Source organism: Rhizobium leguminosarum (genome assembly GCF_002953715.1).
In the GTDB taxonomy this organism is placed as follows: domain Bacteria; phylum Pseudomonadota; class Alphaproteobacteria; order Rhizobiales; family Rhizobiaceae; genus Rhizobium; species Rhizobium leguminosarum_V.
Map to the genome: position 1 here is coordinate 734,673 of NZ_CP025012.1, position 53,395 is coordinate 788,067.

A 53,395-nucleotide genomic window follows, 5' to 3' on the forward strand; every position below is an offset into this window, starting at 1 on the left:
ATCCCAAGCGCAAGCACCCGGATTTCAAGGTCGATCAGCTGCCGCGCGGCTTTGGCGTGCAGCGGCCTTCCAACCACCAAGAAAACTTCGTCATCAAATGCGAATGCGGGCGCAAGTTCCCGTTCCGCAGTGTTGCGGAAGCCGCGGCCGAGCGCCGCTGACATCATGATCTAGAACTAGATCCGCTCCAGCAATTCGATGAAGGCATCGGCGAAACGCACCAGGGGCGCGGTCTCTTCATCCGGTGCCTGCATGCGGATCTCGGTGCCGTGACCGTCGAGCAGCGCCAGCACGACGCGCATGTCCTGGCCGTCGTCCGGAATGCGCAGCACGGCAATGCGCCGGCAATCCTGGACGAGGCCTCCGGCCGGAAGGTCGAACAGCAGTTCGCCGCCGGAGCGTGCCGCCGCCTGGCGCACTGCCTCGCAGAAGCCGGCATCGCCGCCGGCATAACCTTCGAGCGAAAGTTCGAGCTCGAGCAGCTCCATCGGCAGCATCGGCTCGGACTGATGGTCGATCCCGCCAAGCGCAGACGCCTGCGGCCTTGCTGCAATCTCGGGTGAAATCATCCCGTCTCTCCTCTACATCTGGAGATAAAACCCCGGCAGAATGACCTTTTTTTGACATATCAGCAAGGGCTTATGAAGCAACCGCCGGTTCGTCATGGCCTTCGCCGTGGATTCCAACGCATTGCTTCAGACAATAGTTTCAATTTAGCCGAATCTTGCCCCAGATCCGGATGATTTTAGGCCGGGCCGGCCTAAAATCTGAATCCGGATCTAAATCAAAGAATAGAGCATGATGTCGTCCGAAAACCGCTTCACACTTTTCGGCATCATGCTCTAAACAGGGTTGAGGCGATTTGCGTGGTCGAACGCGCGGGCGCTGACGAGCAACCGGTAAGTTTGATGGCCATCCGCTTCGACCGTCCCGTTTCCAACGCCGCCCGCTTTTCGCGGCTGCTCGGGGCGTTTTCCCTGGTGCTGGCGCTGGCGGTGATGATCGCCCACCGCTTCGGCGGCCTAGCCACACCCTATCTGGTGCTGCTGCTGATTGCCGCCGCCGGCGGCGCGCTGCTTTCCGCCATGCTCGCCGCAGTCGGGCTGCGCAGCCTCTGGATGACCGGGGCCGATGGCGGGCTGGCGGCGCTGGCGGCGCTGATTTACGCCGCCTTTCCGCTGGGGCTTGGCGCCTATGCCACCGAGAAGTATCTGACGCTGCCTGATATCTACGACATATCAACCGATCCGGTCTCGGTGCCGGACTGGCTATCGCCGCCGCACTCCGACCAGATCTGGCTGAAGCGCAACGTTGATGTGACGCCGGAGGATCGTGAAAAGCAGCTCGCCGCCTATCCCGAACTTACCGGCCGGCGCTATGAGGGCGCGCTCGACCGCGTGCTCGAAGCGGTGCGCAAGGTCGCCAAGATGAGCGGCATTACCATCACCAAGAGCAGTGGCGACACCGAGCCCGGCCGCGATCCCGAGGATAAGCCGGTCAAGCCGCCGCCGGCGAGCGATGATGCGGTGGCCGATGCGCCCGATATCGTCCCCGTGCCGACGCCGCGCCCCTATGACGACGATGTCGCCAAGCTGATCCGCGGCGCCAACGGCGTGACGCTGCAGGGCACCACCCGCACGCTGATCCTCGGCCTGCGCTTCGATATCATCATTCGCCTCCGCGAAGAGGCCGAGACCACCTTCGTCGACATCCGAGTCGCCTCCCGCTACGGCCAACACGACCTCGGCTTCAGCGCCGAAATCGCCGGCGATTATCTGAAGGCGCTGGATGCCGAACTCTTGGGGATTGCGGGTGGGTGAGCCGCGGTGCCGCCAACGGCGGCAGCAATCGATCCAGTGAATCGATTGCAGTGGGTGAGCCGCGATGGCGCAACGCGCCAGCAATCGATCCAGTGAATCGATTGTAGCGGCGAACGCCCTGAGCCCAAGCGAAGGGCCGGGAGAGGGTGCGGCAAACTCGGCGCACTTACACCGCATCAAAGGAGGAGAGGGGGCTGCTGTGGGAAGCGAGGTCCGCGGCCGAGGAGACCGCCGAGACCAGCCCCTCATCCGGCTGCCGGCACCTTCTCCCCGTAAACGGGGCGAAGGGGAATCGCCGCAACCTCTCCGTTCCTCGCCCATCTCTCGTTTGGCACGTCCCCTCTCCCCGTTTTTACGGGGAGAGGGTTAGGGTGAGGGGCAGGCATCCGCGCAAACCGAACAGCGCATTTGCCATCCGCGCGAAGGCAGAGACCCACTCACTCCACCACCAACCACCCCGTATACCGCACCACCAACCCCGTCAGCCGCCCACCAATCTCCACGTGGAAGTGGAACCGCCCATCGCGCTCCTCCTCATACGTATCGCCACCCGGCGCCAGAAACATCGGCAGCGGAATCCCGAAAAACCGCCAGCTGCGCACCACGAGCCGCAGCTTCTCCCCATCCGGCACCAGCGCCATCAGCACCCGGAACGGCCCGAAGACCTCGGCGAGCAGATGCCGGTCGCGGCCCTTTCCCTCGGCCTGCCAGCTGCGGAAGACCGTGCCGCCGAAATCACGCGTCCAGATCTCCTTGTCGCCATCGGCAACGAAACGCACCGTCACCGGCACATCCTCGCCCGCCTTGGGAAAGCCGATCACCCCAGCGACGATTCTCGCCAGCAGCCCGCCGCCGCGCTCGATCCGCGCCCGGCCGGAGGCGACGCGCGCGCCGCCGGCATGCAGAGCGGCGAGGGCGGGCGGCAGCCGCTCCCAGGCGCTGCCGAGAATCCTGCGGTAGAGAGGCAGGGGTGCTTCCTCGCACTCCATCCGGATGCCGGATGTGATCGAAAACCGCCGGAAGGCCGCTTCGAAATCCGCAAGCTGCAATTCCCCCGCCGCCGGCCGCGCGCCATTCTCCGGCCGCGTGCCGGTCAGCAGCCGGCGCACCAGCGCGTCCACGCCGATGATGGGAATGAACGGCCCGTCATCACCTTCGGCAATCAGATGCCAGCCGCAGGACAGCCGCTGTCCCGCGTGATCGAGGCCGCCCACACGAACGAACATGCCGCCGCGATGTTCGCCGATCGCGAAAGCGTGGCTGGCGCGCTGCAGCAGCCGCGCAAACGGCAGCAGCGACGGCAGGAGCGTTAGGCGGACGAGCCTGGCCGCAAGGCTGAGCAAGTGCTGCAGCGGCTGCGGCTCCGTGCCGACACCGGTGAAGCTGGATTTGAGATCGGCAAGGTGCTGCGGCAGCAGTGCCAGATCCGGCGCATCCACCAGCAGGAATTTTCGGCTGCGCAGCGGCGCCACACCCGGCGGCGCCACTGTCACCCGCATCGCATCAATCAGCCCGCGCCCGGAGGCCGGCCGCCCATCGCGCAGCACCGTGACTTGTCTGCCGGCATAGGTGGCGATCGCTCTCACGACATTGAGCCCGATGCGCACATGCGCCGACGGGGCAATGCCGGCCGAGACCGTTTCGATCCGGGAGAAATGCGGCGCCATCGCATCGAGCGCTGCGAAGGAGAGGGCGGGAAGGCTGCTGAGCCCTGACAGCGCGAAGGTGCCCTGGGCCCTGGCCGCAGCATCGAGCCCACCGATGCCGGCGACGAAGCCGGTGCTGTCGGCGATATCGGCATAATCGATGTCGAGGCCGATGCAGGCCTCGACCACCTTATAGGCATCCTTCCCGAAGGTCTGGAACGGCCCCGAGGCATCGACGACGAGATGAGGCCTCAGCCGCGTCAGCTGTTCGGTGAGATCGCCGTCTCGGTCGAAGCTGACTGCCTGCACCATCGCGCCGAGATTGTTGCTTCCCAGGCCCTCGGCTCCATCTTTCGGCGTCCGGAGATCTGCAACGAAATCGTCAGCCTTTTCAAGCGAGCGCCCGGCAACCAGCAGCCTGAGCCGCGGTTCATCGCCAAGCAGCCGGGCAAGCCGCCCGCCGAAAGTGCCGTAGCCACCGATGATGAGCAGCGAAAACCGGTCGTCGCTCATGTGATGAAGCGGCTTCGCTGCTCGGGCGTCGGCACCATGCAGCTTTGCCGCCCGGCAATCTTCAGCCGGTTGCGGGCGATGAATTCATAGAGCGCATTGGCCGCCCGCCGCGGCAGCAGCCGGAACAGCTTGATCAGCGAATAGGGAAAGCCGAGGCCCGCCACCATGCGGATCGAGCCGTCGGATTTGAAGAAGGCGCGGCCGTTTTCGATCAGGATATTGGTCTCGTAGTCGCGCGCGTGCAGCCCGTAATGCCGGTAGAGCGCTTCGCCGAGCGGCGTCTGCGCCGCGAGGAAACGGTATCGCTGCCGCTTGTCATGTTTCAGCGCGAATTTCACCCAGCCGGAGCAGAACACGCATTCGCCATCGAAGATGATCAGCGGCCGGTCATCGGTAAAGGCGGGCACATCGGGGTCGTTGCGATAGCTGTAATCGGCTTGCGGCGTCATCGTCATGTCCCCATCCTCATGACCTTGGCGCCGGCCGGTAGGTGGCGGCAAGCGTTGGCGGCCCATCCGCCGCAATCTCGCCGCGCTCCAAAAGATCCTCGATATGGGCGAGCACGGAAAGGGCGGCCGCCCCGTGCAGCTTCGGATCGGTATCGCGATAGATCACCTTGACCATCTCGGTTATCCGCTCATCGCCCGCCCGGACACGCGCCAGCACCGCCTGCTCGCGCCTGAGGCGATGCGCCTTCAGCGCCTTGAGGAAGCTCGAGGGTTCCGTCACCGGCCCGCCATGGCCGGGAAGCAGCAGCCGGTCGTCGCGTTCAATCAGCCGGTCGAGCGAGGCCATGTAATCCGCCATCGAACCATCCGGCGGCGCGACGATCGAGGTCGACCAGGCCATGACGTGATCGCCCGAGAATAGGATGTCACGGCCCGCAAGCGCGAAGGCGGCATGATTGGCCGTATGCCCCGGCGTCAGCACCGCCGTCAGCGCCCAGCCATCGCCCGATAGGGTCTGACCGTCACCGAGCGCAATATCGGGCACGAATGATAGATCCGAGCTTTCGGAGAAGGGATTGATCTCGCCCTCGCGCAGCGGCCGCGCCGGCCGGTGCGGCCCTTGCCCCACCGTCACCGCCCCTGTTGCCGCCTGCAGGCGCTTGGCCAGCGGCGAGTGGTCGCGATGCGTGTGGCTGACGAAGATATGCGTCACCGCGCGCCCGGCAAGAGCTGCCATCAGCGCTTGATAATGCGCCTCGTCCTCCGGCCCGGGATCGATGACCGCGACGGAGGAAGAGCCGACGATATAGCTGTTGGTGCCGAAAAAGGTGAAAGGCCCGGGATTGTTCACTGTAACCCGCTCGACACCTGAAACAACCGGCACGGCCTGCCCATAGGCCGGCTCGAAAGCGAGGTCGAATGCGGGACTGTCCATGAAGGAATGATCTCGGGCCAATGACGTCGCCACTTCCTAGCACGACGACGGGTGCTGCGCAGCGCATAAATCTGCGCCGGGTTAAACTTAGTCATTGTGACAGGCGAAGAGCTTTGCTAATCAGGCGTCGATTTGAGCAGGCGGTTTCCGCTCAAGCTCTGGTGGGGCGTCGCCAAGCGGTAAGGCAACGGTTTTTGGTACCGTCATCCCTGGTTCGAATCCAGGCGCCCCAGCCAAGCATTTCCGGGGTCCGTTCTGGACACATAGGTTACGGTTTATTCCTGAGACATAGGTAACACTTTTGGACCGAAAGGGTTCGGCAAAGGTTCAAGCCTGCATGTCTCATCATCGAAGTATCCCAGATCGTAATCCATAAAGCTTGTAAGCCAGATATGGTCTTCGACCTGTTTGATGCCGACGGCCTGACCGGCGAAGACCAGACTGAGATTGATCTTCTTCCGCTTGTAGCAGATGCGTCCGCATGTTGTGACGGTGACTGTCTGGTCGTGGAGCGGGTAGTCGAGATCGGGTAGGCCGCGGTAGGCGCGCGGTGAAGCGTCGTAGCATTCTGCCGGGCAGGCCATGTTGAGCGCCTGGTGGGGCCGCTCGGTGTTGAACTCCTCGACGAAGTCGTCGAAGCGGGCTTGCTGCTGCAGGAAATTGTCTCCGGCCGGCTTGGTTGTCTCAAGTTTCAGTGTCAGATGCATGCGCTCGTGGCGGCCGTTCTGCTGCGGATGGCCGGGCTTGATGCGCTCGATGTCGATACCGAGCCTGAGCCACCAGACGGCGAGCCGCGACAGATTGAACAGTCCGTTGGGGCTGGCGAAAGGCACTCCGTTGTCGGTTCTGATCGCCTTGGGCAGGCCGAACTCCTTGAAGACGCGTTCGAAAACGGTAAAGGCGTAGACTTCCTTGGTCGTGTGCAACGCTTCGCAGGCCAAAAGATAGCGGCTGGCGAAGTCGGTGATCGTCAATGGGTAGCAATAGCGCTTATCGGCAAGCATGAACTCGCCTTTGTAATCGGCGCACCACAGGTCGTTGGGCAGCCCTGGATTGGAGAGGGCTGTTCCTTCAGCCCTGTTGCGCCGCCGCCTACCGTGCTTGACCAGGCCGTTGCGGTCGAGGACGGCATGCACGGTTGAGATCGCCGGTGTGTGAACATCCGGATATAGCCGCGCCAGCCGCTCCCTGATCTTTGGTGCGCCCCAGTTGGGCTTGTCCTGCTTGGTCCGCACAATCAGCTTCTCGATTTGGAAAGGAAGCTGATTGGCGTGCCGGTAAGGCCGTCGCGATCGATCTGTCAGTCCTTCCAGACCGCTGTCGTTATAGCGGCTGATGATCTTGTGACCGGTCTTGCGGGAGATGCCGAATTCGCGGCACAGCGCCGCTATCTTCTCGCCATCCAGAACCCGCGCAACGAATTTGAGACGCTCGTCCATGCGGTTGCACTCCTGCCAAGGCACCTTCGCTCTCCTCGCAAAGGCAAAAAGTGTAACCCATGTCTCCGGTATGAACTGTCACCCCTCTCTCGGGAAGGACATCACGCTTTTATTCCTAATCTTTGCGCCTTTATGAGGCGGCGCTGTTGTCGCCTATGGTAACATTCTATAGATAACCATAGGATTGTATTTATATCTTTATTGTTATATAGATATAATTATAATTATATAGATATCTATGCGAGGCCTTCATGGCGCGACCAAAACCAGAAAGCGCTCTGCGCTTCCCGCTTTCAACAATTTTTGGGACCGAAGCGAATGTGCGGGTGATGCGGGAATTATCGCTTCACGGCGGGCAATTGAGTGTTGGCAATCTCATAAGCCGAACCAAGATATCCCGCCCTCCCATACTCGCCTCGTTGGCAACCCTCACAAGTTTTCAAATCGTTACAGAGATTGGAACCGGATATGCCCGTCTTTTTAGTCTCAATCGAGGCTCACCATTCTCTATCCCGGTGCAAGCCCTGTTCGAGACGGAGGAAAGCCGTTTTGCCGATATCCTTGCCGCAGTGAAAGAATGCGCCTCCCTCTTCGGGGACAAAGTTGTGGCGGCATGGGTATTTGGGAGCGTAGCGAGGGGGGAAGACAACGCCTCAAGCGATTTGGATGTGGCGTTCATAACTGATGCGCCAGACATCGAAACGATACAAAACGGAAGCATCGATTTTCTAGCAGCCAAAGGAAAAGAGTTATCCTTTGCGCCATCGATCAACACCCTGTCTATCACTGACCTGAAACGATTGCGCCAAAGCGACGATCCCTTGTGGAAAGCGTTTCTAAACGAAGGACTGGTAGTTCTTGGACCTCGTCCTGAATCAATAACGATGTGAAGATTACGTTGACCAGAAGTGGCCCTTCGAAACCCTCCGACGCTCGCCATGGTGCAAATCGCTTGATAATCGCCAGGGGATTTCTGGAATCGGCTAAATTGCAAATCAGCAGTGCTCAAGCAGGAACACTCGGAAATCCGATTGCTGCGACTGTGGTCAACGCGGCAATCGCCTATACGGATGCACTCACGGCAACCTTCGCGAATAAGATCAATCAAAACGATCATGCAGCGGTCATCAAGACTTTGCGAGACGCATTGGGAAATCGACTGCCAAAATCTCAGGAGACCAGGCTAACTCGCATTCTCGGCAACAAAGACTTAGCCCAATACGGCGGCCGTTTCATGCTGCTATCCGATGCGGAATCTCTATTCGAGCAGTTGAAGGAATACGCAGAGTGGGTGGAAAACGAGATGACCCGCCGCTGACCTGACCTCTATGCCAGTCGCCGCGGCGCGCTATGATGAGCATGCGGTGAAACAGTGCTCGAAACATCGAGCTCATTCGCTATCGTCCATTCTGCGAAGATGTCCTGCGTGGTCCTTCTCATCTTCCGAATCGGGTTTGACACTACGGCATCACGCCGTGCTACTGAAGACGCATCGGGAAGTTGAATAACCGCGAGGTGGGAGCATGCCCGTCAAAAAGGTAGTGGCCGGTAGGCCTGCGAGTGTGGCCTAATGTTTCGTGTTGATAGAACCGAAAATAGAATCGCGCGCCTTGCGCAAAGACGTTTCGGTGAGCTTGCATTGCGCGAGCGGGATCATCTGCAGGAATGGCTTGTGCACCAGCCAGATGCACTTGGCGAAGAGCTGCTCATCATCCAGAAAGAGTTTGACGGGTTCGACGAGACGCGTGAGCGGCTGGACCTTCTTGCGCTCGACAAGGCGGGCAACCTCGTCGTCATCGAGAACAAGCTTGATGACTCAGGCCGCGACGTGACTTGGCAGGCACTGAAATACACCGCCTATGTGTCGGGGCTCAACAAGCAACAGATTGTCGAGATCTACCAGCAGTATCTCGACCGTTATTGCGGGGGTGGCTCGGCGGTCGAACGCATCTGCGAATTCATCGAGGTGGAAGAGCTTCAAGAGACGGTGCTGAATCCGGGCAACGGGCAGCGCATGATGTTCATCGCTGCCAATTTTCGGCGCGAGGTGACGGCAACAGTGCTGTGGCTACTCAGTCGTGGCATTCGTGCCCAGTGCTTTCGCGTCGTGCCCTACAGCTTCGGCGACGAGTTATTCATTGACCTGCAGCAGATCATCCCAACGCCGGAGGCTGCCGATTACATGATCGGCATCTCTTCGAAGGAGGTGGAGGAGACAAATGCGCAGGGTGTACAGGCGCGTCGGCATCAGTTGCGGCTTCGGTTCTGGGCTCGTGCGTTGGAGCGATTACGCGCGGATGGCATTACCCTCTTTGCCAATGTTAATCCTAGTCGTGATCATTGGCTCAATGCTGGCTCTGGCGTAAGAGGGTGTCCTTTTACGATGGCTTTTGCCCGCGGCGAAGTTCGCGTCGAAGTCAACCTTGCGCGCCCTGATCGTGACGAGAACAAGTGGCTTTTCGATCGGCTCGAAGCTGACAGGTCTGCAATCGAGGCTAGATTCGGTGGGGAGATGAGCTGGTCTCGGCTCGACGAGAGGAAACAGAGCCGGATTTCCTATTCCCATCCATTCGATGGCTTCGAGGCCGACAACTGGCCGGAAATGCTCAATTGGTTGTCGGAGCACATACGCAAGCTGGAAGGGGCGTTCCGACAGCCACTAGCGCAATATGCGCGTTCTATTCCCAGTGTTGATGAAACAGCAGAAGAGCTGGCGCGAGTGAGCGAATCCCTTGACCCATCGACGTAGACGCGGCATCAAGGCCACAGCCAAGTGACGATGAGGACGCCCGCGCCGACCTGACGGCGGAGAGGCGGCAGCGTGGGCCGAGTGCAATGCACTCGAAATGCGGAACGCCCGTTCAATCGACCTTGGGTTCTTAACTGCCATCCGCAAACAGCTGGACGCCAGTCAACTCCGCCAGCCTCCCCACCAACGCATCCTGAAACCCAACATCAGTCATCTCCGCCGCCGCCTCCCGCTGCTGCCGATGATACCAATACCCGCCGCTGACCTTGGCGGCTCCCGTATCGCTGGCCGCAAGCCATGTCTGGGTGAGGTGCCCCATTTCGAGGTCATCGGGCGCGCCGGCGCCGCCCATCTTTGTCGGCACCCAGCCGGGCTCCACCGCATTGCTGAGAACATTGGGCCAATGGCGGGCGACAGCGGCGGCGAGGGTCGCGATATAGAGCTTGCTTTCCGAGTAGGCCTGGCTGGCGTTCCACGGCCGCTTCTTCCAGTCGATATCGTCAAGGGCGCTGCTGCCGCTGCGGTGCATGCCGCTGGTGAGATAGACCAGGCGATCGGGGCGCGTGATCCAGGCGGTGAGCAGATAGGGGGCAAGCACATTCACCGCCAGCGTCTTGGCGTGGCCTTCCGGCGTTTCGCCGCGGCTCCTCTCGAGGTAGATGCCGGCATTGTGGATGACGGCGTCCATGCGGCCGATGGCGTTGACCTGCTCGGCAATCGATCGCGTTTCCGTGGTGCTGGCGAGATCGCCGATGACAAGCCCAAGCGTCGCAGCTGAAATCTCTGAGATGGCGGAGGCGCGCTCCCGGGAGCGGGCATGCAGCACGACGTCATGGCCCTCCTTCATCAGAGTGCGGGCGGCGGCAAGGCCGAGGCCATCGGAGGAACCGGTGATGAAAATACGGCTCATGGGGTGTCCTTTCGCGGCGGCGTGGAGGGCGTCAGTCAAGCAGCTTTCATTGGGTTGCTCAACGGAGGAGTTGGGAGATGGGTTCCCGTGCTCCCAGGTGAGGATCCATGGGAATTTACCGATCGGGATATTTCGGGATGTGGAGCAGGGTTGAGCCTTATGAATTTTCCCGCTCGGTAATATGGATGGTGGCGCTTCGCAGGTCTGTCCTCCCAGCGTGAGGATTTACGGCTGGCCCTCCGTGCGGATGCCTGCCCCTCACCCTAACCCTCTCCCCGTAAAAAAACGGGGAGAGGGGACGTGCCAAACGGAGGGTAGAGATGGAGGAAGCCGGCGCGGCATGTCCCTTCGCTCCGTTTACGGGGGTCCGAAGGACGGGTCGAGACGTGTGGCTCGACCCTGGCAGTGGCGGCAGCCGGATGAGGGGCTGGTCTCGCCGATCTCCTGAGCCCGGACCAAAATACTACCCCCCATCACCCCCGCCGCCGCTCCGCCCCCGCCGCAATCGTCTGCACCAGCTCATCCACCTCCCGCGCCAGCCGCTCCAGCGGCAAGCCGACGAAGCGGCCTTCGAGGCTGATGCTGACGACGCCATGCACCGCGCCGAAGAGGGTGCGGGCGCGGATGGCGCGGTCTTCGGGGGGCATGTCGGGTTGCAGTTCGGCCAGCGGTTCGGCGATCACATCCATCAGGAAGAGGTGCTCGTTAAGATGCCATTGCGGCGTTGGGCTCGATTCCGGCGGGAAGTGCTCGAACAGCGCCTTCCAGAGGTTCCGGTGCTCGACGGCGAAGCTCAAGTAACCCTGCGCCAGGTTGCGCAGCCGGTCGGTCGGCGGCCGGTCCTTGGCTTTATCAAGGGTGAGCCTCGCCTCCAGCGCCTTCAGCGTCGCGGAGTTGACGTGGATGACGAGCTCGGCGAGGTCTGAAAAGACCGTGTAGAGGCCGCCAAGCGCGCAGCCGGCATCCTGGGTGATGTCGCGGGCCCTGAGATTTGCCAGCCCGTCTCTGGCGATCCGCTCGCGTGCCGCCTCGATCAGCCGGGCCTTCAGGTCTTCGCGTTTTTCTTCTCGCCTACCGGCCATTCACCATTCCACTTCGATTGTTTGAACGTCGTTCAAAATTTATCTTGAACGACGTTCATGATTCTGGCATAACACCTATCGTGAACAACGTTCATAAACCGGAGGAAGGAAATGTTCAAACTGATTTCCATTTTGTTGCGGGGCAGGGCGCATGATGCCGAGCAGGCTTTGGCCGACTGCCACGCCGTGCCGCTGCTTTCCCAGCAGATCCGCGATGCCGCCCAATCGATCCAGTCGGCCCGCCGCAGTGTCGCGGTCGCCATCGCCCAGAACGAACAGGAGAAGGGGCAGCACGCAACGATCGTTGCCCGCATCGCCGATCTCGAAGTTCGCGCTTCCGCGGCACTCACCAAGGGCAATGAGGGCCTGGCTCGCGAGGCGGCCGAGGCGATCGCCTATCTCGAAGCCGAGCGCGATGCGTCCGAGAAGGCGCAGAGCCAGTTCACCAGCGCGATCGACAAGCTGAAGGGCATCGTCCGCGCCTCCGAGGCTCGGCTGCAGGAGCTGCAGCGCGGCGAGCGGCTGGCGCGTGCCACGCAGGAGGCGCAGAAGCTTGATGTTGTCGTCGCCGGTCCTGGTTTTGCGACGCTCGACGATGCCGAGGAGACCCTGGCGCGGCTTCGCCTGCGCCAGAGCCAGAATGAACTGACGGCCGCAGCCCTGAAGGACATGGAAGGCGCCATCCGCCCCGCCGGCATCATCGAGAAGCTTGCCAATGCCGGCTTCGGCGCGCCGCTGCGCTCATCCGCCGATGATGTACTGGCGCGGCTGAAGAGCCGCATCACGCCTGCTGCCTGAAATCGCATCCATCCAACCATAGGGATTAAGACAATGAACGACAGTTTCCAGAAACATTCCGCAAGCTGGGTCAGCTTCTCCTACATCTCCTTCGGCTCGGCCGCCTTCATGCTGGCGCTTGGCCTCTACATGATGCCGCTCGATCTCTGGGGCAAAGGCTATCTCGCCATGGGCATTCTGATGCTGGTGCAGACCACGGTGAATATCACCAAGACGCTGCGCGACAATGCCGAATCCGAGAAGCTGATCCGCAAGGTCGAGGATGCCCGCACCGAGAAACTCCTGGTCAAGTTCAATCGTAACGATGAAGATTGATCTTGGTTAACCACAGCGCAGAGTTGTTACCGCATTCAACTTTTGCGTAACAACTCTGTGGCCTTCTCTGCCAGTCGAAAGAGGGACGAGCCCGTGCAACACAATCTGATGACCTCCAGGAAATTCGCGCCGCTGTTCTGGACCCAGTTCCTGACGGCCTTCAACGACAATTTCCTCAAGAACACGCTGGTGTTCCTCATTCTCTTCAAGATGTCGGCCAGTGAAGGTGCCGCCCTGGTGACGCTTGCCGGCGTCATCCTCATCGTGCCCTTCCTGCTGCTCTCGGCGCTCGGCGGCGAACTGGCCGACAAGCACGACAAGGCGAAAATCGCCGAGCTGCTGAAACGCTGCGAGATCGCGGTCGCCGCCCTTGCCGTGGTCGGTCTGGCCTTCTCTTCCATCTTCGTGCTGATGGCGGCGCTGTTCGGCTTCGGCATCGTCTCAGCACTTTTCGGGCCGATCAAATACGGCATCCTGCCCGATCATCTCGAGCGCCGTGATCTGCCGAAGGCCAATGCCTGGATCGAGGGCGGCACCTTCATCGCCATCCTCGCCGGCACGATCATCGCCGCATTCGCCTTCTCCGGCGGCGACAATGTGCTGATCTTCGGCACGATGATGATGGGGCTTTCGGTGCTCTGCTGGCTGGCCAGCCGGATGATCCCGCCCACCGGCTCCAAGGCGCCGGATCTGGAAATCGATCGCAATGTCATCCGCTCCAGCTACACCCTCGTCATGGAAATCCGCGCCGATAAACGCCTGTGGCGTTCGGCGCTGATGAACTGCTGGTTCTGGCTGGTCGGCGCCTTCGTCCTCTCCATCCTGCCGACCATGGTGACCGAGCTGCTCGGCGGCTCCGAGCTCGTCGTGCCGGCCTATCTCACCGTCTTTGCCATCGCCGTTGCCGTCGGCTCGGCGATTGCCGCCTGGATGTCCTCCGGCCGCATCGTGCTGCTGCCGGCCCCTGTCGGCACGGCGCTGCTCGGCCTCTTCAGCCTCGATCTCGCCTGGAACCTCTGGGGCTTGGCTTCGGTGAGCCATGCAACGACGATCGCCACCTTCTTTGCCGGTCAGAATACCATCCGCGTCGCCATCGATCTCGCCGGCATGGCGATAGCAGGCGCCTTCATCGCCGTGCCGACCTTCGCCGCCCTGCAGACCTGGGCGCATGAGGACCGCCGCGCCCGCGTCATCGGCGCCGCCAATGTGCTGTCGGCGCTGTTCATCACCGTCGGCCTCGGCCTGGTTGCCGCCGTCCAGGCGCTCGGCGCCTCCATTCCTGAGATCCTGATCGGCCTCGGCATCATCAATTTCGCCGTCGCCTGGCTGATGCTGAAGACGCTGCCGACCAATCCCTTCCGCGATTTCATCTCGATCATGTTCCGCGCCTTCATGCGCCTCGAGGTCGAAGGTCTCGAAAATATCAAGAAGGCCGGCCGCGCGCCGATCATTGCGCTCAACCATGTCAGCCTGCTCGATGGTGCGCTGGCGCTTGCCATCACCGAGGAAGAGCCCACCTTTGCCGTCGATTACAAGATCGCCCAGGCCTGGTGGGTGCGGCCCTTCCTGAAGATGTGCAAATTCCTGCCGCTTGACCCGACAAAGCCGATGGCGACGCGTTCGCTGATCAAGGTGGTGCAGGAGGGCAACCCGATCGGCATTTTCCCCGAGGGCCGCCTGACGGTGACCGGCACGTTGATGAAGGTCTATGATGGCGCCGCCATGGTCGCCGACAAGACAGGCTCGATGGTCGTGCCGGTGAAGTTCGACGGGCTGGAGAAGAGCTATCTCTCCTATCTCGACAACGGCAAGATCCGCCGCCGGCTGTTCCCCAAGGTCAAGGTCACCATTCTCGAGCCGGTAAAACTGGAAGTGCCGCCGGAGCTGAAAGGCCGCAAGCGCCGCACGGCGGCAGGTGCCGCCCTCTATCAGGTGATGTCGAACCTGCTGTTCCAGACCGCCGATACCTCGTCGACCGTTCTGGACCGCGTCATCCAGGCCGGCCATGAATTCGGCATGGGCAAGCTTGCCGTCGAAGATCCGGTCACCGGCCGGCTGACCTATGGCAAGCTCCTGACCGGGGCTGCCGTGCTCGGCGCCAAATTCCGCGCCCGCTTCCCGGAGCAGAACCTCGGCGTCATGCTGCCGAATGCCAATGGCGCCGCCGCCACGCTTCTCGGCGTGATGAGCGCGGGCAAGGTGCCGGCGATGCTGAACTTCACCGCTGGTGCCGCCAATATCCTTTCCGCCTGCAAGGCCGCCGAAGTCAAACATGTGCTGACCTCGCGCGCCTTCGTCACCCAGGCGAAGCTCGGCGCTGTCATCGAGGAGATGGAAAAGCAGGTGAAGATCGTCTGGCTCGATGATCGCAGGGCCGAAATCTCACTCAAGGACAAGATCCTTGGGCTTCTCCGCAAGGCGCGGCCGCTGGTGAAGCGCCAGCCGGATGATCCGGCCGTCATCCTCTTCACCTCGGGCTCCGAGGGCACGCCGAAGGGCGTGGTGCTGACCCACCGCAATATCCTCTCCAATGCCGCCCAGGCCGCCGCCCGCATCGATTTCCACAGCGGCGACAAGGTGTTCAACATCCTGCCGGTGTTCCATTCCTTCGGGCTGACGGCCGGCACCGTGCTGCCGCTGATCTCGGGCGTGCCGGTCTATTTCTATCCGTCGCCGCTGCATTACCGCATCGTGCCGGAGCTGATCTATGTCTCCAACGCCACGATCATCTTCGGCACCGATACCTTCCTCAACGGTTACAGCAGGACGGCGCATCCCTACGACTTCCGCTCGATCCGCTATATCTTCTCCGGCGCCGAGCCGGTGAAGGCCTCGACCCGCCAGACCTATATGGAAAAATTCGGCCTGCGCATCTTGGAAGGCTACGGCGTCACCGAGACTGCGCCGGTCATTTCGATCAACACGCCGATGTACAACAAGTCGGGCACGGTCGGCAAAATCCTGCCGGGCATGGAATGGAAGCTCGAACCGGTGCCCGGCATCGATGAGGGCGGCCGGCTGCATGTGCGCGGCGCCAATGTCATGGCGGGTTACCTCCGCGCCGAAAAGCCGGGCGTGCTCGAGCCGCTCGTCGACGGCTGGCACGATACCGGCGACATCGTCACCATCGACGAGGACGGCTTCGTCAAGATCCGCGGCCGCGCCAAACGCTTCGCCAAGATCGCCGGCGAAATGATCTCGCTCGCCGCCGTTGAGACGCTGGCCGCCGAACTCTGGCCGGGCGCGCTGTCGGTCGTCTCCTCGCTGCCCGACGCCAAGAAGGGCGAGCGCCTGGTGCTGCTCACCGACGCCCCCACCGCCACCCGCGCCGAATTCCTCGCCTTCGCCAAATCCAGGGGCGCCATGGACATGATGGTGCCGGCCGAGGTCACTATCGGCAAGGTGCCGGTACTCGGCTCCGGCAAGGTCGATTTCGTCGCGGCGCGCAAGCTGGCGGAAGCTGCGGTGCAGGGGGAGCAGGCGGCGTAATCATCGGCGCCTATGAGATCGCGAACTGCCCCTCATCCGGCTGCCACCACCTTCTCCCCGCAGGCGGGGAGAAGGGACATGCCGCGCCGGCTTTCCCCAACCTCGACGCCGCGTTTGGCACGTCCCCTCGCCCCGTTTACGGGGAGAGGGCTAGGGTGAGGGGCAGCGCCCGGCACAAACCGGACAGCATCGGCCCCGCATCTCAGACAAACCGTCCGTTACTTCTGTTCCGGCGCCAAAAACTCTGCGCAATAGGACGGACCGTCGACGCCGGGGATGTCGGCGACGGTGCGGATGTCGCGGATGGTGTAGTCGGAGCTGGTGGTGATTTCGGCCTGGCAGCGCAGATAGGCGGTGCGGGCGGACGCGATCTGCTTGCCGCGCTTGCCGTCGGCGCCTTCGGCATATTTCGCCGGAATGCGCACGGTCTTGTAGCCGCCGCGCCAGGTATAGACGGTGGTCGAGCCTTGCTCGCTGTCGCTGATCGGCGGCCCATAGGCGGCAAAGAAGATGCCGGCCGATTTGCCGACCCAGCGGGCCTCGATCGGATTGCCGGCGGAAGGTATGGTCGTGCATCCGGCAAGCGCAATTGCAAGCCCGGCCGCGGTCATGGTGCGGAAATTCATCGTGTCGTCCCTGATCTCAAGCGCATGGTTGCGAAGCCACCCTCGCGAGCGGTTTCGCCTGTCCCGTCTGCCCTTTAGCGCGGAACCTGGCAAAAGAAAATTGCTCCTTTGAGACTTCCGTTCGATTTGCGAGAGGTGTGGCTTTTTGCTGCAGCCGCTGACCTCCCGACCTGTCACAACCCCGTCAAAAAATCCGCCGGCTTTTTGGAATTTGGTGCTTGTGCAACCAGATAGGCTGTTCTATAGAAGCGCCGCTGGTCACGGAGTGTAGCGCAGTCTGGTAGCGCACCACGTTCGGGACGTGGGGGTCGAGTGTTCGAATCACTCCACTCCGACCAGCTAGAAACCCCGCTCCGGCGGGGTTTTTCGTTTGTGTCGCTGCTATGTCGATTTTTGCCGGGCAATGATTACGGCAACGATTGATCATCTCTTGCGACCAACTCTCCCCGTAGTGAACGCCGCGCCAACGTTGGCTTGGTGATCCGGGTGGTGATGGCCATAGGTCTTCTCCGGCGTCTCCAGGGAATTCAAGCAGGCTTTTTGGTCGGCGCCGGCCGGGTAGGGGCCATCGAATGGAACCAACCGCGGCCAGCGCCGTTATATGCGAGGGAGTCCCACCATGAGCAACGCCTGGCAGGCGCAAACGAGATGGTGATGGTCCTCCCGGGAGAACGCACATGGATCTCACAACCCTTCTCATCATCGTTGTGATACTTCTTTTGCTAGGCGGCGGCGGCTGGTACGGCCGGGGACGCTGGTATTAAACGACGGTCGACGTGGCACGCATCACTGGGTTGACGAGCGCTCCGGCTAACTGAGCGCGGCGGGACGGCGCCAATGCGGTTCGGTTGCGATACGGCAATGAGTGGCAACGATTGGGCGGAACAGAACGTGTTTTAGCGTCACGTTCGAACGCGAAAAAGCCCGGCAATGCAGGGCTTTTGAGATTATTATCGTTGTTTGGGACGTGGGAAGCGAGTGTTCGATCACTCCACTCCGACCAGTCTGACCCCTTGCACAATAAGGGGTTTCACTCCCGAACCGACTTCCCCTGGTGGTGATTTGCGGAATACGATTGCCAGTTGCCGCTATTCTGGCCATCCAAGCGTGTTATACCAACCGTAATGCTTCATAATTGGCGTAACGGTCGGCATGATGACCGTCAGCACAAAAAATAAAATGGCAATCGTGACTAGCTGATTGAGCAGTCTCTCAATTTTCTGTTGCCCAGCAATCAGTTGTCTCAGTAATTCGTCGGACATTCAGTTCGCTCCCTGTCTCTAATTAAATCCAATGCCCATCATTGTTCGTGAACGTCAATTACCTCGCGCCGGTCATTGCGAGCGGCGGGAAATGCCGCAGGTTTTCCGTGATGACGGTGAGGTCATAGGCTCGTGCGGTCGCCGCGATGATGAGATCGCCCAGGCCAGGATGGCGGCCCTGGCTTTCGGCTTCGTCTTTGAGGGCGCCGACGATGCGTGCGACAACGGTATCCATCGGCAATATCCGATCGCCGAAACTCTCGGTGATGACGTCCAGCCATGCTGAAAGGCGCTTTGCCCGCTCGATCCCGCCGCGACGGTGAAGGCTCCGCATTCCCTTCTCGATCTCCGCGACTGATAGAGCCGACAGAAACAGGCTATCGGCTTCGCCCTGCTCATGAAACCATGCCCGCACCGGATCGGACGGCGGCGCCTTGCCCGGCGCGAACTTCGAAATGATGTTCGTATCGAGAAGGTAGGCGGTCACAGATCGATATCCCGCATTTTCGAAGGGTTCCGCTCCAGCTCGCCCCCGCCGGGAAACGTCAACAGGAAATCCCCGAAATTCGGCCGCGGCTTCTTCAAAGCCCTTTTCGCCGCCTCGGCCGCTTCGACGGACACAAGCACGGCAGCGGGCTTTCCGTGCCGCGTGATCGTCACGAATTCCCCGCTTGCCGCTTCATCGACCAGACCGGCGAAACCGGCCTTTGCCTCTGCGACGCTGATCGTCGACATTGCGGCCTCCTGTCTTAAATGACCATATATGGTCAAATTAGACATGGACGCCGACGGAATCAAGAGGGGAAATTTCCAAGGGTGCAGCGGCGCTTTAGAATCAACCGACCGAAAACCCATCCTTCCTCTCGGTTATAATTTTTCTGCAGGAAAGTTATAACCGAGGCGCGGCTGGCGGAAGCTAGGTGCATCGGCATCGCACGAACCAAGTTCGGGCAGATCCCAGGTTTTGAGCTGTGTCTCCATCCAGCTGCCCCAAGCGCAATTTGCGCTTCAAACGAGCGCCACTCTGGATTTCGGAATCATCTATGCTAGCATCGATGCCTGCGTGACTGGCGATGAAGGTGGATACCACCGGGGAGCGTGGGAATTTGGCCGCTCGCCTGGGCATCTGGATCATTTTTGAGAAGGTGCCCCATGTCGTCCCACATCGAAAGTGAACGGCTTTCGAATTCTCTAGCCGAACTTGATCAACTCACGAATTGGGAACGCCGGCCGCGCGGCGATATGCGGGTCGATTTGGAGCCGATGCGCGATCTCGCTCGTCGGCTTGGCGATCCCCAGAACAGCTTCCGTATCGTCCATGTGGCCGGCACCAAGGGCAAAGGCTCGACTTGCGCCCTGATCGAAGCGGGTCTTGCGCGGGCGGGGTTCGCTGTCGGGCGATATGCCTCGCCGCATGTCATGCACATCACCGAGCGGGTTAGCATTCACGGCCGTCCGGTCGGCGAGGAGCGCCTGGCGGACGCGCTCGGGGCAGCGCTCTCGGCGTTCAAAGACGCAAGGCGGGAGGCGACGGACGGGCAGAGAGCGACCTGGTTCGATATTCTGACGGTTTCGGCCTTGCTGATCTTCAGCTTGGAAGGGGTAGAATGGGCCGTTCTCGAAACCGGTCTTGGAGGGCGATGGGACTCGACCAATATCGTTCAAAGCGATGTCGCGGTTATCACCAATATCGATCTTGAGCACACCGAAATCCTCGGCAAAACCCGCGCAGCCATTGCCTTCGAAAAGGCAGGAATCATAAAGCGCGGCGCGGCGGTCGTCACACTCCTGCCGGAGGCGGACGAGGCGGGTGCTGTCGTATCCGCCCGTGCAGAAGAACTCGGCTGTGCCGTGCGACGCCCCACCGTGCCGGCCGGTGCAACGATCGAGCAGCGGAATGTTGCCCTGGCGGGAGCGGTTCTGGATGAACTCGGGAAAATGGGCGTGATGACAAAGGGCGCCAGCGCGATGTCTGAGCCTCTAGAGCAATTCCAGCAAAAGTGCGCAGCGGTTTTGCGTCCGGAATTGCGTGAAAACAAAGAGATAGAGCATTTCCGTGATTCGGAGAAAACGGAAATGCTCTGGGAGAACAACTCCTCGATCCCTCAACGATCGAAGCTGCCCGCCTGCCGGGACGGCTCGAAAAACTCGCCGTCGACACCAGCCACGGCGAGAATGCCAAGGTCAATGTGGTGCTGGACGGAGCGCATGTTCCCTTCAACCTTGCTGCGGTTCTGAGTGACCTCCGGCAGGAAGAAAAATACCGCGCTCCCTGCATTGCCGTCATGTCAATCGCGGACGACAAGGACGCAGCTGGCTTGCTGTCGACGATGACGCACCACGATATATCGATCATCTTCACCACCGTGGGCGCCAGATCGCTTTCGCCGGAACAGTTGAAGACGATTGCAGACACCCTCGGGCTGCTGAGCATCGTCATGCTGGACCCGCTTGAGGCCTATCAAGAAGCACTGGCGGGCGCCACGGAATCGGGCGCATGGGTTCTCGTGACAGGATCGCTCTATCTCGTCGGCATCATCCGTTCGACATGAGCGGGTGTGAATGACTCCGACCGGAACGCGGTGGAGAAGAAGCCGCGGCCGATGGAACGTGCGGCGCTGTGCTGCGGTCTCAGCCGCCGACTGTGATTTCACCATCCGCAACACGTTTAACGAATATCTTCAAACCGTCATGCCTCAGTTTCTTCCAACCGCCGTCGGAAACCATTGATTTCGCCAGATCGGCAAACCCCTTGGTGAGGTAGGGCACCTGCGATGCCGGTCGTTTGCCGAGCGCTTGAATCAAGCAGTCAGTTCTTGGCGGGGACGAGAACGTGTTTCCTGAACGTTGCATGCCGATCTCCACATGATCTGTGCCGTCTGGAAATCTGATCGTCCCATAGCCGCACTTGGCCGCCGCATTCACTTCGGCCTTGGAGAGCTTGTCTTGCAGAACAAATGACAGCTGGCTGAAAGTCTTGTCGGTGTAGTCGAACTGACCCAGTATGATGAAGTCCAGTTCGTTCTGCCCCTTCTTGGCGCCTTTGATCTTGCCAAAGAAGTCGGAATTCACCTTGGTGTCTTTGCCTGTCGTCAGGGCGAGCATTTCGCCCAGCTTGATATAGGTCCTCGGTTTTGACGAAACGTTTTCGGTACCAGCCGCGGCGTTGCCTGAAGGCAGGCTGGCGGTCTCCGGCTTGGCATAGGCGTCAGCGAAGGCTTGCAGTGTCGTGAGGTTGAGCGCTTGGGGAAGCGAACCGCTCTCGAACTTGCGGCAGGAGAGCGCGGCTTGCCGGGTTGCCTTGTCAGGCTTGCCCTCGACATTCCCCGGCTTGCAGCCCAAATGAGCCAGTTGCTGCTGCAACCTCTTGAGCAAAACGGCTTGTTCGGCGGAATAGTCGCTGACACCGCGGGTCACACTGACATTGCGGACATCGATGCCGATACCATCCGGCTGCACCACGTCAAACTGGGACGTATGATGGTCATAGTTCTTCCAGTCATTGCCCCAACCCATCATCACCGGGCCGAGAATGAAGTTGAATGATTTTGGGTCGCGGTTTGATTGCGGCTCGCACTCGTTCGATTCCCAGCAATGCGGAGCCTGGTTGCTTGCTTCGCCTTCGGCGGCATAGATCACCTTGTTGTCGCAGCTTGCCGTAACCCATCCGCTCTCATCGTTTGCCCATCGGATTTTCAGCGAGAATGTCGCCCATTTGCCGAAGTCTTCCGGTTTTTGGCACTGGCGGGCGAGAAAGTTCACGCCGTTGCGCGTGTCGGCTTTCAGCATGTAGATGAAATTGTGGATTGCCGGTCCTTCCCAGGACGCGAAACGCAAATGGCTGTCCCAGCCATCGGGATAAAAGCCATTTGCGGAGTTGTTGCGCCAGCCCTTGTAGGCAAAAGTCGGATCGAGCCGGAAATCAAACTTGTATTCGACGCTTTCGCCAGCCTTCATGTCTCGCGTATAGCGGATCGTTGAGCGGACGTTGCCATTGCGACAATCATTTTCGCCGCGTCCATCTCCATAGTCGACATGGGAACACTGACGGTCGAATATCTCAAACCGGGTCACGCCGTCCTTGACCTCCGGTCTGACCGATCCGTTGAACTTGTGGCGCTCAAAACCTTTGGGAAGCGGATCGGCAGTCGCTGCAGCGTGGGTCGCAAAAACCATAAGCACGCCAACCGCCAATCCAACTATGTGATTTTTCAGCATAGCCCCATCTCCAAATTGGACTCCAACCATATCACGATCTCTCTTGGAGGGTCGGGCTTAGATCAGGTTCAGATCGGTGCGGATGCAAGGTAGCGACGACACCCAAGTCCAACACGGAATTCTGGACGAGCAAGTTCGAGAAGACCGTATCAGCTGATCGCCACATCATGGCCGAGATCGAAAGGTTGGGTTGGCGGGGATGCCGCAGGGCCGGCGGTCGAGGCTATGTGCTCGGAGCCCCGGCGCTCAACAGCGCCCGCACCAGTGCCGCCTGGCTGCGTACGCCGGTTTTGTCGAAAATGCGCTGTAGCTGGGTGCGCAACGTGTTGACACTGACCCCGAGCAGATCGGCGGCGGCGGCGAGATCGTGGCCATCGACGATCAGGCGAGCAAGCCGGGTCTGCGCCGGCGAGAGGCCGAAGACCTCCCGCGCGCTCGCGATCCGGCGCACCAGCGTCTCGGCGTCGTCGAAGGAGACCAGCGTCTTGCCGTCCTCGAGCAGAACCCAGCAGTGGAGCGGAATCCCCGTTGCGTCTTCGCCGAGCGCCACCGCCCAGGCCTGCTTCGGCGCGATGTTCAGCGGTCTCTGGCTCTGCAGCTCGCGGAACGCCATGCGCACCGCCTCGCGCAGCGCAGGGTCGCGTTCGCGCTGCCGGGCACGTAGGCGGCCGGCGGCGGCGGCGAGCCCGGGATGGTCATGCATCCGCTCCCGCGCCAGCCGGTTCGTCCAGAGGATTTTCGCGTCTGCGTCGACCTCGATCAGCGGGCAGTTCGCCTCCTCGACGCTGCTCTCCATCATCACCATGCAGCCGATCTTCCAGGCGCCGTCGATCCGGTGGAGGATCCGCAGCTGGCGCTTGCGATCCTCGCCGGTGTCGCTGCCGATCTGATCGAAGGTCATCCAGGCCATGTTGCCGTCGACGACGATGTTGACCTTTTCCCAGCGGACGCGCTCCGAAAAGGCGTGTTTCTCCGGGAATCGCTCGACGATCTTCTTGATCCGCGCGGCGATCGGGTCCCAGCCTTCGTCCACCCGGACGCCCAGCGAGGCGAAATATTCCATCCGCCGGGTCTGCGGCGACTGCATCCAGTGGCTCGCCAGCGCATCGCGCTGCAGCCAGGCCTCGGTTTCGGCGCGGATCACTGCCATAATAGCCGCCCGGTCAGCCTCGCTGTCGTCCATCGCGCGGTCCCCTACAACGGATCGCAGCATAGCATGATCGGTCTGTCGGAGCATGACGGCACCTCATGCGTTGATGACGCCGGCCAGAAGCAGCGTCACGCCGGCGGTTGTTGCGATCAGCCCGAGCAGCCGGAGGCTCAGGCGCGGCAGGGTGATCTGATTTCGGTAGTATCGGTCCTCGGCCGCGGCGCCCATCTGCGTCGGGCGGCGGCGGTTTGGCATATGCGCGGCGACCAGACTCTGAAGGTCCATTGTTTTGCCTCCTGGTTCGGGCTTCATCTGCTGCATTCTCGCACGCATCCGAGCCCTGCTCTGTCATGCAGGCGGAGGACATCGGGCTCGGCGCCCGGCTGGCGAACAAAGAATCATCTCAACCGGAACGAGTCCGGCGGTGATTCGTTGAGTCGCGTATTTCCAGCGTGAGGGGGATGCATCATGAGCAGGCGACGAAGGTTCAAGCCGGTGAAGATCACTATCAATGGCAAGGTGAGGACGGTCTATAATGTCGTTCAGGCCGGCAACACATTGCTGAATGACTGGCCCGAGCAGACGCCGGCGGCCAAGGCCGCCGAACGGCTTGTGCTCGACGTGTTCAACGATGCCGCCGGGCCGGAGCAGGTGCGCCGCGCATTCATTACCGCGGCGAAGGCGAGCGACATCAAGTTCAGCTCCTGAGCGGCGGTGTTGGCAAAAGCCATGGCTCACTTCCATGACACATGCTCCTGGTTTCGCAGATCCCGGGTTTTGAACTGCGTCTCCATCCAGGCGGCCGAGATGATCGCCGCGAGGAAGCCGAAGGTGAGGCAGGCGATTGCCTGGATCCGCCACGAGACGAAGGTGACCGGCGACGGGGTGACGGGCTTTTCCGCGCATTCGCCGGGTGGGCAGGCGCAGCCGGAAAAGGCTCTGATGAGGCAATCGCTCATGCTGCACCGCCTTTCACCGTGTCGATGGCGGCGAGGATCTTCTGGTGAAGCGGGCAGCCGTGATCGGCGCTGCCATCGAAAAAGCGTTCGGCCTCTACCAGCGCCGTCAGCAGATCGGGCGCCCCGGCGATGACACGGGCCTTGGCGCGGGTCTTTTCGGTTGCTCCGGCCCGTCGGTCGGCAGGAAGGCTGTCGGTCGATGGCTCTGGTGTGGGACTGGCGGCAGACATCTCCGTTCCCCTCAGGCGTAAAGCTGATCGGTATCGGTGATGCCCATGATCTCGCGGGCATAGCGGTAATGCTCCTCGACGCTTGCGGCAGCGCCGCGCAGCCAGGACGGGCCGCGGATCGAATGTTCGGGGCGGTGCAGGAACGCAAAGCCGAGGGCGCCCATGCGCTGGGCTTCGTTCGCCATATAGGCGCGGCAGTCGCCCATCGTGCGCGCCGCATTCCAGCGGGCATCCCGCCTGCTCTCCTCGGTCTCGATATTGCGGATGTGCTGCATCGCCTGTCCTCTCACGCCTCTGATCGGCTTGTGAGAGAAAGGTATATATCATACCCGATTACGTCAACCGTAAAAGGTATAAAAAATACCCCATAGATTGACGAGGTACGAATCATAGGTCTATGTCTGAAGCCAGTGATTGGGCGACCGGGTGCAACTCCCGAGCTGACGAAGCCCAGCGGCGCGGGAAGCGAAAGTCCTTAAGTGCGCTGTCAGAAAATCAGGACGAGGGCGAAGCGAATGGCCCCTCTGGCACGTGTCCCATCCCGGCTCCGGCCTTCAGGACTTGGCCAATGCTCTCCCGGCTTCATGGGCTTTGCTCATGGGGTAGGGGGAAGCTTTGGCCGGAACCCTCCCTCACCAGCCTTCAGGAACCTTCTCCTCCTAAGCTGAAGAGAGAGGAGTGAGAACTGAAGTTGGAGTATGAAGCTACGAGAAAAAGGAGGCGGTCGCACAAAATCGAAATCACCGACGAGGTGATCGAAGCAGGTCTGGGATCACCGAATTTTTAAGGGTCCATGGGAGGAGAAGCTGCCGAAGGACATGTTCCCCGCGGCCATCCGTTCCATCCTCGTGGCGGTGACGAGTGGTGCGCGAACGGCATCCGGCGCTTCCGCAATTTTTGGTTTCAGAGGATGAATCCTCCCGATACCCCTCGTGATCCCGGCTGGGGATCGGCGAGCTTCGGAGCGAAATCCTACAGGCCGTACATCTCTCGCGCGGCGCTATGCGCCAGGAGCAATACCGCTGCCGTGACGATATAGAACCAGGTTCGGCCGGTGCGTGAGGAAGGGAGTGTCATCTTGTTTTCCCTATCGAAATATCATCGATTCGCGGCGTTGTTTCCGAGCCTTGCGCTCTCATCCCTACATCTCGATGATCGATCGGCGGACGCGGCCGACGATGGTGACGGCGCCCTGGAATTCCGGTGGCGGCACGTCCTCGTAGGAGGCCGGCTGGAAGGGCGGGTCGTCGTTCGGGCGATAGCGCTTGTAGGTCGCAGCCCCCGTCTCGTCGGCAACGACATAAAGCGCGTTCGGCGCCAGGCGCTTGTCGCGCAGATTGACGAAGATGATCGAGCCCGGCGGCGAGATCTTGTTCATCGAATTGCCCTCGACCTCGAGCGCGATCCATTCGCCATCGGGCAGATCGAGTGCGGCGACCGTCGGGAATTCCGAGAAGTCTGTGATCGGCGCCTGCTCGCTCAGCTGCCCGGCGCTGACCCAGGAGATCTTCGGCACATCGGCGACGGAGACCGGTAGCTCATCCGGATCGAGCGCGTTGCCGGTGCCGAACTGCAGCCAGTTGAGATTGACCTTGAAAGCGCGGGCATACTTCTTCGCGTCAGCTATGCCGAAGCCGTTGCGGCCGGATTCATGCGCCTTGTAGACATTCGCATTCCAGCCGAACCGATCGACGATCGCCTTCGGCCCGGCAAAGCCCGCATTCTTTCGGGCCATGACGAGGCGCTTTGCGCGTTCTTCGCGTTCAAATTGTTCCTGATCTTTCAACATGATATAAAAAATACCCTAAATTAAGGTACATGTCATGCCCTAATGTGCTTGACATATAGGGTATTAATTGTACCCTAATCGCCATGACAAACACCGACATCATCAACAACGGTTCAGTCTTTCTGACTGGGGAGACCATGGCATGAGGTTCACCATTTCCTCGGAAGAGCGGCTCGCCATGGACGTCATGCCGACCGGCGTCGTCATTCACCGGCCGCAAGGGCCAAGGGGAGGGCGGATGTCTGCGATATCAGTTCGCAATGAGGATATCCCCTTCCTCGCCAAGGCCCTGCAGCAGGTGCTGAACGCCAACCGCGAAGTGGAGTCGCTATGACCATCTCCACCGCAACACCCGCCGGCGAGTTCCAGCGCCGCGGCGGCCGCTACACCGGCTGCCTGATGTGCAGCAAGGCGCTGTCGATTGCCGAGGTGATCGAGCGCCACTGCGAGAATTGCGACCAGCCGACGCGCCCGGAAGAAATCAGCGAGACGATGATCCCGCCCGGCGCTCTGCCGATCACCAACCCCGATAGCCCAGCCCCTCCCTGACGGCTATCGGTGGCTGGCGTCGCCGCCCTCCCTCGGCGACGCCAGCTCCCGGGCGCGCAGATGTCGCGCCCGAGACCCAGGCGGCGGCCTGGCAGACGACCGGAGCCTTTGCCCCCAGAGCCGGCGCTCCGGTCGTCATCCGTGAAAAATCAAGGACGTTGGCAGCACCCGCTTCGGCGGCAACGGCGGACCGCGTTCGAAATCGGAAAGAAGGATCAAGCGATGAGCTTCCAGCTCAAGGCCGCCCGGGCGCAGCAAGGCACTGATGTGAACGCGCTCGAGCTCTTCCGCTCCGGCCGGGACTATATCGAAATCGCGGCCCTCCTCGGCACGTCGGTGCCGTCGGTGGAAATCGAGATCCACACACTTCGAAGCGCCGAGAAGGGCGACACCGCCCATGAGGACCATGCCGGCGCAGAGATCCGCCGGTTTCCCCGCCGCACCGCGAGGCCCGGCGCCCCCGTCAATTTTGCCGGCGGGCGACGGAGGCTGCGGGTTTGAAGAGGCCATCTCAACCGGGAAAGGAACATCGCATGGGCAAGGACACAACGAGCCAGGAGATCATGGAAATCCTCCGCCCGGTGCTGGGGGAGGAGCTCGCGGCAGCGATTATCGAGCACCGCAAGCGCACGCTGAAGAAGCCGCTGACGGCTTATGCCGCCAGGATGCAGGCCAGGGAATATCTGCTGACCGGCGACCCGGTCGGCGCCGCCGAGATGCAGATCTTCCGCGGCTGGCAGGCGATCAAATGCGACTGGTACCTCAAAGAGAAGGCGAGGGAGGCCGGGTCGATCAACACGAGAAGGACGACAGTCGATGCCGCAAGAGATTTCCTCTCCGGTGAAGATCATAGCTGGGATGCTTTCGGGTTTCCCGGCATCCGCAGGCACTGATCCCGACATGCAGATCCGCGCCTATCTCGTTGCGATCGAAGGCATCCCGCTGGAGGCGGTCTGGCAGGCCGCCAAACTCTTCATCTCCGGAAAGGTCAGGGATCATAACCGTGCCTTTGCCCCGAGCTCAGCCAGTTTTGCCGAGCAATGCCGCAATCAGCAGGCGGCAATCGAGGCGGAGAGGCGCCCGCGCATGGAGGCCGAGCCCGAGACGCCGCAGCCGAAGGTGGCGGCCTACAAGATGCAGCTGCTGCGCGACGCCGCCAATGGCAGCCGCAACGCCAAGCGGGAGCTGGCGAAAATGTTCCCCGACAACCCGATCATTGCAAGGGCCGCACGATACGAGGAGGCACTGAGATGACCATCACCTTTTGGACGGAAGACAAGATCGTCAAGGCGGAAAAGCTCTGGAAGGAAGGGCTGTCGGCGAGAGAAATCGCCAACCTGTTCGGCTCGAAGAAGAACACCGTCATCAACATGGCGCACCGCAACCGCGACAGGTTCCCCTCCAGGCAGGACACCTGGCACCCGCAGCCGAAGGCGGGCCCGCCGGTCCAGCCGATCCGCCACCCCGACCGCGTCACGCGTGTGACCATGTCAGGCGCGCATGTGACGATGCCGCGCGTGCCGTGCATCGATGGGCCTGCAGAGCCATGAGCACCGTCACCCCACGCGAAACCGAAGTGATCCGCTGGATGGCGGCGGGCAAGACGGCCGCCGAGATCGGCACCATTCTCGGCATCTCCCACATCACGGTGAATACGCACATCGCCAACGCCAAGATGAAGCTCGGCGTCTTCAAGGAAACGGCGCTGCTCGCCGCGGCACTCAGAAACGGCATCATTCGATAGAAGGACGATCAGCATGGGCGGCAAAGCCACCAAGGTGAAGACAGGGCGGGCAAACAAGGGCGCCGGCCGGCCGCGCAAGGAAAATGTCGAGCGTTTTCCCTGCGGCAAGATCAAGCCCTTCGAAACCGAGAAGGACAATATCAGCGTGGCAATCGCCGCCCGCCGCCGCATCCACGGCTTCGGCCGGACGGTTGCCGACGAGACGGTCAAAAGCCCCTTTGCCGGCTACACCCTCGGCCGCATGTTCCTCGACGGCCTGATCACCGCCGAGCAGCGCCAGGCCGGCGACGACTATGCCGAGGCGATCGCCCGCTACCACAAGACCACAGGCATCCCGGCCCCGAGCCCGAGAGCGCAATCGCTCTTTACCGTCAAAGGCCATGAAGGCGAAGTGACAGAAACCTTCGCCGACCGCGCCCGCAAAGCCAGCAACCGCATGATGGCGCTACAGGGCATCCTGCTGCGCTGCCCGGATGGACCGCAGGTCAGGAGCACGGTCTATAACGTCACGGTGATGGATTACGACCATCTGCGCCAGATGCCGCCGCAGCAATTGCTGTGGCTGCGGAGGGGATTGACGGCGTTGCGGGGGGCGAGGAGCGGTTGATGGGGTGGGGCAAGGCTCAGTCTGGCATCCAGGGCTGCGATCTATCTCCAACCTCATCCTGAGGTGCCCCGAAGGACGAGGTTGGCCGCCCCGCCTCTCGCGCCGGTTGGCCGCGAAGCCAGTCCGAAAGATAGGTGGATTTTCACAGTTGTTGGCGGTGTATTTGCCGCAGAGCTCACCCCACCCTCCGTCTTCCTCGGGCTTGACCCGAGGATCCATGCCGGCCTCAATCAGCAAGGCCATGGATCCCAGGCTCAAGGCCTGGGATGACGGAGGGTGGGGCGTATGTTTTCGCCAGAATCCGTGCCAATCGAGCCGAACACCTACGCCGGATCTATGCAGATCGCGTACTCATGGGTGGATGCTTCGGCAGGATAAGTCCGGTATTAGGTAGCAAATGCCACCAGCGGCCGCTTCCGGCCCGGAGCCGTCATAAAGTCTTTGGTGGTGGTCTTACCACGGCATCGATGAACGGTGCGTTCTGGGCTAGGTATTCCTCGATGCCGCTCTCGTTTGTCGACTCCAACTCTAGCTTCAGGCTTTGATATCCGCGCCGCAATTCGTCATCCTTCGCGGCCATCCGGGCCTGCGTTTTTCCGAGTGCCTCGGTGATCTCCCCGTTGGCCTTGCCGGCAGCGCTTAGGCTCGGAATATCGGCTCGCGCGGCGTAAGGGGGGCCAATGTCATGATTGCCCGGCAGCTTCCAGAATGAGCGTGGTGATCTCATTCGGATGTGAAATGAGCGACAGATGGCTGGATTTGAGTTCGATGGCTTTAGCGCCCATGCGTCTGGCCATGAAACGCTGCAGGTCTGGATTTATCGTTCCATCTTGTGTCGAAACGGCGTAGTAGCTTGGCTTGGAACGCCAAGCAGCGTTTGAGGTTTTGCCGGTGAGCAACGTCTTTTGGAATGGTTGTTGAACGGCATAGAGAACCCTCGCCCTGGCCTCGGGAAGGTCGCCCCCGAAATCGCGCAGGAACGCTTCCTCCGTCAGCCGTCCTTCGTCGCCGTCGAAGACAATGCCCGCGGTTGCGGGTGGTGTCGGGTAGGTTTTTGCCAAAGCTGCATAGTCCTCACCTGCATCCGGTGCTCGGGCAGCGACATAAACCAGTGAAGAGACGTTCGGATGTACGCCTGCTTCGGTGAGGATCATCCCCGAAAAGGAGTGGCCGACAAAGACAGTCGGACCGTCCTGCCGGTCGAGGACGCGCCGGGCGGCCGCCACGGCATCGGGCAGCGTAGTGAGCGGGTTCTGGACCGCCGTGCAGTTTAGGCCCTTCGCTTGCAGCAGGGCGATAACCTCGGTCCAGCATGATCCGTCGGCGAAAAGTCCATGCACGAGAACGACATTGCGCGCCTTTGGAGGCGTATGGGTGGCGGCCAGGCCGGCATGTGTCGCAACAAGTGACGTGGCAGCACCGACGAGCAAAGTTTTCGAAAATGTGCGTCTGTTCATCATCATGATCGAATCTCCATCGTTTGCGAAGCGGTAGGATTATTTGAACTCGGTCCGGACCGGCATCTCAGATTGACATGCCGCCGGAGACCTCGATGCGTTGGGCATTGACCCAGCGGTTGTCCTCAGAGAGCAGCGAGGCAATCATCGGACCGATATCGTCGGGCAGGCCGGCGCGGCCCAGCGCCGTCATTTCGGCGACACGCTGGTTCAGATCCGGATTGTCGCGGACCATACCGCCGCTAAAGTCGGTCTGGATGGCGCCGGGCGCGACGACGTTGACGGCGATGCGACGCGGTCCCAGCTCCTTTGCCATGTACCGGGTCAGCACCTCGACCGCTCCCTTCATCGCACCGTAAGCAGCGCTGCCAGGAACGATGATGCGAGTCAGGCCGCTCGACAGGTTGACGATCCGGCCGCCATCATTGATCAGCGGCAAGAGCTTCTGCGTCAAAAAGAAAACACCCTTGAAGTGCACATTGTAAAGCATGTCCAGTTCATCTTCCGTAGTCGCCTCGATGCTGTTGTGGTGCGAGGTTCCGGCATTGTTGACGAGGTAGTCGAAGCGCTCGGCGGCGCCCAGATCGGCAAGCGCCTGCTTTACGGCGTCGACGAAAGGGTCGAAACCGTGGGCGTCGCCGGTGTCGAGCTTGAGGGCAATGGCTTTGGCGCCGGCTTCAGCAACCAGGGCCACGACCTTTTCGGCTTCCGCCCTGCTGGAATTGTAGGTGAGGATCGAGTCGACACCACGTCTGGCGAGGTTGAGCACGGTGTTGCGGCCCAGCCCGCGGCTGCCGCCGGTGACGATTGCGATTTTGCGTTCGGAATTCTGTGTCATCGCCGTTCTCCTTTGTTGATGACGGTGAACATAAGAGGGCGAAGCACGGGCGAACATGCCGGAACCGGCTTCATTCTTGCCTGATCCTGCCTCCAGCGTTAATTTGGAATTCCAGATTTGCGGGGGATCCGATTGAGCACTCTTTCGATGTTGCATGATGCCGTCGTCGCCGCGTTTGCGGCTCATGGAAACGGGAGCCCCTATTTCACCGCGATCGACGGACTGGCCTTGCTCCGATCCTTCTCCGAGCGGCATCCGAACCACCTGATCCACCGGCCAGCGCTCTGCATCGTGGTGCAGGGCGCGAAATGGACGACGTTCGGCGAACGGAGGCTCCATTATCGCACCAGCCAGGCCATGGTGGTCAGCGTCGAGATGCCGGGTGCAAGCCAGGTGGTGCACGGCGCGCCGGATGCGCCCTATCTCAGCGCCGTCATCGAACTCGACCAGGCGATCCTGCGCGAAGTCTATGAAAGCATGGAGGCACCGCCCACTCCGGCCTCCGACGAGCATGCCGCCGCCTTCGTTATGGAGCTCAACGAGGCGATCCTCGGCTGCGCCGCGCGCGCCGTCAGCCTGCTTGGCGAGCCGCAGGCAATCCCGCTGCTCTATCCCGGCGTCAAGCGCGAACTCTGCTACCGCCTGCTGGCCGGGCCACATGGCGGTGTCTTCGCCCGCATGGTCGTCGGCGCGGAGCGAAACCGGCGTCTGGTCGAAGCGATCCACGCATTGCGGGGCAATTTCGACAAACAGGTGCGCGTCGATGATCTTGCCGCGCTCGCCGGCCTGAGCCCGACAGCGTTCCATCGTCAGTTCAAGGCAATGACCGCGATGACACCGGTGCAGTTTCAAAAGCAGATCCGCCTGATGGAGGCGCGCCGGCTGATGCTGTCGCGCGAAATGTCGGCGGAAACGGTCGCCTTTGAGGTGGGCTATGCCAGCCCCTCACAGTTCAGCCGGGAATATGCCCGGCTGTTCGGGGCTCCGCCACGCCGAGACATCGGAAAGCTTCTGTCGGCCTGACTGTTTCAGCGTGCACGCTGAAACTACGCATGACCGCTGTTGGCGGCGCAAAGCGGTCACCGCGCACGATCACCGGCTGGTGGCATTTGCTGCATAATTCCGGATAAGTCCTTGCCATGGATGAGTTTCTATTCCCTCCCAGGTTCAAGACGCTACCCCGACAACACCCGCCGGCAGACTTTGGTCGACGTCTGATGAACCCTTTTCGTTGCCGCTCCATGGGAGTATTTTGCTCTCAAACTGTCTCAACTTGGCGTTGGAGAGTGCAGTGTTTGTGGACGGCCGTCGCACGTTTCTGCTCTTTTTGGCCGTCGCATCGTGTCAGGTGACGTTCGCGCCACGATTGGGTGCGGCAGACGACACCGTTACAATCGACAGCGGAATGCTGAAGGGTGAGAGGTCGGGCACGGTCGTCAGCTTCAAAGGCATACCTTATGCGGCACCGCCGGTCGGTGATTTGAGATGGCGCAATCCCAGACCGATGAAGCCATGGAGCGGGACCAGGGATGCCCGCAATTTCGGTCCGTCCTGCATGCAGACCGACGACCTGCCGAAGTCAGAGGATTGTTTGACGCTCAATGTCTGGACACCCTCCAAGCGCTCTAAAACACCCCTTCCGGTGATGGTTTGGATTTACGGCGGCGCTCTTGTCCATGGAAACACCCCTCAGTATCCCGGTGGCCAGCTGGCCTCCCGCAGAGTCGTGTTCGTCAGCATGAACTACCGTGTAGGCCGATTGGGATACTTTGCCCATCCGGCGCTGATGAAGGAATCCCCTGACGAGCCGGTCGGCAATTATGGTTACATGGACCAGCTTGCAGCCTTGAAATGGGTCCAGCAAAATATCGAAGCCTTCGGCGGCGATCCGAAGAAAGTGACGATATTCGGAGAGTCGGCAGGTGGCGGCTCGGTGATGGCGCACATGATATCGCCGTTGTCACGGGGGCTTTTCCGCGGCGCCATTCTGCAGTCACCGGGTCTCCCCACCGCGCGTGCGCAGAGTACGCCTTTGTCACCTTTGAAAGAGGCGGAGAAAACCGCGTTGGACTATGCGGCTTCTCTGGGAATCAATGGGAGCGATGCCGACGCTCTCACCGCCCTTCGGGCGCTGCCTGCGGAAAACCTGACCGAAGGTGCATCGGCACATGACGTGCTGGAGGGAATGTCGACGGGCGAGCCGGTCCTCGGCATCTCAGGCGCGATTATCGACGGACGGTTTTTGCTCGAAACGCCGGAAGCGGCTTTTGCGGCAGGCCGGCAGGCGCCGGTCCCCGTCATCGTCGGGACAAATAATCGAGATCTCGGTCTCGGTGAGGCCGCGACGAAAGACGATCTCTTCGCGCTGTTCGGGAAGCATGCAGCCGAAGCCCGCACCCTCTATGATCCGACCGGCCAACAGACGCTCGATGAGCTGAAGCAGCAGGTTCTGGCCGACAAAACGCTTGTTGAACCATCTCGCCACCTCGCTGACGAGATGATCCGCGCTGGTCAGCCGACGTGGTGGTATCGTTTCTCCTATGTCGCCGAGGCTCTCCGCAACGATCCGGCATGGAAAGGCACTCTGCACGGCTTCGAAATTCCGTATACGCTCAACGTTCCAGACGCACTGGTGAAAGACAAGGTGACACCTGCCGACTGGGCCATGGCCACATTGGCGAGTGCTTACTGGGTCCAATTTGCAACGAGCGGTGACCCCAATGGCGGCTCACGGCCAAAATGGCCTCACCACGACCCCTTCGTCCACAGGGTCATCGACTTCACCAATCACGGCGTGACGTTCGGAACAGATCCGCTGAAGCTGAGGCTCGACCTCTGGCAAAGCTATTGGGAGGAAGAGGAGTGACGGGGTCGGCGCCTATCGCTTAGCCCCCGGCCATCCGCAGGACTGCAGCCCCGGCCGGAACAGGAAGGCCCTCGTCATCCACGTCCTCAAGCTTTCACCGCCGAGAAGAACAGAAACCGCGGCTTGGTCGTCAGGCTCTGATAGGCCTGACGCTCATGCGGGTGGGCGCTCGCATGGTCTTCCATCCAGACGACCTCAAGCATCCCCTCATCAAGCACACCACGGCTGGCCAATTCGGTCTCGCATGTTCTCACGAGCGAGTTGGTCCGGACCCGCCGACTACGCAGACTGAGAATACCCCCTGGCGCCGTGGCGTTTCATCTAAGGGCGGTGATGGCTGGATGGGTTTGCCGATCGTAAAGCGCCAACTCCTCGGCGGTTGGCGGCTCGAGCAGCTTCGACCACCTCAGCAGGTCCGCCCGCGAGATGTCGAACGTGCCGACTGGAAGCTCGGCGTTTCGTCGGGAGACCCGGTCCCAAAGCTCATCAAAGGGAACGTCGAGGAAGCAGAGGACGATGCGGGCACCAGCTGCGCGAGCTTCCTTGCGGCAGGTGTCGCGTTCTTCCCGTGACCACACTCCCCAATCCACGACAACGTTGCACTGAAGCCTGATGGCACGCAGGGCGATCTGCCATTGCAGGCTCTCGACTCTCCCTCGGCACGGACCAGTTTCGGCTTCTGGAGTGGAGATGCCGGGGTAAAGCTTGTGCATCCAGTCGTCTCCGGTCAGACGGAGGGCGGATGCTTCATGTTCGATGATCTTGGCGAGCGACGTCTTCCCCGAGCCGGGAAGACCGCAAGTGAGGTAGAGCGTGGGCATTGGAAAATCTCTGATTTTGGCTTGGTAAGGGGAAGTGGCCCCGCGGTGTCGTGCAGGACTGCGCTTCGCTCAAGGCCGCAAGGCGCGGCCAATCAGAGGTGTGTTGCCATAGTCTATCTTCTAGGACCGCTCTGCTCGGGGGTCAAGACGGAGCGCATGGGTGAGCTCACAGGTGAGGTCGTCTAACCCACTGGCTGCTTTGTGGTATCTCCAGTCGACCTCATTGACTCCCGCCCGAATTGACTCCCGCCCGAATTCTGGCACCGTTGTCGCGCCATTCAGCGGGGGCAGCGAATGTCATCATCTCACTACACGCATGGATCGAGCGAGGCAGAACAACAGCGGTTGACCGCACTGAACAGGCGGCTCAACGAGCGGTGTATCGATGCCGCGCAACTCGCCGCCGGTGAACGCGTCGTCGACTTCGGAGCCGGCCTTGGTCAGTACTCGCGGATGATGGCACGGGTCACCGGCGTCCCGGTGCTCGGGCTAGAGCGAAGTCCCAAACAGATCGCCGAGGCGTTGCGCCAAGCGGCGGCCGACGACGAGACCGCAATGATCGAGATGAGGCAGGGCGACGTCCTCGATCCGCCCCTTCGCGACGACGAGCTAGGTCAGTTCGACGTCGCTCACGCTCGCTTCGTCCTTGAGCACATACCCGACCCGCTGCAGGTCGTCCGCAACATGGCGCGCGCGGTGCGGCCGGGTGGCCGTGTGATCCTGTCCGATGACGACTACGACGGTCTGCGGCTATGGCCAGAACCCCCAGGGTTCTCGTCGCTCTGGAACGCTTATCAGCGCACCTATGACAGGCATTGCAACGACCCTATCGTCGGGCGTCGGCTCGTGCAATTGCTTCACCAGGCGGACCTACGTCCTCGCCGTAACACGCTTGTCTTCTTCGGCGGTTGCGCGGGTGATCCCGATTTCGAGGATGTGGTTCGTAACATTGCGAGCATCGTCGTCGAAGCGATCGACGACATCGTGGCGACCGGGCTTTCACGAGACGCGGTCACGGCAGGTCTCGACACCTTGATCGAGTGGAGCAAGGCGCCAGATTCGGCGGTGTGGTTCGGCATGTCATGGGCGGAAGGGATTCGGCCCCTCTGACGTCGGCAGCCCGCAGATCACGGCAGGGCTCCCGGCCCTTCGTTGGACGGCTCTTCAGCCTCCGCGCCTGGACGATCATCCGCAGGGCGACGCCAATGCGTGGTGTCAGGCCCCACTGAGGGTGATTACAGCCGTCTGGAAGGCTTCACGAGGCTGAGAATTTCACCATGACACCGCGCTGCCGAAAGTAGGCCTCCATCCGCTTCCTGCCAGAACGGTTATTCTGCACGAGCCTGGCCGGGTCGAATACGGCCTCTTTCAAACCCGCCCGCGTCAACGCTGCCTTGAGGGCCGCGATATGCACGTCGATGTCGGCGTTGTCCGCCTGGAGCGACTCATAAATGCGGTTTGTTGCATCTGCTACGGTCGGTTCGCTCACGATTACACTCCTGTTGTCGTCTGGCTGGCCTGACCGTATTGGGGTGAAACCTGTTCAGGTCAATGGGTAACAATGGATTGGCACATTTCCTCCGCTTTCGAAGATGAACCACCAGAAGCAGCCCTGCCGCCCGGTTTGCGGTCGAAACGTCACGGCCATCCGGAAGCTTCTCGACGACGGGTCATCCGGCAGAGGGGGCATACGGACTAAACCTTGAATCTACTCCGTCGAGATCTCATCTTCAGAAGAGCATTCCTAATCGCTTTCAAGCGAGGCACACTGCAACAGCCGGTACTGATTCCGTCCTGCGTGCGACCGATGCAAATCGCTTCTCGAACTCTACGAGGTAGGTGTTGACGCAGTTTTTCGAAACAACTCAGGGCATCATGCTAGTCGGAGCGATGATTGGGGCTGGCTGTTTCGCCGCCGGCACGATCATACCGAGCGCACTGCGGTGGACGAGTGCTGAACGCGCGCGGAACCCAAAAGCCAAAGCGCGCAGCGCGGCGATGCTGACAGCTCTGGCATTAGACGATTTTGTCGGCGCCGCATACGCTGCCGTTCACGATACGCCTGAGTTCAACCCAGTCAACGAAGGCGAATTCGTCTTCCACACCGCGGATCCGGTTCTTGTCCTTCCACGGGCTGAAGATTTGAGCCTCCTGGGCGACGAGCTCTTCCATGAGGCTTTATGGTTATCGAACCGGGTGACGAACCTTGGGAACGCGTTGGATAACCTTGATCTCTCCGGCCCAGACTTCGACAGCTTTTTCGAGCGGCGCCAGGAGGGTTATGCGGTGATCGCGGCGAAGGCGATGGACCTCATCGAGCGACTGCTTGCCGATTTTGATCTCAGTCTTCCGGAAAAACCTGACTACTACAGGCAGCGCGATGGATTTGCCGCGGTCGTACAAGCTGCTGGCGAACGCAGCAACGGCAGCAAGAAGACCGTAGCGAGGGTTCAGACCCCTGGTTCCAATGTCACTCATCTCTTTCCGAAGACAGGTGAAGAGTAAACGGTGTTCCCAGGCCACGTCTTCGAAGCCTGAGGGCACGCAGGGCGATCTGCCATTGCAGGCTCTCGACCCTCCCACGGCACGGACCGGTTTCGGCTTCTGGAGTCGAGATGCCGGGGTAAAGCTTGTGCATCCAGTCGTCTCCGGTCAGACGGAGGGCAGATGCTTCATGTTCGATGATCTTGGCAAGCGACGTCTTCCCCGAACCGGGAAGACCGCAAGTGAGGTAGAGCGTGGGCATTGGAAAATCTCTGATTTTGGCTTGGCAGGTGGAAGTGGCCCGCGGTGTCGTGCAGGACTGCGCTTCGCTCAAGGCCGCAAGGCGCCCTCCAACCTAGAAAAACCAACCAAATTCGGCGGCGAGAACGTCGTTTGATGAGTGGGAACCGCCGTCCGCGGGCGTCGATTTAATAATCCACGCCTAAACACAGGCGATCAGCTTGACAGAAAATTAGCGGTTCGCACATACCTGCAGGCCCTGTTCTAATAGGGATATTGACGGATCCACCGTGAAATTGACGTTGCTGCAAGTTTTGAGGACATTGTGGGCGCAGGGGAGCAAGTGCCAAACACATGTCGTTCTCAAGGGACATAAGGAAGCAAGACTGTGATTTACGAGCTCAGAATTTACGACTGCCTGCCCGGCCGATTGCCCGCGCTGCTCAACCGCTTTGCCGAACATACGCTGGCAATATGGGACAAGCACGGCATCAAGCAGGCGGGTTTCTTCACCACAATCGTGGGCGAAAGCAGCCAGCGTCTCACCTATCTCATCGCCTGGGAATCGCTAGCCGATCGCGAGGTGAAATGGAAAGCTTTCACCACTGATCCTGCATGGCTTAAGGCCCGCGACGAGTCAGAGCGCGACGGCCAAATCCTCTCCAATATCTCTAGCCAGCTGTTGTCACCGACCGCCTTTTCGGCAGTAAAGTAAGACACCACCGATCCCCGCTTGCCGCCAGTCGGAATTCCACCCGATCTGGCCACAAAGATCGGAACACCTCGCCCGATAGAGTCAGGAGACTCCAGCACCCGTCGTCATGTTTTCACCGCCGAGAAGAACAGGAACCGCGGCTTGGTCGTCAGGCTCTGATAGGCCTGCGGAAAAAGCGTGCGGGCTTGAGGGTCGGGCTGGGGCTCGCTGACGATGTCGATCTGAAATCCGGCTGACTTCAGCGCGTCGAACATGGCATGCAGCGGCCGATGCCAGAAGCGCATGGCGATATCCTTTCCGCCGCGCTGCCAGGTTTCATCGAAGCTGTAGGTCTCGAAATAATTGTCGCGGCCGGTCGAGGCGTGATCCATGAAGGGATGGTGGGTGGAAAGAACCAGGCGACCGCCTTCGGGCAGCAGCCGGTTGAATTCCAGAAGGGGCCTCGACCAGTCGGGCAGATAATGCATGACAAGCGAGGCAAGGATCAGATCGAAAGCCTTGTCCGTAAACGGCAATGCTTCGTTGAGATCAGCCGATAGCAGCCGCGCGCGCCCTTGCAGGCGACGTTGCGCGATATCAAGCATGCCGGCACTGGCGTCGATCCCGGTCACGACAGCCCCGCGCTCGATCAGCGCTGCCGCATGCGCCCCGCCGCCGCATCCGGCATCGAGCACGGAAAGCCCGGCGACATCGCCAACCAGGGCAAGAATGGCCGGCCGCTCGTAATAGGCATTCCAGGCATTGACCTCGTTATCGGCATCATAAGCCGCTGCGAACGCATCATAATCATTCTCGGCCAAGATTTTTCCCTTTCCGAAGACTGTTCGAGGATGCCTGTGCCTCAGAGGTGTGCTCGATCGACCTGCAAATAGGCCGAGATCGCTTCGGCCGTAAGCAGGGAAGCGCGATGAACGGCCTCGCTTGGAGGTCCGAGCGCCATAGAATCGGAAATGATGTCATCGAGATAGGCAGCAACCGTTTCGCATGTCGCGCCCTGCAGGATCATGGTGGCGGCCTGAAGGAGATAGGTGTCGTATTCATCGGCTGCGTCGTCTCGCCAGGCTGAATCATCGAGCTGACGAATTCCGATAGGGTCCCAATGATCCCACCCAATTTTGCGGAGGGCGTCGATGTCGATCTTGATGTGTTCACTCATGTCGCAACTTTTCTTGAAAAACGATGCCGACACAACTGGGCGGAACACGATCGATGATGATAGTTATCTGGCAGGGATTGGTGATGGCGACCTTGAAGCGCAATCGAGACGATCCGGCTGTCCATCAATTTAACGATCGCGTCGGCAGAGAAGTTCTCAGCCGTCGATCATGTCCGGATGCGTCGCTGTCCTTGCTCCAAAGCTCACTCCCCGCTCCGTCCTCCTCGGGCTTGACCCGAGGATCCACTCTCGCCTCCGTCAGCCGTGGGCATGGATTCCAGGCTCAGGGCCTGGAATGACGGAGGTTGGGGCTGTCTTAGCCGGATCCCCAGGACTCCGTTGCCAGGGGTCATCCGGCGCGGCACGCAGTGGGTCGCTGTCGTCATCGAAGGCTCGCTGGTTGTCGGTTTCGATCGCGGGAAGGGAGGCGTCCACTGCGTGCCGCAGGAGAGCTGGTAGCGCGGCATTCTCACGCGCACTTTGCCGGGATCATACCAATCCGTAAGAATGCAGCCCCGGCCGTTCGACCGCCGCACTTTACCAAAATGTATAGTTCCAGCGAGGTCCCCGTGAGGTTTGGAGCGCAGGCTTGGCGCCATCATTGCCAAGTCGAGGTCAGCTTTCTCATGAACATGCGCGCCGCACCTGCCGCCTTAATGCCAGCCCTTCATCCGGTCAGCCTGCGGGTGAACACCTACCTGATCAATCTCGACCGTGCGCCATTGCGCAGGTTTCGAATGGAGCGCCTGCTGGCAAGCTTCGGCCTTGCCTTCGAGCGCGTGGCGGCGGTCGATGGGGCAGGGCTGAGCCTGCCGCATCCGGGCTTCGACGAAGCATCCTATCTCCGCCAGCACGGCCGCCGGCCGAACCCTTTCGAGATCGGCTGTTATCTGAGCCACGTCGAATGCGCCAAGCGGTTCCTCGGCAGCCATGCCGAGTTCGCGCTCATTCTGGAAGACGATCTCGATTTCGACGACGATCTGGCCGAGCTGATCGATGCCGCCCTCGAGCACCGCGCGCGCTGGGACATCCTGCGGCTGTCCACAGTCAATTCCGGGCGAAAGCACAAGGTGGAGCCGCTGACCGCGTCACGCTCGCTCGCCATCGCGCTCACCCGTGAGAAGGGGTCCGGCGCCTATCTGATCAACCGCAAGGCGGCAGGCTGGATTGCCGATGTGCTTGTCCCCATGCGCCTGCCCTATGATCTCGCCTTCGATCTGGAGTTCGATGATGGGCTGAGCGCCTGCTTCGTCGATCCGCTGCCGGTCAGCCAAAGGGCCGATCCCTGCTCGCAGATCCAGGCAGGGCTTTCGACCTACCGGCTGGGCCGCCGCCGGCCGTGGAGCGTGCTGCCGTATCGCGCCGCTGCCGAGCTGCGCCGCTTTGCCGCCCGCTTCAGCCGGCTCGCGGCATGGCGGATGAGAAGTTAGGACCTGCCGCCGAGATCAGCGGGAAGCCGATCGAAACGATGAGGCCGGGATGATTGTCCGCCATGGTGATTTCAGCCGCGTGCAGGTCGGCGATCGCCTTGACGAGGCTGAGTCCGAGCCCGCTTCCCGGCGTCGCGCGGCTCTTGTCGAGCCGGTAGAGACGTCGGAAGACCTTGTCCCTTTCGCCGGCGGGAATGCCGGGGCCGCTATCGGCGACCGAGACGATGGCGCGGCCGCCCTGGCGGCGGAGCGAAACGGTGATGTCGGTTCCGGCCGGGCAGTGGTTGATCGCGTTCTCCACCAGGTTGGCGATCATCTGCGTCAAGAGATCACGGTCGCCCCGGATGAGTGCGGGACAGCGCTCCGTGATATCAAGCGCCATCAGCGCGTCTTCCGCGACATCGACATAGACCTCGGAAATCACGGCAAGCACGGCCTCGATATCGGTTGCCTGGAAGCGCTCCTTGCGGGCGCCGGCCTCGATCTGGGAAATGCGCAGCAGCGCCTCGAAGGTGGCGTTGATCCGGTCGCTCTCGTGTCTTGCTTCGTCAAGCAGCGCCGAAACATCCGCCTGCTGGTCGTTGCCGGCCACCGCGGCATCCAGCGTCAGGCGCAGCCTGTTCAGCGGCGTCTTCAGATCATGGGCGATATCGGCGCTCACCTGCCGCATGCTCTCGACCAATCTCTGCAGCCGCTCCAGCGCCGCGTTGATCTGGATCGCCACCGTATCGAGATCGTCGCCGTTTCCGGTGATGGCAATGCGGGCGTCGAGCGCGCCGTGGGAGACGTCGTTCATGGTGAGGGCGACCCGGTCGAGCCGCGCCTGGGCGCGAACGGCGAGAAAGACGCCGCCGCCGATCGCGGTCGCGACGACGATCGCGGCGGCCCATTCGAAGCTGACCAGCACGATCCGCAGCATCTCGTCGACATCGTTGAAGTTTTCCGCCACCACCAGGCTGTAGGGGCCGATGGTCGAGACCTGCATCCGGTAGCGTTCATGCCCCTTCAGCCCGACATCCCTGGAGGTGACGGTATAGACGCCGTTCGGGATGCGGGGTGCGGCGAAATTGCCGGCAAGCTTGCGCCCGCCGGCGTCCGTCAGCGAATAGAGCCCGTCGGAGGTCGACTGGAAGCTCGCATAATTGTTCAGCGTATTGACCAGATCCTCGGTGTCATTGGGCTCGTAGGTCGAGACAACAAGCGAATTCATCTCGCCCAGCGACTGGTCGAGATCACGCGCAAGGCCGAGGCGCAGCATGTGGTAGATGATCGCGCCGCTCAGGATGAAGGCGACGACGAAGAGCACGCCGAAGGTGACGGCAAGCCGGAACGGCGTGCTCCGGCGCAGGCTAGAGCATGATGCCGAAAAGTGTGCGCGGTTTTCGGACGACATCATGCTCTTACTCTTTAAATTGCGAACAGGATTTGAGATTTTCCTGTTCTAGCGAGGCGCATGCAGGCTGTATCCGGTGTTGCGGACCGTGTGCAGAAGCTGGATCTGGAACGGCTTGTCGACTTTGGTCCTGAGGCGGCTGATATGGGTCTCGACGACGCTGGTCTTCGGATCGAAGTGGAAATCCCAGACCCGCTCCAGCAGCATCGTCTTGGTGATGACCCGGCCTTCGCCGCGCATCAGCACCTCGAGCAGGGTGAACTCGCGCGGCTGCAGCTCGATCACCTGGCCGGCGCGGCGGGCCTCCCGCCGGATCAGATCGAGCTCGAGATCGGCAACCTTCAGCACCGTCCTCTGCTCCTGCACCGGCGGCCGCCGGCCAAGCGCATTGACGCGCGCCATCAGCTCGGAGAAGGCAAAGGGCTTGACGAGATAATCGTCGCCGCCTGCCTCCAGCCCTTCGACCCGATCGTCGACGCCGCCGACCGATGTCAGGAACAGCGCCGACGTGCCGACCTTGGCAGCCCTCAGTGAACGCACGATCGCCAGCCCATCGAGGCCCGGCAGCATGCGATCGACGACGATGACGTCATAGGCCTCGCGCTGCGCCTGAAACAGCCCGTCGCGGCCGTCGCCGAACACGTCGCAGACATGCCCGGCCTCGGAGAAGCCCTTGGCGATATAATCGGACGTCTTCGTATCGTCCTCGATAAGCAGGATTCGCATCAGCCCGATCGTTCCCGGATGCCTGCGGATAGATCTAGCCGACGGGACGGCGTGGCCACAACTTACGGATTGGTAAGGTGATGGGTGGGGGAGCGGCTTTCCGCCGCAACCCGGCGCCAGGAGTTTCCCGCCGTTCCTTGGAAAGAAGTGATACGTTAGAGCCTGACTAGAAATGGCGTGCGGTATTTCACGTTCGTATCGATCTCCTTGTAAGGCAGCGGATGTGAGCGACGAATATCCGGGCCACGGCGCTTTCGATGGTGGCTATCGAGGAGAGACATCTTGATTGACCCTGCTTGCACGATTGCTACGCCCCTCTCCAGCATCCGCGACCCAAACGCATGACCAAAGCGCGCGCCGTGCCCATGCCTGGCAACAGCGTGCTTGCGCCGCTTTACGCGGGCGCGGACCTTTTAGACGCCTTTGCAATTCGACTGCCGGCGGGGGCAAGCGATGATCTGGAGGTGCTGGCACGCGCCGGCTTCGAGCGACCGGCGGGGTGGATTCGTGCGCTCACTCGTATCCGCGATGTGGTGATGGCGACAGTCGGCGTCAAATCGTCGCGCGCCATCGGTCTTGCCGCAGCGGGGCGTGGGCCGGTTATCGGCTACTTCCCGCTGCTGTCAAAGAGCGCGACGGAGTTGGTCGTGGGCGAGGATGACTCGCATCTCGACTTCCGCGTCACGATCCAACTTCGCACCGATGCAGCAAATGGGCGCGAGCTGGTCGTGGGTACGGTGGTGCATTGCCATAATCGACTGGGGCGTATCTATCTTACGATGATAGCACCGTTTCATCGCGCGATTGCGCGGGCGAATTTAGAACAGGCAGCAAGAGCAATGAAGATTTAAGCATGCTTTGGCGGTCGCGACTGGCTGCAGTCGGCCATTAGCGGTCCGTGGCGCATCCCGCAAGATTGTTGCAAGATAAAGCAGCGTAGATTTGTGATGTCGCACAACGCGATACGGGTTTGGTGAGATGGGTAAACTTTGGCAGCGGATCACATATTACCGTCATCGCAGCGAGCTCCGGGCACTCGCTTTGGCGAAGTGGGCGCCTTGCTTGGCTATGCTTCCGATCGGATTTATCGTCTGTTTCTGGTGGGTGGTTGCTCCGTCGCTGGTTCTTTTCCCGATTATTCTACTGCTCGAGAACCTCGGCCAGCTCCGCGAAATAATCTTGGCTCTCTTTTCAATCCCGGCTCTTGTGGTGCTAGGGTTCGCCTTACCATGGTTCTCTGGCTGGTACGATATTGGAACCAGTCTGATGTTTGGTCGCTTCACGGCCGCGAGCGCCAAGGAGAAAGCCTTGACGGAATCAATCCATGCCTACAGGACGAGGGCCATTTGACCCCGCAGTGAGAGCTTTCACAAACTCCATCGCAAGGGCCTCTTCTGGAGAGCGCTGCATTCCGATCTTGTGTCCCGATGCAGCTAGATGCGGACTACCCGTGAGGCCAACCCGCCCCGGCTGTCTCGACCTCGACGGACAAGAGCTGGCCAGTTCCGCCCATCTGGTCCATCTTGTCCATCCCGAACCATCTGGCGGCAGTTATGTATAGGGTGGTTCGATCAGGTCCACCCAGCATGCAGGCGAATGCGCCGCGATCGAGCTTCACTTCATCGAGGAGCGCGCCGCCTTCACGAACCCTGCGGCAGTAAGCATTGGGTACGTCGGCGTACCAGATCGCGCCTTCAGCGTCGAAGCATATGCCATCGGGCGGCCCGGGAAGATCGGCCCAAACTCTTCGATGGGAGAGTTGCCCGTCGGCGGCGACATCAAACGATGTCAGCCGTTTCGCCCAGCTTTCGGCGCAAACCAGTGTGCGCCCGTCCGGAGAGAGAGCCATTCCGTTCGGAAACTGAAAGCCTTCCGCTTGTGTTTCGACCGTTCCGTCTGGATGTATCAGCAGGATTGCGGGGCCGTTGACGTAGATGCGGCCTTGCGGATCGATCACGATCTCGTTCCAGCCATTCGCTCCCAACTCGGCGAACTCTTCCAGTCCGGAGCCGTTGAACCGCAGCAAATGCGATGCCCTGAACGCGACGACGTACATGTCGCCCTGTGGTCCGAAGTCGAATGACAGGGGCGGGGCTTTCGCGGTTGTCGCCACTCTGACAGTTCCGTGCTCGCTCAAGGCGAGGATTTCGCCGCTTGTCCAATCCGCGAACCACAGCTCGCCGTCATGCCATCGTGGGCATTCGACCAGCCCCCGGTCTTCCAGCCGAACCTTTGCCCTGTTCATTTCTGCCTCCTGTCGTTTTGCGCCTTGGCTCGTCGAATGGAGCCACATTGTAAAGACGAACAAGCAAAGCCAATGCCGACACGTGTCTGGCGAAAAGGGCAATCACGGCCGTATCTCCCGTACCAGCGGCGTCGAAGCACCCGTTTGCATTTCGATCGCATCGAAATGCCTCGAACCGAGGACGCTCCGACAGAGGAGGGCTTGGCGACAACTTACGGATTCGTAAGGTGCTGGGTGGGGAGCGGCTTCCGACGCAACCGGACGCCAGGAGTTTCCAGCCGTTCTTTGGTAAGGAGTGATGCGTTAGGTTTCTCTCGTCTCGGCAGGCCTAGATGACAAGGAGAGGAAGATTGGCGAACATTCCTAATAGTATGAAATCAGAACTCGCAGCCTGGAATGATGGTCGAGGGATCAGCCTCCGGGACTGGACCGCCAACAGCGGAAATTTCTCACTTGCCGTAGGCTATTCAGAGATATTCTGGCCGCGCTTCGTAGCGTTTGAAAAGTATGTTCTCGTTGATGGTTTCAATATTGAGGGTTTGCGATCGTTCGAACAAAATCCTGAGGCAACGCGCCAGTCTGTCGAATGGGTAATGAACCATTTTCACATCGCCGACATTCAGCACTCGGCATGCACGGATATGGCGGGCGACAAGCTGGCGATCCTGGGCGAACGGCTGCGCGAAATCTACATGGCCAAGCTTGGGTGGCAATTTCCTGATCGGACATTCGTTGTAGAGTTTGTTCAGCCGGAACGGGCAGATGACTTCCCAGATTATCAGATGAGCTTTTTCCAAACATGATTTCTGCTGTTGAAGTTGGCTTGCGCTAGATCCAACCATGAGCAGCGGGCAGGCAAATCATGAAGATGGTTGTCCACGCATCCCCAAGTCCCACACCATATATGGGCCCTCGACGCAGTCACTCCCAACCGTTATCGAAGCTCTATTAAATGCTGCGGGGAAGATATGAGCGACCATTTCATTTGTTCGATATGTGGCATCCAACATGACGGATTGATCACCGATCGGGCCTACAAACTTCCCGATGATGTTTGGAGCATCCCTGAGGCCGAGAGGTCGGAAAAGGCACGGTTCGATAGCGATCTTTGCCAGTTCGGCGAACGATTCTTCATGCGATGTATTCTACTCGTGCCATTTACCAATCACCCTGGTGCGTTCGGCTGGGGTGTCTGGGCCGAGGTCGACTGGCCTACTTTCAAGCGATATCTGGAACTATACAAAGTGGACGGTTCATCAGAGCCTGCACATGGAGGTCTCCTAGCGAACGAAATTCCCGGTTATCCGCGAACCTTGGGCTCAGAAATTGAAGTTAATTTTGGAAACGCCTCTGAGCGACCTACCATCCGCCTTACTCCCGAAGATGATAGCCAACTCGCGGAGGAGCAGCGCCGAGGAATGAACCATGCTCGGCACCATGAGATTTTGGATCTGATCGAGGCTGCGAACTGACGCCACGCGATGACCGCTAATAGCGTAAAGTTACCGTCCCCGTCATGGCTGCAGTTTCGACACTGCATAAAGCATCTTGGTCAAGGTGCGAGCGGGACACCGCTCTCGTTGCAACCGAGGCCGGCGTAGAAATTTCTCGCAGTCAGAGAGGCGGGAACCTGCAAAGCCTTTATGCCGTTGGCAAAAGCAGCCGCTTCAACGGTCTGCATAAGGCGTCTTCCGATGCCGCGCCCCTGAGCCGTCGGAGATAAGAAAACCGTCCGCACCGTATTCCCGTCAAGGCTTGCCGTTCCCACGGGTTTGCCGTTCTGAAGGGCGATCCAGGCGATCCGGCTGTCCATCAATTTCAGGATCGCATCGGCAGAGAAATTACCGATGACCCTCTCTATGACGCTGGCGGAATAATCCGCAGAATTGCTGATGCGGATCGTATTTGTCACGAGCTCGCTTATCAAAGGGGCGTCACTGCCAATGGCGCGCCCGGATTTCAATCTCGTCGATCATAAAAGGCACGCGGGATCGATATCCCAAAGCCTCGTGTGAGTGAAGCGTGTCACCATGCTTCACCCCGCCTCTCTCGCTGGCGAGGGGACACAAGACCGGCAACCTCCTCCTCGTGCGTCATCCGTCTTGGCGGGTGAAATTTTCGCGCTACCTCTGCACACGGCAAAGGAGGAAGACGATGAAGATGCGTAAGTTCACGATCGCCGATGCGTCGTTGGAGCGTTCCCCCGGGCAGGAGGCAGACATCTCCGTCGGCAATCTGGTCGACGAGCGGCACGGAGGGCCGATCACCATCGGTTATGGACGTTACGCACCCGGCCAGAGCCTGACCGAGACGATGGCGGTTGATGACGTCATGATCGTTCTGGAAGGCCGGCTTTCGGTCTCGACCGACGGGGGAACGGTCACCGCCGGCCCCGGCGAGATTGTCTATATGCCCAAAGGTGAAACAGTGACCATCCGCTCGCACGAGGAGGGCGCGCTCACCGCCTATGTCACCTATCCGCATTGGCGGCCGGCGCACGCGTAAGACCCCGCCTCCAGCCCCTCGACCCGATCGTCGACGCCGCCGACCGATGTCAGGAACAGCGCCGATGTGCCGACCTTGGCAGCCCTCAGTGAACGCACGATCGCCAGGCCATCGAGACCCGGCAGCATGCGATCGACGACGATCACGTCATAGGCCTCGCGCTGCGCCTGAAACAGCCCATCGCGTCCGTCGCCGAACACGTCGCAGACATGCCCGGCCTCGGAAAAGCCCTTGGCGATATAATCGGATGTTTTCCGGTCGTCCTCGATAAGCAGGATTCGCATCAGCCCGATCGTTCCCGGATGCCTGGGGCAGCAATCTAGCCGATAGGGCCTTAGTCACAACTTACGGATTTGTAAGGTGATTGGCATCCCCGACAAGCTCCCATAGATCGACCTTCTCGGCGCGCCCCTTGAGCTGCACCAGGCCAAGCGGGCGAAGGTCGAAGCGATCGGCGACCGCCTCGTATATGGCGGCGCTCACCAGGATCGAGGTGTTGAAGTCCTTGTTCAGCCCTTCCAGCCGTGAGGCGACATTGATCGTATCGCCCATGGCTGTGTACTGCTGTCGCGAAATCGCGCCGAAGCTGCCGACGACCGCCGGGCCGGTGTGCAATCCAAATCGCGTGATGAGCGCGGGATGGCCATTCCGACGGTTGGCTTCATTCAGGTCGTCGACCGCCGCTTTCATGGCCAGCGCGCATCGGCAGCCGTTTTCGGCATGTCTGGCATCGGCAACAGGGGCGTTCCACATGACGAAAATGGAGTCGCCGAGATATTGGACGACAGTCCCGCCATTGCGCTCGGCGATGGTGTTCAAGAGTTCGAAATAGGCCGACAGTGTATCCACAACGTCTTCGGGCGAATGCTGCTCGGATATGGTGGTGAAGTCGCGGATGTCGGTGAAGAGTACGGTCACATCCTGCCGCTGCGCCTTGACGGCGGTTCTTGCCTTGGGATCGATGATCCGCCTGACGACTTCACGCGGAACATAGAGGGCAAACTGGCCGATGGCATGGCGGCTTGCCGCCAGCGCGCTCGCCAGCGTGTTGATCTCCGATATCCAGGAGTGGGAGACGCCTTTTTCGCCGACGTCGAGATCGCCGATCCTGCGCGCCTCGTCGGCGAGGCGATAGAGGGAGCGGCTGACCATGCGCGACAGCATCACCGAGGCAGCGACACCCGCAATCACGAAGGCGCTGGCAATCAGGAGATTGTGCATCAGCAGCCGATTGGCCTCAGCCACCAGATCTTCCAGGGGCACGATGATTGCGGCGACGCTTCCCTTGAACAGACCAGAGACGGCGACGGGGGCGATCTGCAGGATCTGCCGTTCGCCATCGAGATCGATCCGCACAACGCCGCCATTTGCAAAGGCCGGATCCCGCCTGAGCCTCGCCACCGTTTCGAGGCTCGTGTCGTAACTGTCCGTCGTCGTATCGACGGCAACGGCGCCATCGGCATTTTTCGACCATATGCCGAGAAGCCTGTTCATGATTGCCGGGTCGGAATGGGCGATCAGATCATCGGCATTATCGATGATGTAGGCGCGCGCCCGCGGCGAAATCTCCTGCGCATCCAGCAGGCGGCTGACAGTCATCAGGTGGATGTTGATGCCGACGACAACCTGATCGTCGTCTCTCATCGGCGCTGCGATCGTCAGCGTTGGAAGCTGCAGCGTTCCCGCTACATACGGTCCGACGGATACTTCCTCGCCGTGCCGGATGACGGATTGGTACCAGGGGCGTTGCCGCGGATCGAATGATGCATAGTCGACGTCACGCTCGGCGATCGGCCTTGCCTGGAGGTCGAGGAAGCGAAACGTCGATATGACGTTCGGGCCCTGTCTGCGTGCTATCGTGCGGATCGCGAAAGCCGTGCCATCGGGTGCTGCGAGGATCCGGCGGACATCCTGCCTTTGCGTGTTGATGACCTGCAGATACGAGCCGTCAGGATAGCCGGTGTAGACGCTCGTCGCGTTGGGGACGTTTCGTAGAATCTCCAGAAAGAATTGCTGTTTCGCCGTGATATCCTGGGGAGGCGGGGAGACGAGCAGCGGCAGGGTCGATGCCAGTGCCACCGCCTCGGTGCCGCCCTGCAGCGTATTGCGGTACCCCTCGATCAGCCGCAGGCTCATCTCGCGCATCTGCTGCACGCCCGCACTGACCGCAGCATCGCTTCCTTGCCTGAACGCCAGCCAGATGATCGGCGTCGACGTGCAAAGCAGCGACGCGACGACCAGGACGCCGAGATGCAGTCTGAGGGGTTTCGACCAGTGCACGAGATTTTCCTCGAAATGCGGACACGTCTCAGCACACGAAGCATAGTCAACGATGGCAGCTAACCGCTTTTTGAAAACTTACACAAGGTGGTGATATCGGTCACACCGCCGCTGCGCGTTTCGGCAGAACAAGATCGCCGACCGTGTAGGTATGGAACTCGCTTTTGGAGACCGCATCGAGCTTCCGGAATTTCTCGACGAAGACCGGATCGGAGAAGAACTCGTCGACGTTTCCGGCGCCCTGGATCGCCTCGACGTTGACGACCGTCTGGCCGTCGGTGCTTTTTGCCAGGCTGCTCCACAGAAAGCCTTCTTTCCGATCGGCGACGTAGTGCACGACATCCTGGATGATGTCGAAGGCTTCCTGCTGCTTACCCGGATGGACGTGGATGACGTTGACAATGAAGGTCGTTGGCGCGGGCGCGCCCGCAAAGGCGGCAATGAGGTTCGTTTCCATGACTGTCTCCATCTGAAGCTCGGGCCATTGCGGCCGCGGCGACATCTGGATATTGGGATTGAGATAGCGGATAAATGGGCGCCTATTCGCAACACACCGGATGAAAATTCCGCAATAGGATGATCATTGGACAAGCTCGGCACGCTCGGCATCTTCATTCAGGTGGCAGAAGTTGGAAGCTTCGTGGCAGCCGGCCAACGCCTCGGCCTTTCAGGCTCGGCCGTCGGCAAGGCGATCGCCCGGCTCGAAGACGAGCTGCATGTCCGGCTGTTCAATCGCTCGACCCGCAGCATGGCCCTGACGGAAGAAGGCAGGTTCTTTTTGGAGGCGTGCTGGCGCATTCAATCGGAATACGAGTCCGCTCAGTCAAGGCTGTCGAACGCGCAGCTCGTTCCGCGCGGGCAGCTGCGCGTGAGCCTTCCGGTGGCCGGCATGCTCCTGATGCCGACCATTTCCGCCTTCATGCAAACCTATCCGGAGATCAACCTCGATCTCGACTTTTCCGATCGCCTGGTCGACGTCATCGAAGAAGGATTTGACGCGGTCATCCGCACGGGCGAGGTGAGGGACACCCGGCTGATGAGCCGAAAACTTGGGACCTTCAGGCACAGGATCGTTGCCGCACCGGATTACCTGATGGCCCATGGCCACCCGAAAGTACCGGAAGACCTTCTGGAGCATCGTTGTCTTCACCATCGTTTCGCCAATTCCGGCAAGCTCGAACCGTGGTCGCTGGTTCGCAATGGAGATGAGGTCAAACTTGACCTGCCTGTGACGACGGTCGCGAGCACCTTGGAACCGCTCATCTACCTCGCGGAACGATCTTTCGGGATCACCTGCCTTCCCGCATTCGCCGTCGCCTCCGAGGTCGCAGAAGGCAAACTGGTTTCACTGCTGGATGATCATCTGGCGGACACCGGAACGTTTCGGGTCCTCTGGCCGACAAACAGATACCTTTCCCCCAAGGTTCGGGTCTTCGTCGACTATATGGCCACCAATCTATTCGCCGGATGATCGCTCCGATGAGTGTGATTTCAGGGGTTGCCGTTGTGTTATATTTTTCTTGAGAAGCGTTAACAAGGTTCCGCTGGATTGCCTGGTGTGACGGCGATATGCGCGACCCGAATGGCCGTGTTACGATCCATTCTTGATCGAGGGAGGATGGCAAGCCATGGAAGCCGCAGAACTACGATATAATTGGGCTGATCCCGACGTCTACGAGACATTCATAGGGCGCTGGAGCGAACATCTGGCAAGCCCATTTCTCACACGTGCCAATATTGCTCCGGGCAGTCGCGTGCTCGATGTGGCATGTGGGACAGGTGTGTTGTCGAAAGCACTGGCCGAGGCGGGAGCGCATGTGATCGGTGTTGACGCATCGGAGGGATACCTGGAAGGAGCCCGCCGTCGACGATCCCACCCCAATATCGCCTATGAACACGGCGATGTCCGGCACATGCGGTTCGACACTAACTTTTTCGATGCGGCCGCTTCCACGCTGGCCCTGGACGTTATCCCGGAAATTGAACAGGTGGTTGCCGAGATGAAGCGCGTGACCCGTCCAGGTGGCGTCGTCGCGTCCGCCGTTACTCAGTTCTTGGGCGGCATGCCCGCCTTCGATCTCGTCATCAACACCGGCGCCGTGCTTGAGACCGACTTCGCCAGGCTGAGATCCATGCGGGCGGGGCGCCAGCTCTTCTGGCCTGATGGTCAGGCGACGTTGTGGCGGAAGATCGGCCTCGTCGACGTGACGGAGATTCCCGTTGTCGTGGATTGCGAGTATGCGTCCTTCGCGGATTATTGGGCTACGTTCACCGACGGCCCAGGCAGCATCACAAGCATATTGATGGCACTTTCGGACGACGCCCGCGGTTCGATCGAACAGCATGTTTGTGCGGGGTATCTGGTTGGCTTGCCCGATGGACCCCGGTCATTTCCCATGATGTTCCGTGTGGTGCGTGGCTTGGTCCCAGCCTAATTCTGGAGAGCATGCAATGGGCCTGCGAGGGCCCGGTCTGGGCCGTTCTCAGACCGTAACCCCGGGGGTTGATCATCAGCTGTCGTTCCTCGGCAGCCAAAAAGCTGCCAGGCCGCTAACGGCCCCGAAGCGGACTTTTTTCGCTATCGAAGCATAAGGCTGCTTTGCGCCCCGCTCCCGCCGGAAAGGCCGGTGGAGTCACCTCCCAAGGGCAGACGTTTCCCGACCCGCGCTACTCGCCTATGCTGGAAAGCAATTCGTCGAGCTGCTCCAACTGCTCCGGCAATGCGACCGCCGAGCCCTGTAGTGCTTCCTCAAGCGCCTCCTTGGACGGATAGACCTCGTGGAAAGTCACTAGTGTCCTCCCGCCTTGGTCCTCGAAGGTCACGGTCGTGATCGCGCCCTCTTCGCCCTCGTCGTTGGTCCAGACGATGCGCTCGTTCGGCACCACCTCGAGATACTTGCCATAGAAGGCCATGGTGTCCGAACCGCCGGCGCCGAATTCCAGCCGATATTTGCCGCCGGT

64 protein-coding genes, 2 tRNA genes, 2 pseudogenes and 1 riboswitch (2 of these 69 only partly in view) are annotated in these 53,395 nt (G+C 60.7%); of the genes and pseudogenes, 34 read left to right on the top strand and 34 right to left on the bottom strand.

The features are described 5' to 3' along the window. Positions 1–161, top strand: partial view of a hypothetical protein gene (locus CUJ84_RS03610; RefSeq protein WP_003557210.1) — the 3' portion only. It extends 85 nt beyond the left edge of the window; 161 of the gene's 246 nt are visible here — the last part of the coding sequence; the start codon falls outside the window, past its left edge; the stop codon is at positions 159–161. A 15-nt stretch (positions 162–176) separates the two neighbouring features. On the opposite strand, the gene CUJ84_RS03615 is transcribed toward CUJ84_RS03610, so the two are convergent. Next, positions 177–569 (bottom strand): hypothetical protein, encoded by a 393-nt coding sequence (locus CUJ84_RS03615; RefSeq protein ID WP_105005216.1) that lies wholly within the window; start codon positions 567–569, stop codon positions 177–179. A gap of 339 nt (positions 570–908) precedes the next feature. On the opposite strand from CUJ84_RS03615, the gene CUJ84_RS03620 reads away from it, so the two are divergent. Next, on the top strand, positions 909–1,820 hold the full coding sequence (locus CUJ84_RS03620; RefSeq protein WP_105008078.1) for a DUF1499 domain-containing protein: 912 nt from the start codon (positions 909–911) through the stop codon (positions 1,818–1,820). 437 nt (positions 1,821–2,257) lie between these two features. Here CUJ84_RS03620 and CUJ84_RS03625 read toward each other — a convergent pair whose 3' ends face one another. From CUJ84_RS03625 to CUJ84_RS03635, 3 genes are read right to left on the bottom strand one after another with little or no spacing between them, the layout of a single operon-like run. After that, a complete protein-coding gene (locus tag CUJ84_RS03625; RefSeq protein WP_105005217.1) occupies positions 2,258–3,979 on the bottom strand; it encodes an SDR family oxidoreductase in 1,722 nt (573 codons plus the stop codon). Further along, on the bottom strand, positions 3,976–4,434 hold the full coding sequence (locus tag CUJ84_RS03630) for a thiol-disulfide oxidoreductase DCC family protein (RefSeq protein WP_199788766.1): 459 nt from the start codon (positions 4,432–4,434) through the stop codon (positions 3,976–3,978). Before CUJ84_RS03630 ends, CUJ84_RS03625 begins: the two co-directional genes overlap by 4 nt. Before the next feature lie 10 nt (positions 4,435–4,444). Further along, entirely contained in the window at positions 4,445–5,362 is a 918-nt protein-coding gene (locus CUJ84_RS03635; protein WP_105005218.1) for an MBL fold metallo-hydrolase, read from the bottom strand. Between the two features lie 162 nt (positions 5,363–5,524). On the opposite strand from CUJ84_RS03635, the gene CUJ84_RS03640 reads away from it, so the two are divergent. Continuing rightward, positions 5,525–5,598: transfer RNA gene (locus CUJ84_RS03640), tRNA-Gln, on the top strand. 39 nt (positions 5,599–5,637) lie between these two features. Here CUJ84_RS03640 and CUJ84_RS03645 read toward each other — a convergent pair. Further along, a complete protein-coding gene (locus tag CUJ84_RS03645; RefSeq protein ID WP_425349269.1) occupies positions 5,638–6,825 on the bottom strand; it encodes an IS481 family transposase in 1,188 nt (395 codons plus the stop codon). Between the two features lie 227 nt (positions 6,826–7,052). Here CUJ84_RS03645 and CUJ84_RS38620 point away from each other — a divergent pair, with 227 nt between their 5' ends. The 3 genes from CUJ84_RS38620 (at position 7,053) to CUJ84_RS03665 (ending at position 9,550) form a co-directional block, all read left to right on the top strand. Continuing rightward, positions 7,053–7,691 (top strand): nucleotidyltransferase domain-containing protein, encoded by a 639-nt coding sequence (locus CUJ84_RS38620; protein ID WP_245457517.1) that lies wholly within the window; start codon positions 7,053–7,055, stop codon positions 7,689–7,691. Positions 7,692–7,699: 8 nt separating this feature from the next. Further along, positions 7,700–8,119 carry a hypothetical protein gene (locus tag CUJ84_RS03660; RefSeq protein WP_244665954.1) on the top strand — a complete coding sequence of 140 codons (420 nt, stop codon included), beginning with the start codon at positions 7,700–7,702 and terminating at the stop codon, positions 8,117–8,119. A gap of 252 nt (positions 8,120–8,371) precedes the next feature. After that, a complete protein-coding gene (locus CUJ84_RS03665) occupies positions 8,372–9,550 on the top strand; it encodes a DUF4268 domain-containing protein (protein ID WP_105005220.1) in 1,179 nt (392 codons plus the stop codon). A gap of 130 nt (positions 9,551–9,680) precedes the next feature. Here CUJ84_RS03665 and CUJ84_RS03670 read toward each other — a convergent pair whose 3' ends face one another. Then, on the bottom strand, positions 9,681–10,460 hold the full coding sequence (locus CUJ84_RS03670; RefSeq protein WP_105005221.1) for an SDR family NAD(P)-dependent oxidoreductase: 780 nt from the start codon (positions 10,458–10,460) through the stop codon (positions 9,681–9,683). 473 nt (positions 10,461–10,933) lie between these two features. Further along, positions 10,934–11,542: a TetR/AcrR family transcriptional regulator gene (locus tag CUJ84_RS03675; protein ID WP_105005222.1), complete on the bottom strand. Its 609-nt coding sequence runs from the start codon at positions 11,540–11,542 to the stop codon at positions 10,934–10,936. 111 nt (positions 11,543–11,653) lie between these two features. Here CUJ84_RS03675 and CUJ84_RS03680 point away from each other — a divergent pair, with 111 nt between their 5' ends. The 3 genes from CUJ84_RS03680 to CUJ84_RS03690 all read left to right on the top strand — a co-directional run bounded on the left by CUJ84_RS03680 (position 11,654) and on the right by CUJ84_RS03690 (position 16,144). Then, positions 11,654–12,340, top strand: a complete 687-nt coding sequence (locus tag CUJ84_RS03680) for a PspA/IM30 family protein (protein ID WP_105005223.1) — start codon at positions 11,654–11,656, stop codon at positions 12,338–12,340. Between the two features lie 33 nt (positions 12,341–12,373). Beyond that, positions 12,374–12,655 carry a YiaA/YiaB family inner membrane protein gene (locus tag CUJ84_RS03685; RefSeq protein WP_003546080.1) on the top strand — a complete coding sequence of 94 codons (282 nt, stop codon included), beginning with the start codon at positions 12,374–12,376 and terminating at the stop codon, positions 12,653–12,655. A 93-nt stretch (positions 12,656–12,748) separates the two neighbouring features. After that, positions 12,749–16,144, top strand: a complete 3,396-nt coding sequence (locus CUJ84_RS03690) for an acyl-[ACP]--phospholipid O-acyltransferase (RefSeq protein ID WP_105005224.1) — start codon at positions 12,749–12,751, stop codon at positions 16,142–16,144. A 218-nt stretch (positions 16,145–16,362) separates the two neighbouring features. On the opposite strand, the gene CUJ84_RS03700 is transcribed toward CUJ84_RS03690, so the two are convergent. After that, positions 16,363–16,770: a hypothetical protein gene (locus CUJ84_RS03700; protein WP_041935634.1), complete on the bottom strand. Its 408-nt coding sequence runs from the start codon at positions 16,768–16,770 to the stop codon at positions 16,363–16,365. A 261-nt stretch (positions 16,771–17,031) separates the two neighbouring features. Here CUJ84_RS03700 and CUJ84_RS03705 point away from each other — a divergent pair. Further along, a tRNA-Pro gene (locus tag CUJ84_RS03705) sits at positions 17,032–17,108 on the top strand. A gap of 750 nt (positions 17,109–17,858) precedes the next feature. On the opposite strand, the gene CUJ84_RS37840 is transcribed toward CUJ84_RS03705, so the two are convergent. Genes CUJ84_RS37840 through CUJ84_RS03715 form a run of 3 tightly spaced genes read right to left on the bottom strand, consistent with a single transcriptional unit; the run spans position 17,859 to position 18,767 of the window. Beyond that, on the bottom strand, positions 17,859–18,032 hold the full coding sequence (locus CUJ84_RS37840; protein ID WP_158686901.1) for a hypothetical protein: 174 nt from the start codon (positions 18,030–18,032) through the stop codon (positions 17,859–17,861). Between the two features lie 58 nt (positions 18,033–18,090). Continuing rightward, entirely contained in the window at positions 18,091–18,519 is a 429-nt protein-coding gene (locus CUJ84_RS03710) for a type II toxin-antitoxin system VapC family toxin (RefSeq protein WP_105005225.1), read from the bottom strand. Next, on the bottom strand, positions 18,516–18,767 hold the full coding sequence (locus CUJ84_RS03715) for a type II toxin-antitoxin system Phd/YefM family antitoxin (RefSeq protein ID WP_105005226.1): 252 nt from the start codon (positions 18,765–18,767) through the stop codon (positions 18,516–18,518). Before CUJ84_RS03715 ends, CUJ84_RS03710 begins: the two co-directional genes overlap by 4 nt. Before the next feature lie 318 nt (positions 18,768–19,085). Then, positions 19,086–19,163, top strand: a riboswitch (ZMP/ZTP riboswitch). Between the two features lie 21 nt (positions 19,164–19,184). Between CUJ84_RS03715 and CUJ84_RS03720 the strand changes: the two genes are divergently transcribed. Next, on the top strand, positions 19,185–20,270 hold the full coding sequence (locus CUJ84_RS03720) for a bifunctional folylpolyglutamate synthase/dihydrofolate synthase (protein ID WP_245457518.1): 1,086 nt from the start codon (positions 19,185–19,187) through the stop codon (positions 20,268–20,270). Beyond that, positions 20,225–20,584, top strand: a complete 360-nt coding sequence (locus CUJ84_RS38625) for a glutamate ligase domain-containing protein (RefSeq protein ID WP_432444902.1) — start codon at positions 20,225–20,227, stop codon at positions 20,582–20,584. The genes CUJ84_RS03720 and CUJ84_RS38625 overlap by 46 nt, the downstream gene beginning before the upstream one ends. A 79-nt stretch (positions 20,585–20,663) precedes the next feature. On the opposite strand, the gene CUJ84_RS03725 is transcribed toward CUJ84_RS38625, so the two are convergent. From CUJ84_RS03725 to CUJ84_RS03735, 3 genes are all read right to left on the bottom strand, one after another. After that, positions 20,664–22,250, bottom strand: coding sequence for a hypothetical protein (locus CUJ84_RS03725; RefSeq protein WP_105005227.1), 1,587 nt, complete (start codon positions 22,248–22,250; stop codon positions 20,664–20,666). Between the two features lie 223 nt (positions 22,251–22,473). Beyond that, the gene (locus tag CUJ84_RS03730; RefSeq protein WP_105005228.1) at positions 22,474–23,487 is read right to left on the bottom strand and encodes a helix-turn-helix domain-containing protein; all 1,014 of its coding nucleotides are present in this window, start codon (positions 23,485–23,487) and stop codon (positions 22,474–22,476) included. 9 nt (positions 23,488–23,496) lie between these two features. Then, a complete protein-coding gene (locus CUJ84_RS03735) occupies positions 23,497–23,685 on the bottom strand; it encodes a hypothetical protein (protein WP_105005229.1) in 189 nt (62 codons plus the stop codon). A gap of 183 nt (positions 23,686–23,868) precedes the next feature. On the opposite strand from CUJ84_RS03735, the gene CUJ84_RS03740 reads away from it, so the two are divergent. Continuing rightward, positions 23,869–24,108 carry a DUF982 domain-containing protein gene (locus tag CUJ84_RS03740; RefSeq protein WP_018069182.1) on the top strand — a complete coding sequence of 80 codons (240 nt, stop codon included), beginning with the start codon at positions 23,869–23,871 and terminating at the stop codon, positions 24,106–24,108. Positions 24,109–24,134: 26 nt separating this feature from the next. Here CUJ84_RS03740 and CUJ84_RS03745 read toward each other — a convergent pair whose 3' ends face one another. The 4 genes from CUJ84_RS03745 to CUJ84_RS03765 form a co-directional block, all read right to left on the bottom strand. Further along, on the bottom strand, positions 24,135–24,359 hold the full coding sequence (locus CUJ84_RS03745) for a hypothetical protein (protein ID WP_105005230.1): 225 nt from the start codon (positions 24,357–24,359) through the stop codon (positions 24,135–24,137). Continuing rightward, on the bottom strand, positions 24,356–24,589 hold the full coding sequence (locus tag CUJ84_RS03750; RefSeq protein ID WP_105005231.1) for a hypothetical protein: 234 nt from the start codon (positions 24,587–24,589) through the stop codon (positions 24,356–24,358). Before CUJ84_RS03750 ends, CUJ84_RS03745 begins: the two co-directional genes overlap by 4 nt. A gap of 11 nt (positions 24,590–24,600) precedes the next feature. Next, positions 24,601–24,864: a hypothetical protein gene (locus CUJ84_RS03755; RefSeq protein ID WP_105005232.1), complete on the bottom strand. Its 264-nt coding sequence runs from the start codon at positions 24,862–24,864 to the stop codon at positions 24,601–24,603. Positions 24,865–25,730: 866 nt separating this feature from the next. Beyond that, positions 25,731–26,378, bottom strand: a complete 648-nt coding sequence (locus CUJ84_RS03765) for a S24 family peptidase (protein ID WP_017993243.1) — start codon at positions 26,376–26,378, stop codon at positions 25,731–25,733. Between the two features lie 142 nt (positions 26,379–26,520). Between CUJ84_RS03765 and CUJ84_RS03770 the strand changes: the two genes are divergently transcribed. The 8 genes from CUJ84_RS03770 (at position 26,521) to CUJ84_RS03805 (ending at position 29,278) form a co-directional block, all read left to right on the top strand. After that, positions 26,521–26,712: a hypothetical protein gene (locus CUJ84_RS03770; protein ID WP_017993244.1), complete on the top strand. Its 192-nt coding sequence runs from the start codon at positions 26,521–26,523 to the stop codon at positions 26,710–26,712. After that, positions 26,709–26,927: a hypothetical protein gene (locus CUJ84_RS03775; protein WP_105005233.1), complete on the top strand. Its 219-nt coding sequence runs from the start codon at positions 26,709–26,711 to the stop codon at positions 26,925–26,927. The genes CUJ84_RS03770 and CUJ84_RS03775 overlap by 4 nt, the downstream gene beginning before the upstream one ends. A 222-nt stretch (positions 26,928–27,149) precedes the next feature. Further along, the gene (locus CUJ84_RS03780) at positions 27,150–27,428 is read left to right on the top strand and encodes an RNA polymerase subunit sigma-70 (RefSeq protein WP_105005234.1); all 279 of its coding nucleotides are present in this window, start codon (positions 27,150–27,152) and stop codon (positions 27,426–27,428) included. Positions 27,429–27,460: 32 nt separating this feature from the next. Continuing rightward, positions 27,461–27,820, top strand: a complete 360-nt coding sequence (locus CUJ84_RS03785; RefSeq protein WP_105005235.1) for a hypothetical protein — start codon at positions 27,461–27,463, stop codon at positions 27,818–27,820. Continuing rightward, positions 27,786–28,181 carry a hypothetical protein gene (locus CUJ84_RS03790; RefSeq protein ID WP_105005236.1) on the top strand — a complete coding sequence of 132 codons (396 nt, stop codon included), beginning with the start codon at positions 27,786–27,788 and terminating at the stop codon, positions 28,179–28,181. Before CUJ84_RS03785 ends, CUJ84_RS03790 begins: the two co-directional genes overlap by 35 nt. Continuing rightward, entirely contained in the window at positions 28,178–28,477 is a 300-nt protein-coding gene (locus CUJ84_RS03795; protein WP_018069192.1) for a GcrA family cell cycle regulator, read from the top strand. The genes CUJ84_RS03790 and CUJ84_RS03795 overlap by 4 nt, the downstream gene beginning before the upstream one ends. Then, complete coding sequence (locus tag CUJ84_RS03800) at positions 28,474–28,671, top strand: response regulator transcription factor (protein ID WP_105005237.1); 198 nt, start codon at positions 28,474–28,476, stop codon at positions 28,669–28,671. The genes CUJ84_RS03795 and CUJ84_RS03800 overlap by 4 nt, the downstream gene beginning before the upstream one ends. A 13-nt stretch (positions 28,672–28,684) precedes the next feature. Beyond that, positions 28,685–29,278, top strand: coding sequence for a hypothetical protein (locus tag CUJ84_RS03805; RefSeq protein WP_105005238.1), 594 nt, complete (start codon positions 28,685–28,687; stop codon positions 29,276–29,278). 683 nt (positions 29,279–29,961) lie between these two features. Here the strand turns inward: CUJ84_RS03805 and CUJ84_RS03810 are convergent. Together CUJ84_RS03810 and CUJ84_RS03815 are read right to left on the bottom strand one after the other, a co-directional pair. Then, complete coding sequence (locus CUJ84_RS03810; protein WP_105005239.1) at positions 29,962–30,741, bottom strand: alpha/beta fold hydrolase; 780 nt, start codon at positions 30,739–30,741, stop codon at positions 29,962–29,964. A gap of 61 nt (positions 30,742–30,802) precedes the next feature. Continuing rightward, positions 30,803–31,573 (bottom strand): SDR family NAD(P)-dependent oxidoreductase, encoded by a 771-nt coding sequence (locus CUJ84_RS03815; protein ID WP_105005240.1) that lies wholly within the window; start codon positions 31,571–31,573, stop codon positions 30,803–30,805. Positions 31,574–31,705: 132 nt separating this feature from the next. Between CUJ84_RS03815 and CUJ84_RS03820 the strand changes: the two genes are divergently transcribed. Both CUJ84_RS03820 and CUJ84_RS03825 read left to right on the top strand, forming a co-directional pair. Further along, positions 31,706–32,596 (top strand): AraC family transcriptional regulator, encoded by an 891-nt coding sequence (locus CUJ84_RS03820; protein ID WP_105005241.1) that lies wholly within the window; start codon positions 31,706–31,708, stop codon positions 32,594–32,596. 268 nt (positions 32,597–32,864) lie between these two features. Next, positions 32,865–34,439 carry a carboxylesterase/lipase family protein gene (locus CUJ84_RS03825; protein WP_105005242.1) on the top strand — a complete coding sequence of 525 codons (1,575 nt, stop codon included), beginning with the start codon at positions 32,865–32,867 and terminating at the stop codon, positions 34,437–34,439. Positions 34,440–34,525: 86 nt separating this feature from the next. On the opposite strand, the gene CUJ84_RS37845 is transcribed toward CUJ84_RS03825, so the two are convergent. After that, entirely contained in the window at positions 34,526–34,672 is a 147-nt protein-coding gene (locus CUJ84_RS37845) for a hypothetical protein (protein WP_199788832.1), read from the bottom strand. A gap of 84 nt (positions 34,673–34,756) precedes the next feature. After that, positions 34,757–35,260, bottom strand: coding sequence for an AAA family ATPase (locus CUJ84_RS03830; RefSeq protein ID WP_105005243.1), 504 nt, complete (start codon positions 35,258–35,260; stop codon positions 34,757–34,759). 345 nt (positions 35,261–35,605) lie between these two features. Between CUJ84_RS03830 and CUJ84_RS03835 the strand changes: the two genes are divergently transcribed. Next, positions 35,606–36,370: a methyltransferase domain-containing protein gene (locus tag CUJ84_RS03835; RefSeq protein WP_105005244.1), complete on the top strand. Its 765-nt coding sequence runs from the start codon at positions 35,606–35,608 to the stop codon at positions 36,368–36,370. Between the two features lie 145 nt (positions 36,371–36,515). Here CUJ84_RS03835 and CUJ84_RS03840 read toward each other — a convergent pair whose 3' ends face one another. Next, positions 36,516–36,752, bottom strand: a complete 237-nt coding sequence (locus CUJ84_RS03840; protein ID WP_027685648.1) for a hypothetical protein — start codon at positions 36,750–36,752, stop codon at positions 36,516–36,518. A 350-nt stretch (positions 36,753–37,102) separates the two neighbouring features. Between CUJ84_RS03840 and CUJ84_RS03845 the strand changes: the two genes are divergently transcribed. Further along, positions 37,103–37,765: a hypothetical protein gene (locus CUJ84_RS03845; protein WP_105005245.1), complete on the top strand. Its 663-nt coding sequence runs from the start codon at positions 37,103–37,105 to the stop codon at positions 37,763–37,765. Between the two features lie 22 nt (positions 37,766–37,787). On the opposite strand, the pseudogene CUJ84_RS03850 reads toward CUJ84_RS03845, so the two are convergent. Next, positions 37,788–38,006, bottom strand: a pseudogene (locus tag CUJ84_RS03850) (AAA family ATPase); the annotation flags it as partial. A gap of 366 nt (positions 38,007–38,372) precedes the next feature. Between CUJ84_RS03850 and CUJ84_RS03855 the strand changes: the two are divergent. Continuing rightward, the gene (locus CUJ84_RS03855) at positions 38,373–38,699 is read left to right on the top strand and encodes an NIPSNAP family protein (RefSeq protein ID WP_027685646.1); all 327 of its coding nucleotides are present in this window, start codon (positions 38,373–38,375) and stop codon (positions 38,697–38,699) included. A gap of 104 nt (positions 38,700–38,803) precedes the next feature. Here CUJ84_RS03855 and CUJ84_RS03860 read toward each other — a convergent pair whose 3' ends face one another. Both CUJ84_RS03860 and CUJ84_RS03865 read right to left on the bottom strand, forming a co-directional pair. Then, positions 38,804–39,499: a class I SAM-dependent methyltransferase gene (locus CUJ84_RS03860; RefSeq protein WP_105005246.1), complete on the bottom strand. Its 696-nt coding sequence runs from the start codon at positions 39,497–39,499 to the stop codon at positions 38,804–38,806. 41 nt (positions 39,500–39,540) lie between these two features. Next, positions 39,541–39,855, bottom strand: coding sequence for a hypothetical protein (locus tag CUJ84_RS03865; RefSeq protein WP_105005247.1), 315 nt, complete (start codon positions 39,853–39,855; stop codon positions 39,541–39,543). 626 nt (positions 39,856–40,481) lie between these two features. Between CUJ84_RS03865 and CUJ84_RS03870 the strand changes: the two genes are divergently transcribed. After that, the gene (locus CUJ84_RS03870) at positions 40,482–41,285 is read left to right on the top strand and encodes a glycosyltransferase family 25 protein (protein WP_105005248.1); all 804 of its coding nucleotides are present in this window, start codon (positions 40,482–40,484) and stop codon (positions 41,283–41,285) included. On the opposite strand, the gene CUJ84_RS03875 is transcribed toward CUJ84_RS03870, so the two are convergent. Together CUJ84_RS03875 and CUJ84_RS03880 are read right to left on the bottom strand one after the other, a co-directional pair. Then, a complete protein-coding gene (locus CUJ84_RS03875; RefSeq protein WP_105005249.1) occupies positions 41,251–42,681 on the bottom strand; it encodes a HAMP domain-containing sensor histidine kinase in 1,431 nt (476 codons plus the stop codon). The genes CUJ84_RS03870 and CUJ84_RS03875 overlap by 35 nt on opposite strands. Before the next feature lie 45 nt (positions 42,682–42,726). Beyond that, positions 42,727–43,404, bottom strand: a complete 678-nt coding sequence (locus CUJ84_RS03880) for a winged helix-turn-helix domain-containing protein (RefSeq protein ID WP_105005250.1) — start codon at positions 43,402–43,404, stop codon at positions 42,727–42,729. A gap of 341 nt (positions 43,405–43,745) precedes the next feature. Here CUJ84_RS03880 and CUJ84_RS03885 point away from each other — a divergent pair, with 341 nt between their 5' ends. Then, entirely contained in the window at positions 43,746–44,255 is a 510-nt protein-coding gene (locus CUJ84_RS03885) for a DUF2867 domain-containing protein (protein WP_105005251.1), read from the top strand. 211 nt (positions 44,256–44,466) lie between these two features. Next, on the top strand, positions 44,467–44,754 hold the full coding sequence (locus tag CUJ84_RS03890; RefSeq protein ID WP_245457520.1) for a hypothetical protein: 288 nt from the start codon (positions 44,467–44,469) through the stop codon (positions 44,752–44,754). Between the two features lie 94 nt (positions 44,755–44,848). On the opposite strand, the gene CUJ84_RS03895 is transcribed toward CUJ84_RS03890, so the two are convergent. Continuing rightward, positions 44,849–45,649 carry an SMP-30/gluconolactonase/LRE family protein gene (locus tag CUJ84_RS03895; protein WP_105005253.1) on the bottom strand — a complete coding sequence of 267 codons (801 nt, stop codon included), beginning with the start codon at positions 45,647–45,649 and terminating at the stop codon, positions 44,849–44,851. 350 nt (positions 45,650–45,999) lie between these two features. On the opposite strand from CUJ84_RS03895, the gene CUJ84_RS03900 reads away from it, so the two are divergent. Together CUJ84_RS03900 and CUJ84_RS03905 are read left to right on the top strand one after the other, a co-directional pair. Further along, entirely contained in the window at positions 46,000–46,452 is a 453-nt protein-coding gene (locus CUJ84_RS03900) for a hypothetical protein (RefSeq protein WP_158686903.1), read from the top strand. Between the two features lie 165 nt (positions 46,453–46,617). Then, positions 46,618–47,121, top strand: a complete 504-nt coding sequence (locus CUJ84_RS03905) for a DUF2199 domain-containing protein (RefSeq protein ID WP_105005255.1) — start codon at positions 46,618–46,620, stop codon at positions 47,119–47,121. Between the two features lie 80 nt (positions 47,122–47,201). Here CUJ84_RS03905 and CUJ84_RS03910 read toward each other — a convergent pair whose 3' ends face one another. Beyond that, on the bottom strand, positions 47,202–47,561 hold the full coding sequence (locus CUJ84_RS03910) for a GNAT family N-acetyltransferase (RefSeq protein ID WP_245457521.1): 360 nt from the start codon (positions 47,559–47,561) through the stop codon (positions 47,202–47,204). A gap of 242 nt (positions 47,562–47,803) precedes the next feature. Here CUJ84_RS03910 and CUJ84_RS03915 point away from each other — a divergent pair, with 242 nt between their 5' ends. After that, positions 47,804–48,154, top strand: coding sequence for a cupin domain-containing protein (locus tag CUJ84_RS03915; protein ID WP_026160141.1), 351 nt, complete (start codon positions 47,804–47,806; stop codon positions 48,152–48,154). A gap of 2 nt (positions 48,155–48,156) precedes the next feature. Here CUJ84_RS03915 and CUJ84_RS03920 read toward each other — a convergent pair. The 3 genes and pseudogenes from CUJ84_RS03920 to CUJ84_RS03930 all read right to left on the bottom strand — a co-directional run. Next, positions 48,157–48,438 (bottom strand): annotated as a pseudogene (locus tag CUJ84_RS03920) (response regulator); the annotation flags it as partial. Between the two features lie 61 nt (positions 48,439–48,499). Continuing rightward, positions 48,500–50,434 (bottom strand): adenylate/guanylate cyclase domain-containing protein, encoded by a 1,935-nt coding sequence (locus CUJ84_RS03925; protein ID WP_105005257.1) that lies wholly within the window; start codon positions 50,432–50,434, stop codon positions 48,500–48,502. Between the two features lie 100 nt (positions 50,435–50,534). Beyond that, the gene (locus CUJ84_RS03930; protein ID WP_168307400.1) at positions 50,535–50,891 is read right to left on the bottom strand and encodes an antibiotic biosynthesis monooxygenase; all 357 of its coding nucleotides are present in this window, start codon (positions 50,889–50,891) and stop codon (positions 50,535–50,537) included. Positions 50,892–51,017: 126 nt separating this feature from the next. Between CUJ84_RS03930 and CUJ84_RS03935 the strand changes: the two genes are divergently transcribed. After that, positions 51,018–51,905, top strand: a complete 888-nt coding sequence (locus CUJ84_RS03935; protein WP_105005258.1) for a LysR family transcriptional regulator — start codon at positions 51,018–51,020, stop codon at positions 51,903–51,905. A gap of 157 nt (positions 51,906–52,062) precedes the next feature. Further along, positions 52,063–52,869: a class I SAM-dependent methyltransferase gene (locus CUJ84_RS03940; RefSeq protein WP_105005259.1), complete on the top strand. Its 807-nt coding sequence runs from the start codon at positions 52,063–52,065 to the stop codon at positions 52,867–52,869. Between the two features lie 232 nt (positions 52,870–53,101). Here CUJ84_RS03940 and CUJ84_RS03945 read toward each other — a convergent pair whose 3' ends face one another. Beyond that, positions 53,102–53,395, bottom strand: the 3' portion of a protein-coding gene (locus CUJ84_RS03945; protein WP_105005260.1) for an SRPBCC family protein. 210 nt of this gene lie beyond the right edge of the window; only the last 294 of its 504 coding nucleotides appear in the window; the start codon falls outside the window, past its right edge; the stop codon is at positions 53,102–53,104.

Bases quoted from the DNA above. Each gene is read 5' to 3' on its own strand.
- CUJ84_RS03615 (WP_105005216.1), bottom strand. From the start codon at position 569: ATGATTTCACCCGAGATTGCAGCAAGGCCGCAGGCGTCTGCGCTTGGC.
- CUJ84_RS03620 (WP_105008078.1), top strand. From the start codon at position 909: ATGGCCATCCGCTTCGACCGTCCCGTTTCCAACGCCGCCCGCTTTTCG.
- CUJ84_RS03625 (WP_105005217.1), bottom strand. From the start codon at position 3,979: ATGAGCGACGACCGGTTTTCGCTGCTCATCATCGGTGGCTACGGCACT.
- CUJ84_RS03630 (WP_199788766.1), bottom strand. From the start codon at position 4,434: ATGACGATGACGCCGCAAGCCGATTACAGCTATCGCAACGACCCCGAT.
- CUJ84_RS03635 (WP_105005218.1), bottom strand. From the start codon at position 5,362: ATGGACAGTCCCGCATTCGACCTCGCTTTCGAGCCGGCCTATGGGCAG.
- CUJ84_RS38620 (WP_245457517.1), top strand. From the start codon at position 7,053: ATGGCGCGACCAAAACCAGAAAGCGCTCTGCGCTTCCCGCTTTCAACA.
- CUJ84_RS03665 (WP_105005220.1), top strand. From the start codon at position 8,372: ATGTTTCGTGTTGATAGAACCGAAAATAGAATCGCGCGCCTTGCGCAA.
- CUJ84_RS03670 (WP_105005221.1), bottom strand. From the start codon at position 10,460: ATGAGCCGTATTTTCATCACCGGTTCCTCCGATGGCCTCGGCCTTGCC.
- CUJ84_RS03675 (WP_105005222.1), bottom strand. From the start codon at position 11,542: ATGGCCGGTAGGCGAGAAGAAAAACGCGAAGACCTGAAGGCCCGGCTG.
- CUJ84_RS03680 (WP_105005223.1), top strand. From the start codon at position 11,654: ATGTTCAAACTGATTTCCATTTTGTTGCGGGGCAGGGCGCATGATGCC.
- CUJ84_RS03685 (WP_003546080.1), top strand. From the start codon at position 12,374: ATGAACGACAGTTTCCAGAAACATTCCGCAAGCTGGGTCAGCTTCTCC.
- CUJ84_RS03700 (WP_041935634.1), bottom strand. From the start codon at position 16,770: ATGAATTTCCGCACCATGACCGCGGCCGGGCTTGCAATTGCGCTTGCC.
- CUJ84_RS37840 (WP_158686901.1), bottom strand. From the start codon at position 18,032: ATGTCCGACGAATTACTGAGACAACTGATTGCTGGGCAACAGAAAATT.
- CUJ84_RS03715 (WP_105005226.1), bottom strand. From the start codon at position 18,767: ATGTCGACGATCAGCGTCGCAGAGGCAAAGGCCGGTTTCGCCGGTCTG.
- CUJ84_RS03720 (WP_245457518.1), top strand. From the start codon at position 19,185: ATGTCGTCCCACATCGAAAGTGAACGGCTTTCGAATTCTCTAGCCGAA.
- CUJ84_RS03725 (WP_105005227.1), bottom strand. From the start codon at position 22,250: ATGCTGAAAAATCACATAGTTGGATTGGCGGTTGGCGTGCTTATGGTT.
- CUJ84_RS03730 (WP_105005228.1), bottom strand. From the start codon at position 23,487: ATGCTCCGACAGACCGATCATGCTATGCTGCGATCCGTTGTAGGGGAC.
- CUJ84_RS03735 (WP_105005229.1), bottom strand. From the start codon at position 23,685: ATGGACCTTCAGAGTCTGGTCGCCGCGCATATGCCAAACCGCCGCCGC.
- CUJ84_RS03740 (WP_018069182.1), top strand. From the start codon at position 23,869: ATGAGCAGGCGACGAAGGTTCAAGCCGGTGAAGATCACTATCAATGGC.
- CUJ84_RS03745 (WP_105005230.1), bottom strand. From the start codon at position 24,359: ATGAGCGATTGCCTCATCAGAGCCTTTTCCGGCTGCGCCTGCCCACCC.
- CUJ84_RS03750 (WP_105005231.1), bottom strand. From the start codon at position 24,589: ATGTCTGCCGCCAGTCCCACACCAGAGCCATCGACCGACAGCCTTCCT.
- CUJ84_RS03755 (WP_105005232.1), bottom strand. From the start codon at position 24,864: ATGCAGCACATCCGCAATATCGAGACCGAGGAGAGCAGGCGGGATGCC.
- CUJ84_RS03765 (WP_017993243.1), bottom strand. From the start codon at position 26,378: ATGTTGAAAGATCAGGAACAATTTGAACGCGAAGAACGCGCAAAGCGC.
- CUJ84_RS03770 (WP_017993244.1), top strand. From the start codon at position 26,521: ATGAGGTTCACCATTTCCTCGGAAGAGCGGCTCGCCATGGACGTCATG.
- CUJ84_RS03775 (WP_105005233.1), top strand. From the start codon at position 26,709: ATGACCATCTCCACCGCAACACCCGCCGGCGAGTTCCAGCGCCGCGGC.
- CUJ84_RS03780 (WP_105005234.1), top strand. From the start codon at position 27,150: ATGAGCTTCCAGCTCAAGGCCGCCCGGGCGCAGCAAGGCACTGATGTG.
- CUJ84_RS03785 (WP_105005235.1), top strand. From the start codon at position 27,461: ATGGGCAAGGACACAACGAGCCAGGAGATCATGGAAATCCTCCGCCCG.
- CUJ84_RS03790 (WP_105005236.1), top strand. From the start codon at position 27,786: ATGCTTTCGGGTTTCCCGGCATCCGCAGGCACTGATCCCGACATGCAG.
- CUJ84_RS03795 (WP_018069192.1), top strand. From the start codon at position 28,178: ATGACCATCACCTTTTGGACGGAAGACAAGATCGTCAAGGCGGAAAAG.
- CUJ84_RS03800 (WP_105005237.1), top strand. From the start codon at position 28,474: ATGAGCACCGTCACCCCACGCGAAACCGAAGTGATCCGCTGGATGGCG.
- CUJ84_RS03805 (WP_105005238.1), top strand. From the start codon at position 28,685: ATGGGCGGCAAAGCCACCAAGGTGAAGACAGGGCGGGCAAACAAGGGC.
- CUJ84_RS03810 (WP_105005239.1), bottom strand. From the start codon at position 30,741: ATGATGATGAACAGACGCACATTTTCGAAAACTTTGCTCGTCGGTGCT.
- CUJ84_RS03815 (WP_105005240.1), bottom strand. From the start codon at position 31,573: ATGACACAGAATTCCGAACGCAAAATCGCAATCGTCACCGGCGGCAGC.
- CUJ84_RS03830 (WP_105005243.1), bottom strand. From the start codon at position 35,260: ATGCCCACGCTCTACCTCACTTGCGGTCTTCCCGGCTCGGGGAAGACG.
- CUJ84_RS03865 (WP_105005247.1), bottom strand. From the start codon at position 39,855: ATGAGTGAACACATCAAGATCGACATCGACGCCCTCCGCAAAATTGGG.
- CUJ84_RS03870 (WP_105005248.1), top strand. From the start codon at position 40,482: ATGAACATGCGCGCCGCACCTGCCGCCTTAATGCCAGCCCTTCATCCG.
- CUJ84_RS03875 (WP_105005249.1), bottom strand. From the start codon at position 42,681: ATGATGTCGTCCGAAAACCGCGCACACTTTTCGGCATCATGCTCTAGC.
- CUJ84_RS03880 (WP_105005250.1), bottom strand. From the start codon at position 43,404: ATGCGAATCCTGCTTATCGAGGACGATACGAAGACGTCCGATTATATC.
- CUJ84_RS03885 (WP_105005251.1), top strand. From the start codon at position 43,746: ATGACCAAAGCGCGCGCCGTGCCCATGCCTGGCAACAGCGTGCTTGCG.
- CUJ84_RS03895 (WP_105005253.1), bottom strand. From the start codon at position 45,649: ATGAACAGGGCAAAGGTTCGGCTGGAAGACCGGGGGCTGGTCGAATGC.
- CUJ84_RS03905 (WP_105005255.1), top strand. From the start codon at position 46,618: ATGAGCGACCATTTCATTTGTTCGATATGTGGCATCCAACATGACGGA.
- CUJ84_RS03915 (WP_026160141.1), top strand. From the start codon at position 47,804: ATGAAGATGCGTAAGTTCACGATCGCCGATGCGTCGTTGGAGCGTTCC.
- CUJ84_RS03930 (WP_168307400.1), bottom strand. From the start codon at position 50,891: ATGGAAACGAACCTCATTGCCGCCTTTGCGGGCGCGCCCGCGCCAACG.
- CUJ84_RS03940 (WP_105005259.1), top strand. From the start codon at position 52,063: ATGGAAGCCGCAGAACTACGATATAATTGGGCTGATCCCGACGTCTAC.